Annotated in this window: 55 protein-coding genes and 1 pseudogene (2 of these 56 running past the window's edge); 21 read left to right on the top strand and 35 right to left on the bottom strand. The window is 63.2% G+C overall.

The features are described from left to right. Window positions 1–18 carry the start of an amidohydrolase family protein gene (locus ACMGGN_RS08200; RefSeq protein WP_414156658.1) on the bottom strand. Its footprint begins 810 nt before the window's first position, so 18 of the gene's 828 nt are visible here — the first part of the coding sequence; its start codon is at window positions 16–18; its stop codon lies off the left edge, out of view. Window positions 19–165: 147 nt separating this feature from the next. Between ACMGGN_RS08200 and ACMGGN_RS08195 the strand changes: the two genes are divergently transcribed. Beyond that, window positions 166–1119 carry a LysR family transcriptional regulator gene (locus ACMGGN_RS08195; RefSeq protein ID WP_414156657.1) on the top strand — a complete coding sequence of 318 codons (954 nt, stop codon included), beginning with the start codon at window positions 166–168 and terminating at the stop codon, window positions 1117–1119. Between the two features lie 127 nt (window positions 1120–1246). Then, a complete protein-coding gene (locus ACMGGN_RS08190) occupies window positions 1247–1948 on the top strand; it encodes a DUF3053 domain-containing protein (protein WP_119687114.1) in 702 nt (233 codons plus the stop codon). 34 nt (window positions 1949–1982) lie between these two features. Here ACMGGN_RS08190 and ACMGGN_RS08185 read toward each other — a convergent pair whose 3' ends face one another. After that, window positions 1983–3242 (bottom strand): ATP-binding protein, encoded by a 1260-nt coding sequence (locus ACMGGN_RS08185; protein WP_414156656.1) that lies wholly within the window; start codon window positions 3240–3242, stop codon window positions 1983–1985. Beyond that, the gene (locus ACMGGN_RS08180) at window positions 3239–3931 is read right to left on the bottom strand and encodes a response regulator (RefSeq protein WP_414156655.1); all 693 of its coding nucleotides are present in this window, start codon (window positions 3929–3931) and stop codon (window positions 3239–3241) included. The genes ACMGGN_RS08185 and ACMGGN_RS08180 overlap by 4 nt, the downstream gene beginning before the upstream one ends. A 213-nt stretch (window positions 3932–4144) precedes the next feature. Between ACMGGN_RS08180 and bamA the strand changes: the two genes are divergently transcribed. Both bamA and ACMGGN_RS08170 read left to right on the top strand, forming a co-directional pair. After that, the gene (bamA, locus tag ACMGGN_RS08175; RefSeq protein WP_414156654.1) at window positions 4145–6508 is read left to right on the top strand and encodes an outer membrane protein assembly factor BamA; all 2364 of its coding nucleotides are present in this window, start codon (window positions 4145–4147) and stop codon (window positions 6506–6508) included. A gap of 158 nt (window positions 6509–6666) precedes the next feature. Continuing rightward, the gene (locus ACMGGN_RS08170; RefSeq protein WP_251962581.1) at window positions 6667–7014 is read left to right on the top strand and encodes a hypothetical protein; all 348 of its coding nucleotides are present in this window, start codon (window positions 6667–6669) and stop codon (window positions 7012–7014) included. Here ACMGGN_RS08170 and ACMGGN_RS08165 read toward each other — a convergent pair. After that, a complete protein-coding gene (locus tag ACMGGN_RS08165; RefSeq protein ID WP_046786049.1) occupies window positions 6987–7466 on the bottom strand; it encodes an isochorismatase family protein in 480 nt (159 codons plus the stop codon). The genes ACMGGN_RS08170 and ACMGGN_RS08165 overlap by 28 nt on opposite strands. 322 nt (window positions 7467–7788) lie before the next feature. Between ACMGGN_RS08165 and ACMGGN_RS08160 the strand changes: the two genes are divergently transcribed. Next, complete coding sequence (locus ACMGGN_RS08160; protein WP_305955515.1) at window positions 7789–8097, top strand: hypothetical protein; 309 nt, start codon at window positions 7789–7791, stop codon at window positions 8095–8097. 12 nt (window positions 8098–8109) lie between these two features. On the opposite strand, the gene ACMGGN_RS08155 is transcribed toward ACMGGN_RS08160, so the two are convergent. The 3 genes and pseudogenes from ACMGGN_RS08155 to ACMGGN_RS08145 all read right to left on the bottom strand — a co-directional run. After that, the gene (locus ACMGGN_RS08155; RefSeq protein WP_414156653.1) at window positions 8110–8865 is read right to left on the bottom strand and encodes a DUF2063 domain-containing protein; all 756 of its coding nucleotides are present in this window, start codon (window positions 8863–8865) and stop codon (window positions 8110–8112) included. Continuing rightward, the gene (locus ACMGGN_RS08150; RefSeq protein ID WP_046786046.1) at window positions 8858–9703 is read right to left on the bottom strand and encodes a DUF692 domain-containing protein; all 846 of its coding nucleotides are present in this window, start codon (window positions 9701–9703) and stop codon (window positions 8858–8860) included. Before ACMGGN_RS08150 ends, ACMGGN_RS08155 begins: the two co-directional genes overlap by 8 nt. An 82-nt stretch (window positions 9704–9785) precedes the next feature. Next, a pseudogene (locus ACMGGN_RS08145) lies at window positions 9786–10115 on the bottom strand (hypothetical protein); the annotation flags it as partial. Between the two features lie 460 nt (window positions 10116–10575). Between ACMGGN_RS08145 and ACMGGN_RS08140 the strand changes: the two are divergent. The 4 genes from ACMGGN_RS08140 to ACMGGN_RS08125 all read left to right on the top strand — a co-directional run bounded on the left by ACMGGN_RS08140 (window position 10576) and on the right by ACMGGN_RS08125 (window position 15252). Beyond that, window positions 10576–11364: a formate/nitrite transporter family protein gene (locus ACMGGN_RS08140; protein ID WP_046786045.1), complete on the top strand. Its 789-nt coding sequence runs from the start codon at window positions 10576–10578 to the stop codon at window positions 11362–11364. A gap of 164 nt (window positions 11365–11528) precedes the next feature. Continuing rightward, window positions 11529–12056, top strand: a complete 528-nt coding sequence (locus ACMGGN_RS08135; RefSeq protein WP_414156652.1) for a (2Fe-2S)-binding protein — start codon at window positions 11529–11531, stop codon at window positions 12054–12056. Further along, window positions 12053–13054 (top strand): FAD binding domain-containing protein, encoded by a 1002-nt coding sequence (locus ACMGGN_RS08130; protein WP_115274648.1) that lies wholly within the window; start codon window positions 12053–12055, stop codon window positions 13052–13054. The genes ACMGGN_RS08135 and ACMGGN_RS08130 overlap by 4 nt, the downstream gene beginning before the upstream one ends. Continuing rightward, entirely contained in the window at window positions 13051–15252 is a 2202-nt protein-coding gene (locus tag ACMGGN_RS08125) for a xanthine dehydrogenase family protein molybdopterin-binding subunit (RefSeq protein WP_414156651.1), read from the top strand. The genes ACMGGN_RS08130 and ACMGGN_RS08125 overlap by 4 nt, the downstream gene beginning before the upstream one ends. Window positions 15253–15349: 97 nt before the next feature. On the opposite strand, the gene ACMGGN_RS08120 is transcribed toward ACMGGN_RS08125, so the two are convergent. The 3 genes from ACMGGN_RS08120 to ACMGGN_RS08110 all read right to left on the bottom strand — a co-directional run bounded on the left by ACMGGN_RS08120 (window position 15350) and on the right by ACMGGN_RS08110 (window position 17663). Beyond that, window positions 15350–16897 carry a sensor histidine kinase gene (locus ACMGGN_RS08120; protein ID WP_414156650.1) on the bottom strand — a complete coding sequence of 516 codons (1548 nt, stop codon included), beginning with the start codon at window positions 16895–16897 and terminating at the stop codon, window positions 15350–15352. 150 nt (window positions 16898–17047) lie between these two features. After that, on the bottom strand, window positions 17048–17572 hold the full coding sequence (locus tag ACMGGN_RS08115) for a hypothetical protein (RefSeq protein ID WP_046786040.1): 525 nt from the start codon (window positions 17570–17572) through the stop codon (window positions 17048–17050). Further along, entirely contained in the window at window positions 17541–17663 is a 123-nt protein-coding gene (locus ACMGGN_RS08110) for a hypothetical protein (protein ID WP_256658422.1), read from the bottom strand. Before ACMGGN_RS08110 ends, ACMGGN_RS08115 begins: the two co-directional genes overlap by 32 nt. Before the next feature lie 103 nt (window positions 17664–17766). Between ACMGGN_RS08110 and ACMGGN_RS08105 the strand changes: the two genes are divergently transcribed. Together ACMGGN_RS08105 and ACMGGN_RS08100 are read left to right on the top strand one after the other, a co-directional pair. Next, window positions 17767–18624, top strand: coding sequence for an SDR family oxidoreductase (locus ACMGGN_RS08105; RefSeq protein ID WP_115274645.1), 858 nt, complete (start codon window positions 17767–17769; stop codon window positions 18622–18624). A 40-nt stretch (window positions 18625–18664) separates the two neighbouring features. Then, window positions 18665–19129 (top strand): hemerythrin domain-containing protein, encoded by a 465-nt coding sequence (locus tag ACMGGN_RS08100; protein WP_046786038.1) that lies wholly within the window; start codon window positions 18665–18667, stop codon window positions 19127–19129. Window positions 19130–19223: 94 nt separating this feature from the next. Here the strand turns inward: ACMGGN_RS08100 and ACMGGN_RS08095 are convergent, their stop codons facing one another. The 6 genes from ACMGGN_RS08095 to ACMGGN_RS08070 all read right to left on the bottom strand — a co-directional run bounded on the left by ACMGGN_RS08095 (window position 19224) and on the right by ACMGGN_RS08070 (window position 24280). Further along, window positions 19224–19988: a hypothetical protein gene (locus ACMGGN_RS08095; RefSeq protein WP_115275535.1), complete on the bottom strand. Its 765-nt coding sequence runs from the start codon at window positions 19986–19988 to the stop codon at window positions 19224–19226. 105 nt (window positions 19989–20093) lie between these two features. After that, complete coding sequence (crcB, locus tag ACMGGN_RS08090; protein ID WP_161872387.1) at window positions 20094–20477, bottom strand: fluoride efflux transporter CrcB; 384 nt, start codon at window positions 20475–20477, stop codon at window positions 20094–20096. Then, window positions 20471–20650, bottom strand: coding sequence for a DUF2986 domain-containing protein (locus ACMGGN_RS08085; protein WP_115275534.1), 180 nt, complete (start codon window positions 20648–20650; stop codon window positions 20471–20473). Before ACMGGN_RS08085 ends, crcB begins: the two co-directional genes overlap by 7 nt. Before the next feature lie 76 nt (window positions 20651–20726). After that, on the bottom strand, window positions 20727–20927 hold the full coding sequence (locus ACMGGN_RS08080; RefSeq protein WP_012314714.1) for a DUF1289 domain-containing protein: 201 nt from the start codon (window positions 20925–20927) through the stop codon (window positions 20727–20729). Window positions 20928–21003: 76 nt separating this feature from the next. Next, window positions 21004–21654: a methyl-accepting chemotaxis protein gene (locus ACMGGN_RS08075; protein WP_376778914.1), complete on the bottom strand. Its 651-nt coding sequence runs from the start codon at window positions 21652–21654 to the stop codon at window positions 21004–21006. A 1693-nt stretch (window positions 21655–23347) separates the two neighbouring features. Further along, window positions 23348–24280 (bottom strand): LysR family transcriptional regulator, encoded by a 933-nt coding sequence (locus ACMGGN_RS08070; protein WP_046786027.1) that lies wholly within the window; start codon window positions 24278–24280, stop codon window positions 23348–23350. Between the two features lie 130 nt (window positions 24281–24410). Here ACMGGN_RS08070 and ACMGGN_RS08065 point away from each other — a divergent pair, with 130 nt between their 5' ends. Further along, entirely contained in the window at window positions 24411–24680 is a 270-nt protein-coding gene (locus ACMGGN_RS08065) for a DUF2790 domain-containing protein (RefSeq protein ID WP_115275533.1), read from the top strand. Window position 24681: 1 nt separating this feature from the next. On the opposite strand, the gene ACMGGN_RS08060 is transcribed toward ACMGGN_RS08065, so the two are convergent. Continuing rightward, window positions 24682–25377 carry a tRNA (adenine(22)-N(1))-methyltransferase gene (locus tag ACMGGN_RS08060; protein WP_115274642.1) on the bottom strand — a complete coding sequence of 232 codons (696 nt, stop codon included), beginning with the start codon at window positions 25375–25377 and terminating at the stop codon, window positions 24682–24684. A gap of 152 nt (window positions 25378–25529) precedes the next feature. On the opposite strand from ACMGGN_RS08060, the gene ACMGGN_RS08055 reads away from it, so the two are divergent. Beyond that, window positions 25530–25889 carry a RidA family protein gene (locus ACMGGN_RS08055; protein WP_115274641.1) on the top strand — a complete coding sequence of 120 codons (360 nt, stop codon included), beginning with the start codon at window positions 25530–25532 and terminating at the stop codon, window positions 25887–25889. Between the two features lie 154 nt (window positions 25890–26043). After that, the gene (locus tag ACMGGN_RS08050; protein WP_115274640.1) at window positions 26044–28044 is read left to right on the top strand and encodes a peptidase U32 family protein; all 2001 of its coding nucleotides are present in this window, start codon (window positions 26044–26046) and stop codon (window positions 28042–28044) included. Window positions 28045–28232: 188 nt separating this feature from the next. Here ACMGGN_RS08050 and ACMGGN_RS08045 read toward each other — a convergent pair whose 3' ends face one another. The 3 genes from ACMGGN_RS08045 to ACMGGN_RS08035 all read right to left on the bottom strand — a co-directional run bounded on the left by ACMGGN_RS08045 (window position 28233) and on the right by ACMGGN_RS08035 (window position 32046). Next, the gene (locus ACMGGN_RS08045; protein WP_115274639.1) at window positions 28233–29615 is read right to left on the bottom strand and encodes an aspartate aminotransferase family protein; all 1383 of its coding nucleotides are present in this window, start codon (window positions 29613–29615) and stop codon (window positions 28233–28235) included. Between the two features lie 22 nt (window positions 29616–29637). Next, complete coding sequence (locus tag ACMGGN_RS08040; protein ID WP_115274638.1) at window positions 29638–31128, bottom strand: aldehyde dehydrogenase; 1491 nt, start codon at window positions 31126–31128, stop codon at window positions 29638–29640. Between the two features lie 69 nt (window positions 31129–31197). Next, entirely contained in the window at window positions 31198–32046 is an 849-nt protein-coding gene (locus ACMGGN_RS08035) for a helix-turn-helix transcriptional regulator (RefSeq protein WP_046786023.1), read from the bottom strand. Between the two features lie 123 nt (window positions 32047–32169). Between ACMGGN_RS08035 and ACMGGN_RS08030 the strand changes: the two genes are divergently transcribed. Then, window positions 32170–33081, top strand: coding sequence for a LysR substrate-binding domain-containing protein (locus ACMGGN_RS08030; protein WP_012314724.1), 912 nt, complete (start codon window positions 32170–32172; stop codon window positions 33079–33081). A gap of 48 nt (window positions 33082–33129) precedes the next feature. Here ACMGGN_RS08030 and madM read toward each other — a convergent pair whose 3' ends face one another. Genes madM through mdcA form a run of 9 tightly spaced genes read right to left on the bottom strand, consistent with a single transcriptional unit; the run spans window position 33130 to window position 40424 of the window. Continuing rightward, complete coding sequence (madM, locus tag ACMGGN_RS08025) at window positions 33130–33894, bottom strand: malonate transporter subunit MadM (RefSeq protein WP_012314725.1); 765 nt, start codon at window positions 33892–33894, stop codon at window positions 33130–33132. A 5-nt stretch (window positions 33895–33899) separates the two neighbouring features. Continuing rightward, complete coding sequence (madL, locus tag ACMGGN_RS08020; RefSeq protein ID WP_115274637.1) at window positions 33900–34301, bottom strand: malonate transporter subunit MadL; 402 nt, start codon at window positions 34299–34301, stop codon at window positions 33900–33902. Window positions 34302–34361: 60 nt separating this feature from the next. Further along, window positions 34362–35282: a malonate decarboxylase subunit epsilon gene (gene mdcH / locus ACMGGN_RS08015; protein WP_115275532.1), complete on the bottom strand. Its 921-nt coding sequence runs from the start codon at window positions 35280–35282 to the stop codon at window positions 34362–34364. Next, a complete protein-coding gene (locus tag ACMGGN_RS08010) occupies window positions 35279–35893 on the bottom strand; it encodes a malonate decarboxylase holo-ACP synthase (protein ID WP_115274636.1) in 615 nt (204 codons plus the stop codon). The genes mdcH and ACMGGN_RS08010 overlap by 4 nt, the downstream gene beginning before the upstream one ends. A 1-nt stretch (window position 35894) precedes the next feature. Beyond that, window positions 35895–36686: a biotin-independent malonate decarboxylase subunit gamma gene (mdcE, locus tag ACMGGN_RS08005; RefSeq protein WP_204918122.1), complete on the bottom strand. Its 792-nt coding sequence runs from the start codon at window positions 36684–36686 to the stop codon at window positions 35895–35897. After that, entirely contained in the window at window positions 36683–37531 is an 849-nt protein-coding gene (locus tag ACMGGN_RS08000; RefSeq protein WP_119687139.1) for a biotin-independent malonate decarboxylase subunit beta, read from the bottom strand. The genes mdcE and ACMGGN_RS08000 overlap by 4 nt, the downstream gene beginning before the upstream one ends. Beyond that, window positions 37524–37823: a malonate decarboxylase subunit delta gene (locus ACMGGN_RS07995; RefSeq protein WP_012314731.1), complete on the bottom strand. Its 300-nt coding sequence runs from the start codon at window positions 37821–37823 to the stop codon at window positions 37524–37526. The genes ACMGGN_RS08000 and ACMGGN_RS07995 overlap by 8 nt, the downstream gene beginning before the upstream one ends. Window position 37824: 1 nt before the next feature. After that, entirely contained in the window at window positions 37825–38763 is a 939-nt protein-coding gene (locus ACMGGN_RS07990) for a triphosphoribosyl-dephospho-CoA synthase (protein ID WP_204918124.1), read from the bottom strand. Continuing rightward, the gene (gene mdcA, locus ACMGGN_RS07985; protein WP_039602996.1) at window positions 38763–40424 is read right to left on the bottom strand and encodes a malonate decarboxylase subunit alpha; all 1662 of its coding nucleotides are present in this window, start codon (window positions 40422–40424) and stop codon (window positions 38763–38765) included. Before mdcA ends, ACMGGN_RS07990 begins: the two co-directional genes overlap by 1 nt. Window positions 40425–40707: 283 nt before the next feature. Between mdcA and ACMGGN_RS07980 the strand changes: the two genes are divergently transcribed. Continuing rightward, window positions 40708–41778 carry an enoyl-CoA hydratase/isomerase family protein gene (locus tag ACMGGN_RS07980; protein ID WP_161871819.1) on the top strand — a complete coding sequence of 357 codons (1071 nt, stop codon included), beginning with the start codon at window positions 40708–40710 and terminating at the stop codon, window positions 41776–41778. A 16-nt stretch (window positions 41779–41794) separates the two neighbouring features. Continuing rightward, the gene (locus ACMGGN_RS07975; RefSeq protein WP_115274632.1) at window positions 41795–42946 is read left to right on the top strand and encodes an acyl-CoA dehydrogenase family protein; all 1152 of its coding nucleotides are present in this window, start codon (window positions 41795–41797) and stop codon (window positions 42944–42946) included. 95 nt (window positions 42947–43041) lie between these two features. Here the strand turns inward: ACMGGN_RS07975 and ACMGGN_RS07970 are convergent, their stop codons facing one another. After that, window positions 43042–43998 carry a helix-turn-helix transcriptional regulator gene (locus tag ACMGGN_RS07970; RefSeq protein WP_119687142.1) on the bottom strand — a complete coding sequence of 319 codons (957 nt, stop codon included), beginning with the start codon at window positions 43996–43998 and terminating at the stop codon, window positions 43042–43044. Between the two features lie 313 nt (window positions 43999–44311). On the opposite strand from ACMGGN_RS07970, the gene ACMGGN_RS07965 reads away from it, so the two are divergent. Further along, window positions 44312–45196, top strand: a complete 885-nt coding sequence (locus ACMGGN_RS07965; RefSeq protein ID WP_174141923.1) for an alpha/beta hydrolase — start codon at window positions 44312–44314, stop codon at window positions 45194–45196. A gap of 6 nt (window positions 45197–45202) precedes the next feature. Here the strand turns inward: ACMGGN_RS07965 and ACMGGN_RS07960 are convergent, their stop codons facing one another. Continuing rightward, the gene (locus ACMGGN_RS07960; protein ID WP_115275530.1) at window positions 45203–45934 is read right to left on the bottom strand and encodes a hypothetical protein; all 732 of its coding nucleotides are present in this window, start codon (window positions 45932–45934) and stop codon (window positions 45203–45205) included. A gap of 172 nt (window positions 45935–46106) precedes the next feature. Beyond that, complete coding sequence (gene hisN, locus ACMGGN_RS07955; protein ID WP_115274630.1) at window positions 46107–46898, bottom strand: histidinol-phosphatase; 792 nt, start codon at window positions 46896–46898, stop codon at window positions 46107–46109. A gap of 158 nt (window positions 46899–47056) precedes the next feature. Here hisN and ACMGGN_RS07950 point away from each other — a divergent pair, with 158 nt between their 5' ends. Together ACMGGN_RS07950 and ACMGGN_RS07945 are read left to right on the top strand one after the other, a co-directional pair. Then, a complete protein-coding gene (locus ACMGGN_RS07950) occupies window positions 47057–47947 on the top strand; it encodes a universal stress protein (RefSeq protein WP_046786012.1) in 891 nt (296 codons plus the stop codon). 199 nt (window positions 47948–48146) lie between these two features. Beyond that, window positions 48147–50282 (top strand): TonB-dependent siderophore receptor, encoded by a 2136-nt coding sequence (locus tag ACMGGN_RS07945; RefSeq protein WP_414156649.1) that lies wholly within the window; start codon window positions 48147–48149, stop codon window positions 50280–50282. A gap of 31 nt (window positions 50283–50313) precedes the next feature. Here the strand turns inward: ACMGGN_RS07945 and ACMGGN_RS07940 are convergent, their stop codons facing one another. Further along, on the bottom strand, window positions 50314–50835 hold the full coding sequence (locus ACMGGN_RS07940) for an acyloxyacyl hydrolase (RefSeq protein WP_046786010.1): 522 nt from the start codon (window positions 50833–50835) through the stop codon (window positions 50314–50316). A gap of 153 nt (window positions 50836–50988) precedes the next feature. Continuing rightward, on the bottom strand, window positions 50989–51873 hold the full coding sequence (gene ptrR / locus ACMGGN_RS07935) for a putrescine utilization regulator PtrR (RefSeq protein WP_046786398.1): 885 nt from the start codon (window positions 51871–51873) through the stop codon (window positions 50989–50991). Between the two features lie 105 nt (window positions 51874–51978). On the opposite strand from ptrR, the gene ACMGGN_RS07930 reads away from it, so the two are divergent. Then, complete coding sequence (locus tag ACMGGN_RS07930) at window positions 51979–53364, top strand: aldehyde dehydrogenase family protein (protein ID WP_414156648.1); 1386 nt, start codon at window positions 51979–51981, stop codon at window positions 53362–53364. A gap of 150 nt (window positions 53365–53514) precedes the next feature. Here ACMGGN_RS07930 and ACMGGN_RS07925 read toward each other — a convergent pair whose 3' ends face one another. Beyond that, window positions 53515–55147 carry the 3' portion of a hypothetical protein gene (locus ACMGGN_RS07925; protein WP_414156647.1) on the bottom strand. The gene runs 281 nt beyond the window's last position, so only the last 1633 of its 1914 coding nucleotides appear in the window; its start codon lies off the right edge, out of view; its stop codon occupies window positions 53515–53517.

Raw genomic sequence — 55147 nt, 5'->3', positions numbered from 1 at the left:
TTCATCAAAGATGTTCAAAGGCGGTTCCTTCAAGCGCCACTGCGCTTGCCTGCAGATCTTGTTATTGTTCGCCACCAGGGGCGATTTCCCTGGGTTCACGATACTGCGGGCGTAGCGATAGCGCTCATACACAGATGGCGAATACCATAACCTAAGGTAATACTCATGCTTCCCGGCAAAGAAGGCCGCGACGCCAGTTCACTGGTGTTCAAACTGCGGCACATGGAGGTGTTCAGGGCGGTGATGCTGACCGGCTCGATCAGCGCCGCCGCGAAGATGCTCTACGTCTCGCAGCCAGCGGTGAGCAAGCTCATCGGCTACATCGAGGGGCGTCTGGCCTACCGCCTGTTCGAGCGCATCAACAACCGCCTGGTACCCACCGCCGAGGCGCAGATCCTGTTCCGTGAGGTCGAGCGGGTGTATCAGGCGGCGCTGCAGGTCAATGAGTGCGCTCTGGCGCTGGCCACCGGTGCCCACCGCAAGCTGCGGATTTCCTGCAGCGCCTCGTTGGCGACGGTGGTGATCCCGATCGCCCTGGCCCAGCTCAAGCGTGAGGCGCCCGCATTGCAGATCGAATGGCAGACCTCGCTGATGGGCGAGATGCCCAACCAGATCCTGTCAAAAAAGGTCGACCTGTCGATCGCCGCCCTGCCGGTGGTGCACGACCATTTGCATTCGCAAGCCTTCATGCGTGGGCGCATGGTCGTTGCAATGCCCGTCGATTACCCCCTGGCACAGCAGCCCTCACTGACCCTGCAGCAGTTGGTAGGCCACCCGCTGTTACTGTTCCGTCCGGACATGCCGTTCGGCAAGCTGCTGGCCGAGGAGATAGCACGCCGCGGCCTTCACCTGGACTCGCTGTTGTCGTTCACCAATGCCAACGAAGCCGTGGCACTGGTCAAGCAAGGCATGGGCATCACCTTGATCGATGAGTTCGTGGCACAGGACAGCGGCCTGGCCGTGGTGCGCCTGGCTGACGAAATTCACTTCGATATCAGCTTCGTCCATTCGCGCTTTGAACCGCCGTCGCAGGCGGCGCTGCACCTGATGCGCGTGCTGCATGGCCAGGCGCTCAAGCTGGGGCGGCAGATCCCCGGGTTCGAGTTGCCCAGCATGTGAAGCCGGCGGGTCTGGATTTACCTTCACTGCCAGATTGGATCCGCAGGCTGGAAAACGCTAACCTTGCACCGCCGCGCAGCGCGTGACGGTGCGCAGGCCTACCCATGCACTCAGGAGATTCACCGACATGAACGTCTCATTCCAGCCCCGCTGGCTGCTCGCCCTCGCCCTGCCCCTGGTACTCGCCGCCTGCGGCGACAGCGAACCCAAGCAACGTGCCGCCTTCAGCGAATTCCTGCAGACCCGTATCGTCGACAAGCCAGGGGTGCATGTGCCCAAGCTGAGCGCAGACGAAACCAAGGCTTTTGGCCCCTACAGCGATCACTATGCAGTCATCACCCAGTTCAACGGCGCGATGGATGCCGCTGTGCAGCCTCTGGGTAACCTGCTGCAAAAAGGCGCGGTTCGCTCGCTCAATGATGTCACTGCCCGCCGTGACGACATAAAAGCGGTGCAGACCGGCCTGAACGACATGGGCAAGCAGTTGCAGGAGCAAAAGGCCAAGGCGGACACCGCCCATGCCCAGCTCAAGCAGCCGCAAGACCTCAAGGTGGTTTACGACAAGGCCTTTGAGCGCACCGTCAGCGTCCCGGCCGACACCTTCCTGGACGTGCTGCCGCAAATCAACGGCACCCTGGACAGCAGCCTGAAGGTGGCCGACTACGTGGATGCGCACAAGGAAAAGATAGAAATCAACGGGGCCATCGTGAAGGTGTCCGACCCGACCGTTCAGGCTGAGTTGAATGCCTTGCTGGCGGACCTGAACAACCAGGCCAAGACCGTGCAGCAGGCGCAGGCAAGGCTGAAGACGGTGATGCTCGGGCGCTAGTCGGCTGCGATTGAGGCGGCGGGTGAGGGTTTGCTCATACCCGCTGCGGCAATTGGATGTTCACCCGCAATCCCCCTCCCTCTCCCGCCTGGGCGGTGATCGTGCCCTGATGCAGCGCGATTGCCCGACGGGCGATGGCCAAGCCCAGGCCAAAGCCATCGCTGCCGCTGTCCATACCCCGGTCGAACGTCTCGAAAATGCTCTGCAGGCGCGCCGGGTCCACACCTGGCCCTTGGTCGATGATGGTCACTTCCAGCTGTTCACCGTCGTCGGCCAGCAGCGCCAGCACCCGTACTTCGGTACCCGCAGCGGTGTAACGCACGGCATTGCGCACCACGTTCTCAAAGGCGCGATACAGCAGTTCCTCATGCCCGCGGGTAAAAAATGCGTCATCCGCGCTCAGCGAAACCTGGCATTGCTTCATGCCGGCCTCGAAACGGGCATCTTCGACTATTTGCGCCAGCAACTCGACCACATCCAGCGCTTCGCAATTGCCATCGCACGGCTGTGACTGGGCACGCGCCAGGGTCAGCAGTTGCTCGATCAGGTCATCCATGCGCCGTGATTCGCGCTCGATGCGTTCAAGCATCCCATCGCGCTCCGGCTGCTGGCGTATCAGGCCGATGGCCGCGTGCATACGGGTCAAAGGCGAGCGCAGCTCGTGAGAAATATCATGCAGCAGTTGCTGCTGGGCCTCGACCAGCGCCTTGAGCTGGCTGGCCATGCGGTCGCAGTCTTCGGCAAGGTCGACGATCTCGTCGCGGCGCTTGCCCAGGCGTGGCTTGACGCGCACTTCGAACCTGCCCTGGGCGACCTGCCCCATGGCTTCGCGCAGCCAGGTCAAGGGCCTGGTCAGGTACAGGCTACACAGCAAGGCAAACAACGCGCTCATCAACGTACCGGTGAGGAGCGGGCCCATGCCGCGGGGGCGCGGCGCCTCGTCAAGTGAGGTTGCCACCGAAGCGCGCAGCACCAGGGCCTGGCCGCCCTGGTCGAGCAGCGCCCGCTCGAAACGAGGCATGGCCACGGCCCTGCCGGCCAACAAGTGGCCGGTGCCGTCATACAGCCCCACCTGCACACCTTCTGGCTGGGGCGAAACCTGCAACAGCTGACGGCCGGCCTGCTCGCCGTAGCGGTGCAACATGTTCAGCTCAGTAACCAGCAGCGAACGCAGCGCTGGGGTGTCGCCACGCAGGTCGTCGAGCATGAAGGCCCCCGCGCCCACCAGGAACGTCAGGCTATTGGCCAGCCAGAAGGCCAGAAATAGCTTCCAGAACAGGCGCCGACGCATCATTCGACGATCAGCATGTAGCCCATGCCCCGTACGCTCTGGATCCAGCTGCTGCCGTCGGCGCGTGGGCCGAGCTTCTGACGGATGCTGCTGATGTGCACATCGATGCGTCGATCGTAACGGGTCAGCGGGCGGCCCAGGGCGTTGAGCGACAGGTCTTGCTTGCTCACCAGTTGGCCCGCCTGGCGAGCCAACGCTTCGAGCAGGCTGAATTCAGTCCCGGTCAGTTCCAGAGGAGCAGCGGCCCACTGGGCCTTGCGGCGCCCTGGCCACAAAGTCAGGGCCCCTCTGCCGATGGCTTCGCCAGCCTGGCTTTCAGCCAACGCGTGCGGTTGCACCCGGCGCAGGATCGCGCGCAAGCGCGCCACCAGTTCGCCCGGGGAGCTGGGCTTGGGCACGTAGTCATCGGCACCCAGCTCCAGGCCGGCAATGCGGTCGATGTTGTCACCACGGGCGGTGAGCAACAGCACCGGAACCTGGCTACGCGCACGAATGCGCCGCAACACTTCGATCCCTGAGATGCCCGGCAGCATCACATCCAGCACCACGATGCGAAAAGCCCCACTCAAGGCTTTGGTCTCGCCCTCTTCGCCGCTAGCCACGGCGGTCGCCTGGAAACCTTCGCGGGCCAGGTAAAGGGCAAGCATTTCGGTGAGTTCGCGGTCGTCATCGACCAACAGCACAGGAATCATGGTGGGTACGCTTAGGCAGGGGTTACAAAGCGCTCATGATCGCCCTGCCGCGCCAGGCTGTCACCGCAAGCTGGGCGAACTTTACACATCTTTACCCTGGGTTAACCGCGCCAAACACAGCCCGCCCTTATCCTCATCGCCCGCTTGCCTGGCAGCCGCCGCGCGCCTTCGCCGAGCCTGCTCAGCCACCCTTACGCCCGCCTGGAACCCCCGATGAACTACCCGCGTCTGTTGCTCTCCATCCTGCTGCTACAAGCCTGCGTGGCCCAGGCGGCGCCGTTCAGGATCGCCGACATCAGGGTCAACGGCCTGCAGCGGGTATCCGCCGGCAGCGTTTTCGGTGCCTTGCCCCTGAACGTGGGCGATCAGGCCGATGACCGGCGCCTGGTGGAGTCCACCCGTTCGCTGTTCAAGACCGGCTTCTTCCAGGATATCCAGCTGAACCGCGACGGCGATGTCCTGATCATCAACGTGGTCGAGCGCCCGTCGGTGTCGAGCATCGAGATCGAAGGCAACAAGGCGATCAGCACCGAGGACCTGATGAAGGGCCTGAAACAGTCGGGCCTGGCCGAAGGCGAGATCTTCCAGCGTGCCACCCTCGAAGGCGTGCGTAACGAACTGCAGCGCCAGTACGTGGCCCAGGGCCGCTACTCGGCCGAGGTCGACGCCGAGGTGGTGCCACAGCCGCGAAACCGGGTTGCCCTGAAGATCAAGATCAACGAAGGCACCGTCGCTGCCATCCAGCACATCAACGTCGTCGGCAACACCGTGTTCGACGATGAAGAGCTGGCGCAGCTGTTCGAGCTCAAGACCACCAACTGGCTGTCGTTCTTCAAGAATGACGACAAGTACGCCCACGAGAAACTCTCCGGTGACCTGGAGCGCCTGCGTTCCTACTACCTGGACCGCGGCTACATCAACATGGACATCGCTTCCACCCAGGTGTCGATCACCCCGGACAAGAAGCACGTCTACATCACCGTCAACGTCAACGAAGGCGAGAAGTACACCGTTCGTGACGTGAAGCTGTCGGGCGACCTGAAGGTGCCGGAAGACCAGGTCAACTCGCTGCTGCTGGTGCAGCCGGGCCAGGTGTTCTCGCGCAAGGTGATGACCACCACGTCCGAGCTGATCACCCGCCGCCTTGGTAACGAAGGCTATACCTTCGCCAACGTCAACGGCGTGCCACAGCCCAATGACGAAGATCACACGGTCGACATCATGTTCGTGGTCGACCCGGGCAAGCGTGCCTACGTCAACCGCATCAACTACCGCGGCAACACCAAGACCGAAGACGAAGTGCTGCGCCGCGAAATGCGCCAGATGGAAGGCGGCTGGGCTTCGACCTACCTGATCGACCAGTCCAAGACCCGCCTGGAGCGCCTGGGCTTCTTCAAGGAAGTCAACGTCGAGACCCCGCCAGTGCCGGGCACCGACGACCAGGTCGACGTCAACTACAGCGTCGAAGAGCAGGCATCCGGCTCGATCACCGCCAGCGTGGGCTTCGCCCAGAGCGCCGGCCTGATCCTGGGCGGTTCGATCAGCCAGACCAACTTCCTCGGTACCGGTAACAAGGTGTCCATCGGCCTGACCCGTTCGGAATACCAGACCAAGTACAACTTCGGCTTCACCAACCCGTACTTCACCGAAGATGGCGTGAGCCTGGGCTACAACCTGTTCTACAGCAGCACCGACTACAGCGATTACTACGATGACGGCGTTTCCTACTACGCCATCAACAGCTATGGCGCGGGCGTGAGCCTGGGCTACCCGATCAGCGAAACGTCGCGCCTGACCTACGGCCTGACCCTGCAACACGATGACATCTCCCCCGGCACCTATAGCGCCGACGAGATCTATGACTTCATCCAGCGCGAGGGCGAAAGTTTCAACAACCTCAAGGCTTCGATCGGCTGGTCCGAGTCGACCTTGAACAAGGGGGTGCTGGCGACCCGTGGTCACTCCCAGAGCCTGACCCTGGAAACCACTATTCCTGGCAGCGACCTTTCGTTCTACAAGCTCGACTACAGCGGCCAGACCTACCTGCCGCTGAGCGAACGCACCACATTGCGCCTGCATACCAGCCTGGGCTACGGGGATGGCTACGGCTCCACCGAGGGCCTGCCCTTCTATGAGAACTACACAGCCGGTGGCCAGGGTTCGGTACGCGGCTTCAAGGATGGCTCGCTGGGCCCGCGCAATACGCCGGCGACCGGTACCTATGCAAGTGCCGGTCAAGCCTATTACTCCGACCGCGATACCGATGCACTGGGCGGCAACATCCTGGTGACCGGCGGCGCCGAGTACATCTTCCCGATGCCCTTCATCAAAGACCAGCGCCAGCTTCGCAGCTCGGTGTTCGTGGACGCGGGCAACGTGTTTTCCGACACGTGCTACCTGTCCACCACGCAGGGTTGCGGCAGTGTGGGCCTGGACCAGCTGGCGGTGTCGCTGGGCGTCGGCGTGACCTGGTACAGCCCCATGGGGCCGCTGACGTTCAGCCTTGCCACACCGGTAAAGAAGCCGGAGAACGCCGAGACGCAGATATTCCAGTTCTCGCTGGGGCAGACCTTCTGACTTATCCAGGAGCGGGGTTGTGTCGTGCCGGCAGCGGTCGCGAGCAGGCCGCTTCACGGGAAGCGGGTCTTACCCGCTTTTACCCCGGCTTAACCCAAGTTGACAGCCCGTTTGCCTAAGCTGACTCCCCCTAGAACTCGCCTGGAAGGTACCCCTTCATGCTGCAAGAACAACTACCCACCCCGCTGCTGGAGCAGGTGCAGCAACGCCTGGCCAGGTTGCTCGGCCCAAGCTGCATCGTGACGCTGGCCAGCAGCGAAAACGACCAGGGCGTGAGCCACTACCATCTGGCGATCCAGCACGAAGGTCATGGAATATCCCTGGAAGACAGCGGCATCATCAGCGCAGATTTCGCCGATCGCCTGCTTGCCATGGTCGGCCAGGTAAGCACCTTGCTCGATTCAGAAACACTCAAGCACATGGCCAGCGCTGAGCCATCGCGCCCGCTCGTGTGGATCAGCGACCGGTCAGGACCGTGTCAGACGCAACCTTCGGCCAGCACCTGAGCCCGGGTGATGACATTACCGAAGTGATGCTTCCACAGCTCGATGCCCATTTTCCCTGAACGATCCAGGGAAGACCCCACCGTCAGGTCGGTAATCAACGTCGGCATGAGCCCTTCGTCGAACAGGGCAAAGCCGGCGGCAAGCACGCACGTCTCGGTCTGCAACCCGCAGACCAACACCCGCTCCGCGCCCAGCCCCCTGATGTACTCGATGGTCTCGGCAGTCTGCCTGTAACCCTGTTTGACAAAGACCTTGTCAGCCTCGACCAGGCACTCGTCTTCTGCTGCAGGGTGCCAGCCAAGCTGCCGCTCGAACGGCGTGACCTGTTCATCATGCAACTGGAGCGAGGCAATGGTCGGGATCGTCGCAGACAACGCGCGCACACCATCGACCAGCCACTCGGGCGGGCTGAAGGTGGACTGTACATCGACGATGAGTAAAACCTGCCGCATGGCTGTCTCCGGGGCGCTGGCAAAGGTACGGAGTATACCGTTGCTGGTGGCCGATGACGCCCTTGACCAGCACCCCGCGTTGCACCACTGATGAGTCAAGTTGCGGTTTTCTAGAACTTTTTTCGGTTTGAAGGTCTATGTGAACAGGCAGATGAAGATTGCTGGCTCCCTCAGGGTTTGCCCGCGACGTCATGGCCAACGTCCCAATGTCTATCAGAGGTTGTCTTCGCTCATGAAAATCCATGTCCCACGGATAGTGCTCCTGGGCCTGTTCGCGTTCGCGGCAATGGGCTCGGCATCTGCAACACCGGCGAAGGCGTCAATGCCGCTGCTCGCAACCAAGGCCACCTCTTCTCAGGCCCACATCGAGGACGCCAACAGCCCTTGGCCGAGCCTGGCGAGCGTAGCAGCCGCGCAACCCGCTACGCTGCTTGCCCATGATGACCGTTACCGGCGCGACGGCCACTGGCACGACCGTAGAGACGACTGGCGTCGTGACCAATGGCGGCGCGACCAATGGCGCCGTGAGCAGGCGCGCCGTGAAGCGGAACGCCGCCGCGACTGGCAGCGCCGCCATGAGCGGGCCATGCACCACCGCTACGAAGCCGATCACCACTACTATCGCCGCTGATTCTGGTTGGAATCAAAGCCTCATGGGTCTTTCGTGCAGTGTGGTCCCGAGCACCACGCCTTGAGATTTGAGATTTATCAACAGTTCAAGTCCCAAGGTTTCAACGGTGCCCGGTTCGATGCCGGCACGTGCTGCCAACCCTGCCAGGTGTTCACGCCCGCTCACTTGCCTTTCCTGCAAAGACACCAGCAACGCATGGGCCAGCGGCGCAAGGCGCGAGAAATGCACCTTGTGGTCTGCGCCGCGGCAGGCCAACAGAAGGGTCGGCGTTGTCGGCACCTGCGATGGAATACGCCCAGGGCCGATATGGCTGACCGGCCACGCGTAGGCAAGTGGTGCAGCAAGGCAGGACAATAACGGTACGCCCTGAAGCAGGTCACCGTTCGGGTCATGCGCCAGGTCTGTGCCATCACTGAGCATCAGCACCGTCTCGATCCATTCATAATGGGCCAGTTCGGCCACCCAGCCCGGCTGGTCGGCACGGTTTTGCAGGTATTCGACCAGCTCGCCAGCCACTTCGGTGAACAGCGGCGTCTGGCAGCGATGGTTGGCGTAGAAGCTTTCAATCAGCGCCAGCCACCGCTCAGGTCCCAGGCTAGCCTGCAGCACCGGAAAGCTGCCGGCCAGCAGCGACTGCACATTGCCGAAGAACAGCCGCCGATACACCGCCAGGCGCCGCGCCTCGATGCCCGGTGGCGGCGGGTTGGACTGCGGGTCACGGATGAACCGGGCCATCCGCATCTGCTGCTCGCGCAAGGTATCAGCCATGGCGCACCTGCGGCGCGCTTGCAGCGGTTTGCAGGTCGCGAATGTAATCCACCTCAAGCAACAGTTCGGCCAGCGGCGGCAGGTTGAAATCGCGCTCCAGCAGGGTCGGCACAGCACCCAAATGCTCATAGGCACGGGCCAGCAAGCGCCACACGTCCTCCTTCACGCTCGCACCGTGGGTATCGATCTTCAGATCCGGTGCTTCATCGTAGTGCCCGGCCACGTGCAGGCACACCACCCGCTCGGCCTGCACGCGGGCGAGGAAATCGGCAGCGTCATAGCGGTGGTTGCAGGCATTGACGATCAGGTTGTTGATGTCAAGCAACAGGTCGCAGCCGGCTTCTTCGAGCACGGCGCTCAGGAACTCGATTTCGCTCATCGCCTGGTACGGTGCAGCGTAATAGGAGATGTTTTCCACCGCGATGCGCCGGCCGAGCGCGTCCTGCACCTGATGGATGCGCTCAGCGGTATGGCGCACGGCTTCGTCGGTGAAGGGCATGGGAATCAGGTCGTAGAGATGACCGTCATCGCTACAGTAGCTCAGGTGCTCGCTGAACAGTGGCACGCGATAACGGTCGAGAAAATCGCGGATCTGCCGTAGAAAAGCGCGATCCAGAGGCTCAGGCCCGCCCAACGACAGGGACAAACCATGACAAGCCAGCGGGAAACGCTCAGCCAGGCGCTCCAGGCCTTTGCCATAACTGCCGCCTACACCGATCCAGTTGTCAGGGGCGCATTCGAGAAAGTCCACGGCACCGGGGGCCATGGTCAGCAACTCAGGCAGCAGCGCCCGGCGCAGACCAAGGCCGGCGCCTTGCAAGGGAAGGGATGTGCTCATGGCGTGCTCCTTGAAGCGACCACCCTCCCGGGCCTATCAGCGCAGGGAGGATAGCGCTGGTGGTCAGTCCTGGCCTGGCTCAGTCAGCTACAGATGGGGCACGCGAGGCATCGCCACACTTGCCTTCACCACACTTGCCTTCGGCCTGGGTAGCCTTGGCCTTGGCATCGCTGGCGCCACATTTGCCCTCGCCGCATTTACCTTCGGTCTGGGTGGCCTTGGCATGGGCGCTGTCGGCGCCGCACTTGCCCTCGCCACATTTGCCCTCCCCGGCCTTTTCGGCAGCAGCGAGCTGGTAGCCCTGCGGCAGTGCTTCGACAGCAAAGGCCGATGCGGTCAGGTTGATGCCGCCCACCAGTGCGATGCTGAGCAGGCCAAGGCGGGTCTTGTTGGGGAACTGGATACGGGACATGGTGCTTCTCCGGATAGGTGCGCGGCCAAGCCGCGCGGTCATGCCTCAAGGGCGATTGCGCCAGAACTACAGGCCGTCGGGCTGTTCATTCGGGTTGGCTCATTTGGCCTGAGGCATGTATCCGTGACGTATCGGCAGAACGAGGCATTTGTAAGCAAGTGGCTTGGCAAAGCGCCTTGATACAGAGTGATACACAGGCGTGTCTGCCAAAGCGAAACCGACAGGCCGCGTCAGGCCTCACAGCACCCATCATCGAGTGCCTCTATCAAACCATCCAGCCTATCGATTTGACTGCGTCAAATTGCCTCAGATAACGTGCGCCGCTCTACGAAGTCGATCGAGCTTGTCTGTTTTGCCCTTCTTCTGAATACCTCGCTAACTGCCCTGCGCGCTCTCTGTTAATCCCGACCCGCTGCATGCCTCACGGCGTGACCGTCGTCCTTGTGTTCGAGTTACTGAAATGTCCGTCAATACGCCCTCCCGCATCACCGAGCTGGTCATCGAAGCCGGCACCCGCAAAGCCCACCTGCCCGCCCGCGCCACGCTCATCCTGGGTTTTCTGGCGGGCGCATTCATTTCAATGGGGTTTCTGCTGCACATCCATGTCAGTACCATGATTCCTGCCCCCTGGGCCTCGTTGGGCAACTTGCTGGGCGCCGCGGTATTTCCGATCGGGCTGATCCTGGTCATCCTGGCAGGCGGCGAATTGCTCACCGGCAACATGATGAGCCTGCCCCTGGCGATGTTCGCCCGGCGCATCCGGCTGGTGGACGTCGCGCGCAACTGGCTGCTGGTGACCGTGGCAAACCTGCTGGGCGCGCTGTTCGTGGCGTACTGCTTTGGCCACTTGCTGGGGCTCACTGAAGGTGCCTACCTGAACAAGACGCTGGCAGCGGCAACCAGCAAGACCAGCGCCGACTTCCTCCACGCATTCGTTTCGGGCATCGGCTGCAACTGGCTGGTGTGCCTGGCAGTGTGGCTGGCGTATGCCAGCCGTGAGATGAGCGGCAAGATTCTCGGCATCTGGTTCCCGATCATGGCCTTCGTCGCCATCGGCTTCCAGCACGTGGTGGCCAACATGTTCCTGATCCCAGCTGCGATCTTCGCCGGTTACCTGAGCTGGGGCCAGCTGGTGCACAACCTTGCAGCAGTCTTCCTGGGCAACGCCGTGGGTGGGGCGATCTTCGTCGGGTTGGCGTACTACGTCTCCTTCGGCACCTCGGTAGAAGAACAAGCCGCCACGCGTTAAGCCCGCCGTTTGCCATGGGTGGCGCAGCCTGCGGTCAAGCAGTGGCCGAGACTGCACACTGCCGCAAGCCCCGAATAAAACCTGAACGTTTGCCGAAAGCCTCCAGTCGCAGGAAATAGACGCACTTGATTGCGCGAATGCATTCCTGACCGTGAGGTTTTCCCATGAACACCAACCCCCAACAGGGTGTCGATGGGCATCCCATCAGCCTGACACTCAACGGCGAACGCACGTCGCTACACGTCCAGCCATGGACGACCCTGCTCGACCTGCTGCGTGAGCAACTCGATCTGATCGGCAGCAAAAAAGGTTGTGACCATGGCCAGTGCGGCGCCTGCACGGTGCTGCGCGACGGCAAGCGGATCAATGCCTGCCTGACCCTCGCCGTGATGTGCGACGGCGCCGACCTGGTCACGGTCGAGGGGCTGGCCCAAGGCGAGCAACTGCACCCCATGCAGCGTGCCTTCATCACCCATGATGCCTTCCAGTGCGGCTATTGCACGCCCGGCCAGATCTGTTCGGCAGTCGGCCTGGCCCATGAAGGCCGCGCCGTTACCCGTGAAGCCATTCGCGAACACATGAGCGGCAATCTGTGCCGCTGCGGCGCCTACAGCAATATCCTTGCTGCGGTCGAAGAGGCATTGCCGCTGGTGCAGGCGACCGCCAAGCCTCAGGGAGGGCCGAACCCATGACCCCTTTCAGCTACCACAGGCCTGCATCGGTCAGTGAAGCGGTAAACATGGCGGACGAATCCACCCGCTTTATTGCCGGCGGCACCAACCTGGTCGATCTGATGAAGGAGAACGTGGTTAACCCGCAGCGCTTGATCGACATCACCGCCCTGGACCTGCACGGCATCGAGCCCACCGCCAACGGCGGCGTTTTGATTGGCGCATTGGTCAGCAACGCCGACCTTGCCTGGAATGCGGTGATCGAACAGCACTACCCGTTGCTGTCACAAGCCATCCTTGCAGGCGCATCACCGCAGTTGCGCAACATGGCAAGTACCGGGGGCAACCTGTTGCAGCGTACGCGCTGCTATTACTTCTATGACACCGGCACCCCCTGCAACAAACGTGAGCCAGGAAGCGGTTGCCCTGCCCGCTCGGGTCTCAACCGCATCCACGCCATTCTCGGCGCCAGCGATACCTGCGTTGCCACGCACCCCTCGGACATGTGTGTGGCGCTGGCAGCACTCGATGCCGTTGTGCACGTGCAAGGCCGCGCCGGCTCACGGCTGATCCCCTTTACCGACTTCCATAGCCTGCCAGGCAACACGCCGGAGCGTGACAACCAGCTGTCAGCCGATGAGCTGATTACCGCGATAGAACTGCCACCTGCTGAGTTTGCGCAGCACTCTCACTACCTGAAGATTCGCGACCGTGCCTCGTACGCGTTTGCACTGGTATCGGTCGCTGCCGCGTTGAAGTTCGATGGCGACGTCATCCAGGAAGCCCGGGTGGCTCTGGGAGGCGTAGCGCACAAGCCTTGGCGAGACACAGCTGTGGAGAAAACCTTGCAAGGTCAAAGGGCTTCCCACGCCCTCTTCGCGCGCGCCGCCCAGGCATGGCTGCAGATGGCAAAACCGCTGAGCCACAACGCTTTCAAAGTGGAACTCGCCAAACGTGCGATCGTCCGTGCGCTCAGTGAAGCCGCAGGCGACGCCAGCATTCAGAGGACGACGCCATGACCCAGACGACCAATGTGGTGGGCAAACCCCTGGACCGCGTGGATGGCGTTGCCAAGGTGACTGGCAAGGCGCGGTACGCCGGTGAGTACCCCGAGGCCGGGCTGCTTCACGCCAGTGTGGTATCGAGCACCATCGCCCGCGGCCGGGTGCGCTCGATCGACGCTAGCCAGGCACTGCAGTTACCCGGCGTGGTCGCGGTGCTGCACCACGCCAATCGCCCACGCATTTCCAGCTATGACGACGACTACAGCGATGCCGACTCAGCCGAAGGCTCCCCGTTCCGGCCGCTATTCAACGACCGTGTACTGTATAGCGGGCAACCGTTGGCACTGGTGGTCGCCGAGAGCCTTGAGTTGGCACGCCATGCCGGCGCCCTGGTGCGCATCGACTACAGCGAAGAGCCGCACCAGACCGACCTGTTCGCGGTGCTCGACCACACGCACCCGGCACCCGCTCAAACGCCAGAGCCGCGCGGTGATTTCGCAGGGCATTACGCTCAAGCCGCAGTACGTGTCGATGCCACCTACGACACGCCCATCGAGCATCACAACCCGATGGAGCCCCACGCGTCGACCGTTTTCTACAAAGCTGGAGACTCCCTGGAAATTCATGACAAGACCCAGGGTACGCAGAACTGTCAGGACTACCTGCACAAGGTGTTCGGCCTGCCCAAACAGAACATCAGGGTGCTCGCCGCCTTTGTCGGCGGTGCCTTTGGCTCCGGGCTGCGGCCGCAATACCAGTTGCCGTTGGCAGTCATGGCAGCCCTGCACCTGAAACGTTCGGTGCGCCTTGCCCTCACACGCCAGCAGATGTTCACCTTCGGCTATCGTCCCCGTACGCAGCAGCGGCTGCGCCTGGGTGCGGCGGCGGATGGCAAGCTGCTGGCAATTGCCCACGACGCGCTCGGCCAGACATCGCGCTTCGAAGACTTCACCGAACACCTGGTGGAGTGGAGCGGCATGCTCTACCACTGCGACAACGTTGCGCTCGGTTATCGCCTTGCGCCGCTCGACGTATATACCCCGCTGGACATGCGTGCGCCGGGTGCCGCGTCCGGCGTGCTCGCACTGGAGTGCGCGATGGATGAGTTGGCATGCGCTGCGAACCTCGACCCGCTCCAATTGCGTCGACGCAATTTTGCCAGCCACAATGGCAACGACGGCAAACCCTATTCCAGCAAAGAGCTGTTGGCCTGTTATGACCAGGGCGCCGCGCGCTTCGGCTGGGGCAAACGCCCCCCAAAGCCTCGCAGCATGCGAGAAGGCAACCAATTGATCGGCTGGGGCGTGGCCGGCGGGGTCTGGGAGGCGCTGCAGATGAAGGCCAGCGCCAAGGCCTGCTTCGACAGCTGCGGGCATTTGACCGTCAGTAGCGCCACCACTGACATAGGTACCGGTACCTATACGGTGATGACCCAGATTGCTGCGGACGCTGCGGGGGTCTTGCCCGAGGATGTGACCTTCCTGCTGGGCAACTCCTCACTGCCGACAGCGCCGTTACAGGGCGGCTCGTTCACGGTGTCTTCGGTGGGTTCGGCAGTGCAGCAGGCCTGTCAGATCCTGCGCACCAAGGTGCTGGAACTCGCGCGCCAGAATTTCCCCGAAATAGCGGCGACGCCGGCAGAGAATGTGGCGTTCGCGCAAGGCTACCTGCAAGCGGGGAAACACCGTATTGCCATCGCCAGCATCGCCGCAACGGCCAAGGACGGCGAGCTGCAGGTGCAGATCGACGCCGAGCCCGGTGCCGGACGCCAGCCGTTCTCCACCGCTACCCATTCGGCCGTCTTCGTAGAGGTACACGTTGACGAAGACCTGGGTACGATCAAGGTCATGCGGGTGGTCAGCGCGGTGGCCGCCGGGCGTGTGGTCAACCCGAAAACCGCCCGTAGCCAGATCCTCGGAGGCGTGGTCTGGGGGTTGGGCATGGCGTTGCAGGAAGAGACGCAAACCGATCATGAACTTGGTCGCATCCTCAACCACAACCTGGCCGAGTATCACATCCCGGTGCATGCCGATATCGCTGACATCGAGGTGATGTTCGTGGAAGAGCACGACGACATCGTCAATGACCTGGGTTCCAAGGGCGTAGGCGAGATCGGCGTCGTTGGAGTCGCGGCGGCGGTTGCCAATGCCGTTTACCATGCTACCGGCAAACGCGTGAGAGCGTTTCCGATAACGCTGGACAAAGTGCTCTAGCAGCGGGCGGGGTTTGCGGGATCGGGCGCCGCGCAGGCGGCGCTCGAGTCAAGGGTACTGGAGAATTCCAGGCATACCTGCATCCCCGCCTTCAACATCAGAGTTTGAAGCGAACGTGAATGGTGCTTTTATCTGTGCCCCCATCAATCGAGATCGCCGAGCTGCCATAGCCTGAATAACTTCTGACAAGCCGCATGCCAAGGCCCGTTCCGCTAGGTTTGGGATAATTTTCGGGAAAACCGTCACCCTCGTCAGTGACGGTGATCAACGCGTGGTCACCTGCATCCCGCACGCTGACCTCGATGGTGCCTTTGCCGTATTTCAAGGCATTGGTGATCAGCTCGGAGATGACCAGGCCCAACGGCGCCATTCTTGCTGGCAGCAGGGTGAATGCGTCAGCGTCAAGGACGATCTTCCGGTCGGCCAGTGCCCTCCCCAGGTCACCGAGCAAGGCTCCGAGGTAGTCGCCGGCAAGCACCTCTTGATCGGCCGTCTGATAGAGCCGTTCATGCACGCTGGCAATGGTCACAACCCGACCCGCTGCCGTTTCCAGTTGCAGCTTGACCGCGGCATCCGGCGTCAGGTTCGCCTGCAATAGCAACAGGGTATTGACCAGATGCAGGCTGTTCTTGACGCGGTGATGGATTTCTTCGAGGTGCAGGTCGTTCTTGTTGAGCCTGGAGTTCTGTGCATCGATCAGCGACAGCAACTGAGCCTCATAATGGTGCCGTTCGGTGATGTCCCTGGATACCGCAATGAGTTTTTCGACCTGGCCATCGGCGTTCAACACGGGGGCAACGGAGACATCCCACCATTTAGGCGCCTGCTGACCGGTAGGGCAGAACCCTTCGAAGCGGGTCGACTCGCCTCTGGCGACTTTTTCCAAGGCCTCCTGGACGACCGGGCCCGACTCGGCAGGCCAAAGCTGCAACCATGGCTGCCCTTTGATCTCTGCCAGGTCGGCGATATGCATCAACGCCAACCCGGCGTCGTTCATGAACTCGATGTGACCGCTGCTGGACAACACGTTCACACAGTCCGGGCTGGCGTTGAGCATGCTTTCCGAATAGGGGTCGGCCAGCTGAGGATCATCCCCAGCGGTCAGCCGCTCAACCGCCATGGAGATAACGTTGGAGATCCCTTCCAGGAACACCAGATCGCTTTCGATGAAATCCTCACCATCGCTACTGTCTGCCTCAAGTACCCCAAACGGCATCAATGCGCCCCTGATAGGCACGTTGATGGCACGCTCGATACCATACTTTTTCAGCAATTCTGGCGTTCTGAAGCGCTGTTCCTGGCCCAGGTGGTTCGAAATCACAGGCCGATAGGTTTGAATGGCAAACCCGGCAGGGCTGGCCTCGTCGGCCCCCACTGTCGCGTGGCCAATATCGGACTCATCCCACCCTACCCCATGCGACAGCAGAAACCTGTCGCTATCGGGAATCGGCATCAGGACCTTGGCGAATCGGGTGTGCATGCCTTTGGCCACCAGTGCGCAAGCCTGGTCAAGCACGTCATCCAGGTTGGTGGATTTAAGCGACATGACCGCGTACTCGACCACCAGCTCGTGCTGCCTGTGCAGCCGGGCTTGGGATTTCCTGAGTGCGGCACGAATGGTCTCGTCAGGGGGCAGCTGCTGCATCAATAGTCTTCCAGGGCGCTGAGAAATGCCGTTCTAAGGTTAGCCTTTGCAGAAACGGCCGTAGGCTACATCAGATCTGGTGTAACACCGCTGATCGCTTCGGTGCAACCACCAACATTGATGTACGCATGCCCCTTGCCTGCGCTTTGATCATGCAAGCTGGATATAAACCGAATAACTGCCCAGCAACAGCCAGAACCCAAGAAAGATCCAAGGCGTACGCAGCGAAAAAAGCAGGGACTTGCGATGCCCTGCACGGGAGGTTTCCGCCTCGCAAAACAGCGGAGATTCGTCATAGGCCAGGCCCATCATGGGTTCACTGAGCAGAAGATGGCTTTGCTTGAGCTGCCAGTGATCGATGATCCGATAGGCCGCGCGAATGCCAGGCCATGCATTGAGCGTACTCATCACGCCCAGCAATGCGAGAAAGGCGGGCACCAGCAATGTGAACATCTCACCCCAGCTCTGGTTCAGGTTGCCCATGGACGACACGTAAGCGATGACCAGAAACGACTGGGCGGCCAGGTAGGCATCGGTGCGGTTGGCCAGGATGGTGGTCTCGTACTGAATTTCCCTGCGGTAGAAGTCCAGCCGCTCCTTAGGCGAACCGAACATCCTCGCATTGTGTTCATCGATCTCGTGTTCAGGGGTGGTAGGGGTGATGATTCGAGGCACGTGGCGACTCCTGGTGTTCGCTGAGCCATACCGGGTGGCGGTAGGCGCTTGAGCGGTAGAACAGCGCGCACAACGAAAATTCAGTCGCCATGCCCAGGCCAACCGTCCGTCGTTCAAACACCGGATCCCGTCCAACAAACCCTTGTCACATCTTTCGAACAGGTATGAGCCTTCCAACTGCAGGAGCTTGCACCATGCGTGACTACCCTACCCCTCCGTTTCCCTCACAACCGCAAAGCGTCCCGGGTTCGCAGCGCAAGATGGAACCCTCCCCGGACTGTGGCGAGCACACCTACACCGGCAACGGCCGACTCAACGGCAAGATAGCGCTGATCACGGGCGCCGACAGCGGGATCGGGCGTGCAGTCGCCATCGCCTACGCCCGCGAAGGCGCAGACATTGCCCTCGCCTACCTTGATGAGCACGACGATGCGCAGGAAACCGCCCGTTGGGTCCAGGCTGCGGGCCGGCAATGCCTGCTGCTGCCCGGGGATCTGGCGCGCAAACAGCACTGCTACGACATCGTCGACAAGACCGTGGAGCAGTTTGGTCGTATCGACATTCTGGTCAATAACGCCGCGTTTCAGATGGCGCACGACAGCCTCGATGAAATCGACGATGACGAATGGGTAATGACATTCGACGTCAACATCACGGCCATATTCCGCATTTGCCAGCGGGCGCTGCCATCGATGCCCAAAGGCAGTTCGATCATCAACACCAGTTCGGTCAATTCCGATGACCCATCGCCCAAACTGCTGGCCTATGCCACCACCAAAGGCGCCATCGCCAACTTCACCGCCGGGCTGGCCCAATTGCTGGGAGACAAAGGGATTCGGGTCAACAGCGTGGCACCAGGCCCGATCTGGACCCCACTGATCCCTGCCACCATGCCCGATGAGGCAGTGAAAAACTTCGGGTCGAGCTATCCGATGGGCCGGCCGGGCCAACCGGTTGAGGTAGCTCCGATCTACGTCTTGCTCGGCTCCGATGAGGCCAGCTACATCTCTGGCTCACGCTATGCCGTTACGGGCGGAAAACCCATTCTTTGACCTGCAAGGCCGTGATTCCACAACCGCGATGAGGTGCACCATGAACGCTATCGATCTGCTGATTCAAGACCACAAACTGGTTAAAAAGCTGCTGGACGAACTGTCTTCAACCACCGAGCGCGCCGTCAAGAAGCGTGCCGAACTCCTGCATCGGATCGAGCAGGAGTTGCAGATCCACACCGCGCTTGAAGAAGAGATCCTTTACCCGGCCATCAAACAAGCCGGGGGCAAGGAAGAAGCGAAGATGTACTACGAGGCAAAAGAGGAACACCGCACGGTCGATGCGCTGGTGTTGCCGGACCTGCTGCACACCGAAACCGGCACGCTCGAATTTGCAGGCCGCGTCAAAGTGATGAAAGAGTTGCTTGAACACCATATCGAAGAGGAGGAAGACGAGTTGTTTCCCACGGCGAAAAAGCTGTTGAGCAAAGATCTGCTGGAAGAAATGGGCCAAGCCATGGAAGCGCAAAAAAAGATGCTCAAGGGTGAGCAGCGTGCCGCTTGAATTCAAAGCAGCCAAGCAAAAGGCATGAAATGCCACTGGCAGATGCTGCAAGGTGCCGCGGGCAGGACTATGACCCCATACGCCTGCCCTAGCCTCAACCTTTGCCTAGCATTCTCGCCAACACGAACGTTGCCAGCACGGCCAGCACCACTGCGCCAGTAATGGACGGTACCGTACCCAGCGGCTCGATCGAGCTTTTCACCGCCAGGTAGAAGCCCAACACCCCCACAGCGCCAATGGCATTGCCGCGCACGATCGCACCCAGCTCCTGGTGACCGCCCTGAACATGAGCGAACACCGCCAGCGGCCAGGCAATCACCGGGATGGGTGCCAGCAGGCCGCTGGCCACCGGCCCAAGCCATTGGGCACTGGCAGTGATCGCCACCAACAACAGGGTTGCCGTGAGCATGCGCATGGGGATCACCCAGCGAGGCAGCGGCACAACCTTCGCGGCACCGGCCTGCGCATTGTTCGAGGTAAGGATGATGATCAGCGTAAGCAGGAGCAACGTCACGCCGACTGACACCGCCACCATGCCCAAGCGGCTCATCACAAAGGCGGTGACCGCGTAAACCGCCACGCCCGTGATGCAGCCGATAAAAGCGGACACATGCCGGGTCACCAGGTAGTAGAACAGGTAGGTTGCCTGTACGGCGGCCAACCCCGCCAATGCGCCAGGCACCGCCTGCAACGCAAAACCAGGCCCCTGTTCGAGGCTGAGAAACAACATGACCAGGGCCGAGGTGACCGGCAGCCCGGAGAGCAGCCCACCGATCTGGGTACCCCAGCGCCTGGCTGCCAGCGAGATGGCCAGCATGAGGGTCGGGGTGATCAGGAACTTGAGGTAGAAGGCAGTCATTGAGGGCGGCATCAGTTTCAAAAGACAGGAGTGGGCTTATCGTGCCTGACAGGCGGCAGATAAGCGCCCAATGCTAATGGAACCGCTGGGGCATTACTCAGATTATTAGCGCCCGTTAATAAAGTAGAACGTCGCCAACCCTGCCCCAGTCATCAGCAAGGAACCTGTGACGTGCAAAGCGATAGAGCCCAGAGCCCATGAAATACGCCCCTCCTGCATAAGCGACACGACCTCTGCGGAGAAAGTGGAGAACGTGGTCAATCCACCGCAAAAACCAGTGATCAGCAGCAGGCGCCATTCGGGGCTGAGCGACGGCGATGCGGAGAAGAATGCGATGGCCAAGCCAATGATGTAGCCACCAAGGAGGTTGGCCAGCAGGGTACCTGGCGGCACGGCGGGGAAAAGTGCATTGAGCTTCATGCCCAGGCCCCAGCGAAGCCAGGCACCGACCATGGCACCAATCCCGATGGCCAATAGCGACTTCAACATACAGCATCGCGCTCCGGGCAAAGAACTGGCAGGCATTCGGTACCGGCATCAGCCGCCAGCTTCAGCCGATCGGCCTTGCAGATGTATTTAGGCTTGTTTCGCGGTGCCAGCTTGGCGGCGGCCTTTTTCTGGTGTGCTTGCAGCAACTGCTTGATCTTCTTGCGACGGTTCATGGTGCCACTCGGTACGGGGTTGATCAGGTAGAACACATCATAAATGATGGAACCAGGCCCTGGGGGCGCGGGTGAATCACTCGTTGCCCTGGCGCTTGGCGTTTTTCTTGACGATGGCCTTCATCCGCGTCGCAGCGCGCTGCACGGTGGCCATCTTCTCCGGGCGTTTCATGCCGCGCCACTTGCGGATTTCCTCACGGGTTCGGCCACAGCTCACGCACAGCTCGCTGTTGAGCTGGCAAAGCGAGACGCAGGGGTTTTCGATGTCTTTGGCCATGGGCTGCTCCGGTCGTGGCCGCGGATGATAGCGCACGACGGCCAGATGCGCCGAGAACAGGGCGCTCCACAGGCCCTCAAGCCGCTGCGGCCCTGTCGGTATCGCTGCTGACCTCGAACTGCCCGACCAGCTTCTGCAGCTTGCTGGCATTGGCCTTCACCGTCTCGGCACTGCTCTGCAGCACCACCGCCGTCTGGCGCATTTCACTGGAAGACTGGTTGACCTGCTCAATGGTCTTGCCATAAGCCAGGCTGCGCTGGTTGAGCTGCTGAATGATCTGGAACATGCTCTCTACCGCCTGGTGCAACTGTACGTTCTCCGACGAGGCATCTTCGGCCAGGCGCAAACTGTCATCGACATTATGTACCCCCTCCTCCATGAAGCTGACGGCTTGCTGGGTTTCATTCTGCAGGCCTTCGACCATGTGCCGGATATCGTCGGCGGCGCGCGCCGTGCGCGAAGCCAGGCTGCGCACTTCGTCGGCCACCACCGCAAACCCTCGGCCATGCTCGCCCGCGCGGGCGGCCTCGATGGCGGCATTGAGGGCCAGCAGGTTGGTCTGGTTGGTGATGTCGCTGATCAGCCCGCTGATGTTGCCGATCTGCGCCATCCTGCTGTCGAGCAACTGCACACTGGAAGCAGAACGCGCTACCACATCCCGAATCGACTGGGTGCCGGCCTGCACCGCCAGGTACTGCTCGCGGGCACGGCTGACCACCTCGTCCATGGCCTGCTTCATCTGCTCTGCGCTGACCGAAGCCTGCTGCAGTTCGCCCAGTTGCTCCTCCATGATGATCATCATCTGGTGCACCGCCTCGGCCACTTCGCTGGAGGTGACGCTCGCTTCGTGGCTGCGCCCGAGCATCATCTGATTGGTGGCGCCCACCGTGCGGCTGGCCTTGACCACTTGGCCCACCACCGAGTCCAGGCGGTCGATGAAGCTGTTGATCCAGCGCGCCATGTCGCCACTTTCATCGTTGGCCATGGTCGTGGTGTCCAGGCGTTGGCGCAGGTTGCCCTCGCCCTCGGCGATGGTGCGCAGTACATCGGTCATGCCATTGAACCTGGCTGCCAGCCGCCGGGGCCCCAGCGCACTGAAAAGCAGTGTGGCAGCCAGCATGCTCACGGCCAGCAGCGCATCGTTGATGCCTTGCGCCAAGCCCGCGTAGTGCTGCACCAGGAAGTTGCAACCAAACAGGCCGGCCATGATCGCGATGTACGGCTTCATCAACCCGTAGCTGAGTGAGCGTCGCCGGTAGACCTCCTCCAGATCGGCTTCGCACATCATGCCCCACCGGTCCGGCGAGCCCGGCAACTGGAATGTGACGCCTTTGCCCACCACTGGTACATGGCGATAGTCCGAATAGCCAGGGTAAGTCACGAACAGGTTGGCGCCCTGGCGGATGGTTTCCCGAACGCCTGGATGAAGCTCGCGGGTGGCAGGGTCGGTAAAGCGCAGCTCAAGCTCGGTATGGCGCTGGACCTGCACGGTGCTCCATGGCGTATGCACCCCACTCTTGAGGTTTTCCCCGTGGGTGAAGGTGCCGTCCTCGAAACGTGAGCGCGACAGGGCGGTACCCGGTTTGATAGCGGGGTCGAAATGCGATTGCGCCATGAACAGGTAATTGTCACCGGACTCGGCATAGATATGCCCGGCCTCGCGCTGGATCAGGTCGCCCAATACATCGTTGGGCACCCGGCCGCAGAGGCAGCCGTAGACCTTCCCTTGCGCTTTGAGCGGCTGATAGAACATCAGTGTCACTTCGTCGTGAAACCGCGACGACGAGGGGCCGATCTGCAAGGTCAGCGGATCACTGTAGGGGCCGTGCAAAAACGGCGCCTTCAACCCCTGGGCCAAGGCGCCCAGTTGCCCGATGCGTTGGCCGTTACTGCGTTGCGCCCAACTCGACAACACAACCGTGCCACTGGTGTCGATGATGAACAGTTCCGAGAAGTCGTTCGCTTGGGCGAGCTTGTCCAGCAATGGCGTGCGGTCGTGAGCCAGGGCCGGGCCAAGGTTTTCAGCAAGTTCCGCCAGGTGTTCCCACTGTTCTCTCGCCCAGCTTTGCAGCAACTGCATGCGGGTCTGGGCTATGGCTTCGAACGTCTGCTCGATGACCGGATAAGTCGATCGGTTGAGCCCGCAGGACCAGCGCATGCTGAGCTTGCCGGTTTTTCCGAACCACGGCAGCCAATGCTTCTCAGCCGATGACAACTGCATGGAACCACTTGAAAGCGACATTATCTTCACCATACGCGACATCACAATGGCAAAGTGATAGCAAGTACTACGCCAACTCGTATGCAAGCTAATGATTAGGCAGGTAGCCATGGCCTCAGTACGCCATCTGCGCACCAATGAGGGGCAAAAAATGCGACCTGCGCCAATAAGGGTCGCCCGCCACAGGACCTGATCTCACTCACCGCCAGTACTGCGTGTCATCGACAATCTGTTCATGCCCTGCAAACAGCGCCGGCAACTGCTCCTTGAGGTAATCGATCCAGGTCCGCACCTTGGCATCCAGATAGTGCCGCGACGGGTACATTGCGTACAACGCACACTCACGCAACCGGTAAGGTGCCAACAACCGCCGCAAGCGCCCTTGCTCGATCGCCTGGCTGGCCGTGTAGAACGGCAGCAGCCCGATGCCCATGCCCAGTTCACTGGCCACCAGCATCGCGTCGGCGACGTTGGTCAGGAAGCTGTCGCGCGGCGCGATCACGCAATGGTCCAGCCCTTGGGGAAACACCCAGTCGCCCTCATACATCGGGTACGCCATGCGCAGGCAGCGGTGCTCATGCAGGTCTTCGGGCCGCTCGGGCACACCATGGGCCTCCAGGTAACTGGGCGCGGCGCAGGGGATGCTGAAGATGGTACCCAGCGGCACAGCGATCAGCTGTGAGTCGGGCAACGCGTCGTCCACGGTGATCACCACATCGTGCCCTTCGGCCAGCGGGTCGGGGTTGCGCTGGGACAGGGTCAGCTCCACCACCACCTCCGGGCATAGCGCGTTGTAGCCGGCCACCAGCGGCATCAGCAACAGGCCAAGGCCGTGCGGGCAATGCAGGCGCAGCCGGCCACGGGGGGTCAGGTGCGCGCCACGCGCTTCGCCCACCGCCTCTTCGGTCAACAGCATGATTTGCCGCGAGCGCTCAAGAAACCGCTCGCCGGCCTCGCTCATGCGCAAGCGCCGGGTGGTGCGGTGCAGCAGGCGAGTCTGCAGCTGATTCTCAAGCTCGGCGACGATCCGCGACACCTGCGCGGCTGAAATGTCCAGGGCATTGGCAGCCGCAGCGAAGCTGCCGCACTCCACTACCCGGGTGAAGGTGCGCATGGCGTGCAGCATGTCCATGGGGCTCGGCTCCTTGTTCGTTCTTATTCGTACGTTCCAGGCAGGAATCTATCACGGCTTAGCCCATTTATTGTGCACAGCCAAACAATACATCATTGGTAAAACATTGAAGAAGGAGCCTGCCATGAACATCAAACGCTCGATCGCGCTGCTTGCGCTCTCTGCCACCTTCGCCTCGTTCGGCGCCTTGGCCGCCCCAGGCGCCGCCCAGCCGGCCGCCAACGACAGCGCCAACTACGAATACGGCATGCCGCTGGATGTAGCCAAAGTGGTGTCGATCTCCCCGGCCAGCAACATTGCCGATTGCCAGGTGGGCACCGCACACATGGTCTATGTCGACCATCAGGGCCAGACCCACGAGGTCAACTACCAGGAGATGGGTAACTGCTCGCAGCAGTGATTCAGGCCAGCACCTGGGTGATCCAGCCAACCTGCCTGGCAAAGTCCTGCAGCTTGTGTGGCGCGATCGCATCCCGGGCACGTTCGAAGTTGGCCAAGGTCTGCTGCTTCTGACGCAGCATGCGCTGCCACTTGGTGACAAACGCCGGACTTTTCTCCCGCATCAGCAGCGGGCCGAAATACAGCTCTTCGGCGCTATAGACGACTGCCCCGCCCGGCTCGGCAACGATGATCTCGTAGTCGAAGCGGTTCTCGCGCAACACCTCTTCGCAAACGATCCGGTAGCCGTTGGCCATCAGCCAGGCCCGTAGCTCACCCTCACCGCCATTGGGTTGCAGGATCAACCGCTCGCTGCCGCTCAGGCGTGCCTTGCCCCGCTCCAGGATTTCGCACATGGTGTCGCCGCCCATGCCGCAGATACTCACCGCCGAAATGCGGTCTTGCGCCTGGATCGCCTCCAGGCCATCGGCCAGGCGAATGGTGATGTGTTCCTGCAGGCCGTTGCGGCGCACGTTGCGCTGGGCCGAAGCATAAGGCGTTTGCGCCACTTCCCCGGCCACCCCCGCTTCGATCACCCCACGCAACGCCAAGGCCACCGGCAGGTAGCCGTGGTCCGAGCCGATATCGGCCAGGCGCGCGCCTTGCGGCACATGCGCCGCCACACGCTCCAGGCGCATCGACAATGTCTGTTCGTTCAACTCAAGCCCCTTGCTCAACAATCGGCGCGATTCTGACCGCCGTGGCGCGGTATTACAATGCGCGCGGGCCAAGCGGTGCCCTGTGGCTCGACCCCTGCGCCGTGCTCGCGTAGGCTTGCGGCTTTCCTTCCGTCGCAAGGCAAAACCACTTTATGGCCAACATCATCTTCACCCCGGATTCCGATGCCGAGTCCATTTCTTCCGACGTCGCCGAGTTCAACGGCGTGCTGGTCACCACCCAGATTCCAGCCGATCTGGACGGCGATATCGTGCAGCAGAGCGAAAGCACCCTGCAGGCACTGAAAGAGGCCTTGGAAAAGGCCGGCAGCGGCATGGATCGGGTCATGCACCTGACCATCTACCTCACTGACATGACCGACCGCGCTGCCTTCAACGAGGTGTACCAGCGTTTCTTCAGCAAGCCGTGGCCGGTGCGCGCTGCCGTGGGCGTGGCGGCGCTGGCGTACCCGCAAATGCGTGTCGAAGTGACCGCGATGGCGGCCAAGGGCTGATAGAGCGGTTGTCTCAACGCCAGGGGCTGCAAGGCGGCCCCAACCCAAGCAGGGCGCACTACCGGCAAAACACCTCTGGGCAGCCAAAGCATGCCACCCGCCCATTTCCCCGCTACAATGCCGCCCTACCGTGACAGCCCGAACCTATAACGACATGTCCCTTCCAAAGAATCACCTGGAACTGCTCAGCCCTGCCCGTGACGTGGCCATCGCCCGTGAAGCGATCCTGCACGGAGCTGACGCCATCTACATCGGTGGCCCGAGCTTTGGCGCGCGCCACAACGCCTGCAACGAAGTGGGCGAAATCGCCGAGCTGGTAGAGTTCGCCCGGCGCTATCACGCCCGCGTGTTCACCACCATCAACACCATCCTGCACGACAACGAGCTGGAACCAGCGCGCAAGCTTATCCATCAGCTGTACGACGCCGGCGTCGATGCGCTGATCGTGCAGGACCTGGGGGTGATGGAACTGGACATCCCGCCGATCGAGCTGCATGCCAGCACCCAGACCGACATCCGTACCCTGGAGCGGGCCAAATTCCTTGACCAGGCCGGCTTCTCCCAGCTGGTACTGGCCCGTGAACTGAACCTGCAGCAGATCCGCGCCATCGCCGCCGAAACCGACGCGGCCATCGAGTTCTTCATCCACGGCGCGCTGTGCGTGGCCTTCTCCGGCCAGTGCAACATTTCCCACGCCCAGACCGGCCGCAGCGCCAACCGTGGTGACTGCTCGCAGGCCTGCCGCCTGCCGTACACCCTCAAGGATGACCAGGGCCGTGTGGTGGCGTTCGAGAAGCACCTGCTGTCGATGAAGGACAACAACCAGACCGCCAACCTGCGCGACCTGGTCGATGCCGGCGTGCGCTCGTTCAAGATCGAGGGCCGCTACAAGGACATGGGCTATGTGAAGAACATCACCGCCCACTACCGCAAAGAACTCGACGCCATTCTCGAAGACCGCCCGGGCCTGGCCCGCGCCTCCAGCGGCCGCACCGAGCACTTCTTCGTACCCGACCCGGACAAGACCTTCCACCGCGGCAGCACCGACTACTTCGTCACCGACCGCAAGGTGGACATCGGCGCTTTCGACTCACCAACCTTCACCGGCCTGCCGGTAGGTGTGGTGGAAAAAGTCGGCAAGCGTGACCTGCAGGTGGTCACCGAAGTGCCGCTGACCAACGGCGACGGCCTCAACGTGCTGGTCAAGCGTGACGTGGTGGGCTTCCGGGCCAACATCGCCGAGCCGCGCGGCGAGTTCGAAGAAGACGGCCACAAGCGCTACCGCTACCGGGTCGAACCCAACGAGATGCCCGAGGGCCTGCACAAGCTGCGGCCCAACCACCCGCTGTCGCGCAACCTGGACCACAACTGGCAGCAGGCCCTGCAGCGCACCTCGGCCGAGCGCCGGGTAGGTGTGGAGTGGCACGCCGTGCTCACCGAACAGCGCCTGATGCTCAGCGTCTGCAGTGAAGAAGGCGTAAGCGTGCAGGTCGCCCTGGATGGCCCGTTCGGCGCAGCCAACAAGCCGCAGCAGGCCCTGGACCAGTTGCACGACCTGCTCGGCCAGCTGGGTACCACGATGTATCACGCCAATGCCATCGTGCTGGACGCACCGCAGGCGTACTTCATCCCCAACTCGCAGCTCAAGGCCCTGCGCCGCGAAGCCATCGAGGCGCTGACCGAGGCGCGCATCAAGGCCCACCCGCGTGGCGGGCGCAAGGCCGAGACCACGCCGCCGCCGGTGTACCCGGAGTCGCACCTGTCGTTCCTGGCCAACGTCTACAACCAGAAGGCCCGCGACTTCTACCACCGCCACGGCGTGCAATTGATCGATGCTGCGTACGAAGCGCACGAGGAGCACGGCGAAGTGCCGGTGATGATCACCAAGCACTGCCTGCGTTTCTCGTTCAACCTGTGCCCCAAACAGGCCAAGGGTGTGACCGGCGTGCGCACCAAGGTGGCGCCGATGCAGTTGATCCAGGGCGATGAAGTGCTGACCCTGAAGTTCGACTGCAAGCCGTGCGAAATGCACGTGGTCGGCAAGATGAAGAGCCACATCATCGACCTGCCGACACCCGGCAGTGCGGTGGCTCAGGTGGTCGGGCACATCAGCCCGGAAGACCTGCTCAAGACCATCCCGCGGGCACCGCACTGAGCGTGATACGCCCCTGTGGCCTGTAGGAGCGGCCTTGCCGGGGCGCCGGACCGGTCGGAAAGGGCTGCGAAGCGGCCCCAGCTGACCAGCAGCGATGCAAAAACCTGGGGCCGCTTCGCGGCCCTTTCGCGACACAAGGCCGCTCCTACAACAACCGCGAGACCTGCGCAGCGGCCGCCTTTACACCATCACAGAATCCCCAACCCCCGCGCCGTCCGGTCCACGGCAATGCGCGTCTTGTCCACCAGCTCATCGAGCTCGCCATGCGTGGCCACCAGCGCCGGCGCCATGATCATCCGCCCCAGCGTCGAACGGATGATCACACCTTCCTCGAACCCGTAGGTGCGGCACTGCCAGGCCAGGTCGTTCTCGTTGGCGTAACGCTTGCGGCTGCCCTTGTCCTCGGCGAACTGCAACGCCGCCACCAGCCCCGCGCCCTGCACCTGGCCAATCAACGGATGGTTGGCAAACGCCTCACGCAGGATGCGCTGCAGGTACGGGCCGGTATCGTCCTTGACCTGGCGCACGATGCCTTCGTCGCGCAGCGCCTTGAGGTTGGCGATGGCCACTGCGGCCGCCACCGGGTGCCCGGAATATGTCAGGCCGTGGGCGAATACCCCGCCACGCTCCACCAGCGCTTCGGCGATGCGCTTGCTCAGCACCAGGCCGCCCATGGGCACGTAACCCGACGTCAGGCCTTTGGCGATGGACAGGGTGTCCGGCTCGAAGCCAAAGTACTCGTGGGCGAACCATTCACCGGTACGGCCAAAGCCACCGATCACCTCGTCGGCGCACAGCAGCACATCATACTGGCGGCAGATGCGCTGGATTTCCGGCCAGTAGCTTTCCGGCGGGAAAATCATGCCGCCTGCGCCCTGGAACGGCTCGGCCACAAAGCCTGCGACATTCTCTGCGCCCAGCTCGAGGATCTTCTCTTCCAGCTGCAAGGCGCAGCGGCGGCCGAACTCGGCCGGCGTCAGCTCGCCACCCTCGGCGTACCAGTACGGCTCGTCGATGTGTGCCACGTCCGGAATCAGCCCGCCCATCTCGTGCATGAACTTCATGCCGCCCAGCGCTGTGGCGGCCAGGGTCGAGCCGTGGTAGCCGTTCCAGCGGCCGATCATGATCTTCTTGTTCGGCTGGCCGACCACCTGCCAGTAACGGCGCACGGTGCGGATCAACACCTCGTTGGCCTCGGAGCCGGAGTTGGTGTAGATCGCGTGGCTGTAGTGCCCGGGCAGCAAGCTGAAGAGCAGTTCGGACAGCTCGATCACCGCCGGGTGGGTGGTGTGGAAGAACATGTTGTAGTACGCCAGCTGGTCCATCTGCGCGGCGGCGGCGGCGGTCAGGTCCTTGCGCCCGTAACCCAGCTGGGTGCACCACAGCCCGGACATGCCGTCCAGGTAGCGCCTGCCGTCGTTGTCCCACAGGTACAGGCGTTCGCCGCGGGTGATGACCCGTGGGCCTTCGGCGTTGAGCGCCTTCTGGTCAAGGAAAGCGTGGATGTGGTGGGCCGCGTCGCTGGCCTGGTAGTCGCGGGTGTCGCGTTGCGGCTGGAAGGGTGCGTTCATTGTTGTTCTCCGTGAGTGAGGGTCAGCGCAGCTGGAACCAGGTGGTCTTGAGCTGGGTGTACTTGTCGAAGGCGTGCAGCGACAGGTCGCGGCCAAAGCCCGACTGGCGGCCGCCGCCAAAGGGCACCGCCACATCGAGGGCATCGACCGTGTTGACCGAGACGGTGCCCGCCTTCAACTGCCGGGCCACGCGGTGGGCGCGGTTGAGGTCGTCGCTCCACAGCGAAGCGGCCAGGCCATAAACGCTGTCGTTGGCCAGGCGTACGGCCTGCGCTTCGTCGTCAAAGGCAGTGATCGCCAGCACCGGGCCGAACACTTCTTCGCGGGCCAGGGCCGAATCCGGGCGCACGTCGGCGAACACCGTTGGCGCGATGAAGTTGTTCGAGCCGTTGAAGGTCAGCCGCTGGCCGCCGCACAACAGGCGTGCGCCGTCGCCCTGGGCCTGCTCGATGGCAGCCATGACACGTGCGCTCTGGGCGTCGTCGACGATGGCACCGGCGCGGCTGGCCGGGTCCAGGGGGTCGCCGGGCAGCCACTGGCGGGCCTTGGCCAGCAGGCGCTCGACGAACTCGTCGTGGACCGAGCGCTGCACATACAAGCGCGAATTGGCAGAGCACACTTCGCCCTGGTTGAAGAAGATGCCGAAGGCCGCTTTCTCCGCTGCCAGGTCCAGGTCCTGACAGTCGTCGAACACCAGGTTCGGGCTCTTGCCGCCACACTCCAGCCACACCTGTTTGAGGTTGGATTGCGCCGAGTACTGCATGAAGTACTTGCCCACCTGGGTGGAGCCGGTGAACACCAGGCAATCCACATCCGGGTGCAGGCCAAGGGCACGGCCAGCGCTTTCACCCAGGCCCGGCACCACGTTCAGCACACCTTCGGGCACGCCTGCCTCAAGCGCCAGTTGGGCCAGGCGCAGGGCCGAGAACGGCGACTGCTCGGCGGGTTTGAGCACCACGCTGTTGCCGGCGGCCAGCGCCGGGGCGACCTTCCAGGCAGCCATGTCCAGCGGGAAATTCCACGGCACCACGGCGCCGACCACGCCCAGCGCTTCGCGCGTGACCGTGGCCAGGGCATTGCCTGCGGTTGGCGCGACCTGATCGTAGACCTTATCCAGCGCCTCGCCGTACCAGGCGAATACGTTGGCCGCGCCGGGCACATCGATGGTGTAGGCGTCCATCACCGGCTTGCCCATGTTCAGCGAGTCGAGCAACGCCAGCTCCTCGCGGTGGGCCATCATCAGTTCGGCCAAGCGCAGCAACACGCCCTTGCGTGCCGCAGGTGCCATGCGCGCCCAGGGGCCTTGCTCGAAGGCGCGACGCGCCGAACGCACAGCCTGGTCGATTTCGGTATCGCCGCAAGCGGCGACCTGGGCCAGCAACTGCCGGTTGGCCGGGTTGATGGCATCAAAGGTCACCCCTGACTGCGCCGCCAGCGGGCGGCCGTCGATCAGCGCCGTGGTGATGAAGCTTTGCCTTGCAGCGCGCTGCTGCCAATCGCTTTTCGTATGCACGCAGGTCTCCCTTGCGGCCGCGCGGGCGGCCGGTTGCAGTTGTTGTAGGTGTGGGTGGCCGTGGCGCCGTCAGCGCCTTCGCAGGTAACTTTCCAGCGGGTCCTTGCTCAAGCCTTCCTGGGCCTGGGCCAGCGAATCGATGAACAGCGAGAACAGCTCGGACTGCTTGGCGATGTCGAGCTTGGTGTAGAGGTTCTTGCGGTGGGTCTTGACCGTGTCTTCACTGATGCCCAGGCGCTCGGCCAGCGAGCGCGTGGAGTGGCCGCGCAGCAGGTACTGGGCGATGCGGCATTCGCGCTCGGTGAGCAGCGAGGAGCCGAAGTTGTTCAGCGCGGCGTTGATCTGCCGGCCCAGAGCACTTTCGAAGCGCCCGCCCACGGCGTCGACATCCAGGTGGCTCCACTGGCGCCGCACCACGGCCACCACCCAGGGTGCGACACATTTGAGGTCACTGACCTGCTGACGGTCCAGGCGGCGGGTACTGGCCAGGGCCACGGCGATGGTCAGGTGTTCATCCAGAGGGACGATGAAGTTCAGTTCGTCCTCCAGGTGTGCGTGCTGGTAGAACGACAGGTAGTACTCGCTGCGCTTGAAATGGTCGGGGGCAACGTCGCTGAGGCGAAAGCAGCCGGCAGCCACACTGTCCATGCAGGCACGGTAGAACGGGCACAGCAGGTAATAGCCTTCCAGGTAGCGCTGCACGTTGCCTTCGGGCAGCCATGGGCCCTCTTCGTCCTTGACGAACAACGCCGAAGGCAGGCCCTTGCGTGGGTAAAGAAACACCGTGATGGCCTGGCACGGCGCAAGCAACTTGAGCGCGGCGAACAGCGCCTCGACGAAGCCCGGCGTGCCTTGGGCGTCGATGACACGGGCCATCTGCGCGTACCAGTCGGGCGATTTCAGCCGGTCTTTGCTCATTGTCGTCGTCCCATGCCGGGGTGGTCATGGTTGGGATTCTTGCATGGGATGCCGGGGGCGGCCATCACCCTTCGGGGTGAGGTTGTGGCATGCTCTGCAGCTCTTTCACTTCAGGGCCTGAACATGCTGATCGACGAAGAACTGACCCTGAAAAAACTCGAGACTTTCCTCGCCTTCATGCGCAGCGGCAACCTCGGCCGCGCTGCCGCCGAGTTGTCCACCAGCGCGGTCAGCGTGCACCGGGCCATTCATTCGCTGGAAAGCGCCCTGCGCTGCCCGCTGTTCAAGCACGAAGGCCGTCAGCTGATTCCGCTGGAAAGCGCCTATGTGCTGGAAAAGAAAGCCCGCCAGTTGATCCAGGACGCTGAGCAGATGGTGCGCCAGACCCGCGAGGCCGCCGGTTTCTACGCCGAACGCTTCCGCCTCGGGGCCCTGTATTCACTGACCGTGAAGACCGTGCCCAAACTGGTGATGGGCCTGAAGCTGCGGCGCAGCGAGCTGAACATCGACCTGACCCTGGGCTCGAATGTCGACCTGCTGCAGCGGCTAAAGAACCATGAACTGGAAGCGGTGCTGGTGTCGCTGGATGAAAGCGTGGCCGACCCTGCCTGCGAGCAGTTGCCGCTGTTCTCCGACGATATCTACCTCGCCGTGCCCACTGATTCGCCGTTTGCCGAGCAGCAGGAGGTGGACCTGGCGGACCTGGCCGAGTCCACCTTCATCACCCTGACCCAAGGCTTTGCCACCCACCGCGATGGCGCACGGGTGTTCCAGCAGGCCGGGTTCGAGCCGAAGGTGGCGATGCAGGTGAACGATATCTTCACCCTGCTCAGCATGGTCAGTTCGGGGGTGGGCTTTGCACTGTTGCCGGGGCGCATTGCTGCGGTGTACGAAAACCGGGTGAAGCTGATTGCGCTGCAGCCGCGTTACCGGCTGCAGCAACATATCGGCGTGGTGTTCCTCAAGGCCCGGGAGCGCGAGCCCAACCTGCTGGCGCTGCTGGCGGAATGCCGAATGTACAGCCGGGAAAACTGAGCGGCGCACACCGCGGCGGTTCGCCAGAACCACCGCGACAAAGCCGGCCTACGCCACCAGGCCACGCATGCAGAAGTACAGCAGCGAAGGCCCCAGCAGGCAGCCCAAGGCGGTGTAGAAGGCTGCGGTCAGGCAGCCATAGGGCACCAGCTTGGGGTCGGTCGCCGCCAGCCCACCGGCCACACCGCTGGAGGTGCCCATCAAGCCACCGAAGATCACCGCAGTGCGCGGGTTGTTCAAACCGATCATCGGTGCCACGAACGGCGTCACCACCATGACCAGGATCGCTTTGACCAGCCCGGCGGCAATCGACAGCGCCATCACCTCGGAGCTTGCGCCAATCGCAGCGCCCGTCACCGGCCCGACGATATAGGTCACTGCCCCGGCGCCGATGGTGGTCAGGCTGACCGCATCGGTGTAACCAAAGGCCATGGCCACCCCTACCCCTGCGACGAACGAGGTGCCGATGCCGAAGAACAGCGATATCACCCCGGACACCCCGGCGCGCTTGAGTTCTTCGATGTTGACGCCAAAGGCCGTGGCGACGATGGCAAAGTCCCGCAACATGGCCCCGCCCAGCAGGCCGATGCCCGACAGCAGCGGAATGTCCACCAGCCCTTTTTGCCCGCCCGTCATCACCCCGCCGACGTAAGACAACGCCAGGCCCAGGAAAATAGCGATGGCAGAGCCGTGCAAACGCCCGCGGGTCAGCTTGTCGGAGAACCAGTAGGACAGCCACATGGTCACGCCGATCACCGCGAAACCACTGACCAGGCCATAACCGTTGATCACTTTCATCATGGATTCGTACATGGCGGTCACCGTTGCGAAGCAGTCAGGGGTTTGTCGGTGCCCGCCTCAGGCTTCTTTTGCCCGATGCGGTCCAGCAGCGGCACCATGGCAAAGCTTGCGACCACCGCCACGACGCCTGCCGTTATCGCCATCGGCCCACCGGACAACGCGCCCAGCACATTCTGCTGGGCGGCCATGGCCACCACGATGGGGATGTAAATGGCGCTCCAGAATTCCACGCCCTGTTCGGACTTGGCCTTGATCAGGCCACGCTTGTTGAGGTAACTGCCGATGAAAATCAGCAGCAGCATGGCGATGCCGACACCGCCGACGTTGGCTGGTACGCCCAGGAGCTTGCCCAGGAGTTCACCGATAAACAGGCCTACAAGGGTACACAGGGCCAGAAAGGCCACACCGTAGATGATCATTGTTGTTGTCCTCGCGTTGGGTCGAAGTTGCTTGTTGTTGTCCTTCGAAAAACACGGCATTTATGGGCGCTGGCTGACCTCCTGACGCAGCAGGGCGTCCACTGTATCGAGTCGGGTTTGCTCCAGGGCAAGCACGCGCCCCTGTTCGAACACCGGGCGGGCCAGGCCGGTCAGCACGCTGCCCGGCGGTAGCTCCAGGTGCAGGCGCACGCCGCGCTCATAGGCGTTGCGCAACGTAGCACGCCAGTCGACGAGCCGGGCCATGTTGCCGGCAAGGTCGTCACGCAGGCGTTGCGGGTCCAACAGCGGCCGCGCGCTGCTGCCACTGAGGTAGGTGATGCGCGGGCGGTTGATCTTAACGCTGGCAAACGCGTGTGCCAGCTCGGCCGCCGGGCCGTCGAGCAAGCGGCAATGGGAGGGCACGCTGACCGCCAGGCGCCTGGCCACGCCCTGGCCACGGCTGCGCGCCCTGGCGGCAACCTCGGCCATGGCCGTGTCGCTGCCGGCGATGACGATCTGGTTGTCGCTGTTGAGGTTGGCCAGGTACACCTCGCCGCCCACCTGCGCCAACAAGCGCTCGACACTGGCCAGATCCAGGCCACTCAGAGCGGTCATGCCGTAGCCTTGTGGGTAGGCACGTTGCATGAGCTCACCACGCAGGGCCACAAGGCGTACGGCATCGGTAAAGGCCAGGGCGCCCGCGGTGACGGCGGCAGGGTAGGCGCCTATCGACAGCCCTGCCACATAGTCGGGGGCCGGGCTGCGTTGCAATAACGTGCGCGCCCAGGCCACCCCGGCCAACAGCAGGCACAACTGCACGGCCCGGGTCGATTGCAATGCCTGCTGGCTGTCCAGGGCCAGCACCTGTTCATTGAGCGTATCGCTGGCCTCTTCCAGCAACGCTGCCGAGCCTTCGGGCAGGCGATGCAGCATCCCCGCCTGCTGCGCGCCCTGGCCAGGGAAGGCGAACAGGCTGCTCACGCTGCGCACTCCAGCAGGTTCCATGGGTCGGCCACCAGCCGTGCGCCAAGCGCCGACTTGAGCAGCACGCGCTGCGCCACCCCGGCCCATTCGCGAAGGGCGATGCCACCTGCAGGGGTTTGCAGTTGCACGTCGATACGGCAAGGGCCGCAGTCGAGGCTATCGAGCAACTCACGCGCCTTTGCCCGGCTCATGGGCCGCGGTGTGCGTAGCAGCAGGTCGAGGTCGCTGGCCGCGTGCAGCACCTCAACCCCTGTAGCCAGCTGGTAACCCACCCCACCCGTCGGCCCCCAGGCCAGCCCGCAGGCGTCGAGCACAGGGGCCACGCTGGCCAGCGCCTGTAGCGCGGCCCAGGGGCTCGCGCCCTGCCCGCGCAAGGCTTCGGGGCGCAGTTGCCGGCGAATGTCCGCCACGCGCATCTGAACACCCAGGCGCTGCGCGCGCCCCTCCCCGCGCAGCCCCACCGCCACCCAACCTGCCGCGCAGCAGGCACGGCGCACCACCACCGGCTGCCCGGCCGCCAGTACCTGCGTGGCCCAGGCAGGGGCATCGACAGGCAGCGCGGCCGGGGTCATCCCCCAGAGCAGGTCATGTGGCTGCGGCGCGCTCATCTCAGGCCTCCTGCCACTGGCTGCGCAAGCGTGCACGCACTTCGCGGGACGCACTGCGGTGCTCGCCGGCCAACCGTGACGTCAGGTCGGTCGTGTTGCCGATATCGCGCAGCGCTTCGGCCAGGCACGCACGCACCTGGGCCAGATCGCTTGCGCTCGGGGTATCCGCGTTGTCCACACTCAGGCGCCGCCACAAAAGGCCCAGCGAGGCATAGCTGGCCAGGTCGTAGGCCATCGGCGGCACCTCGGCGGCCAAGGTTTCCAATTCTTCGACGCTGCGCAAGGTGATCCGCGCCGCCGCCGCCTTGCCCATCGCGTGCACCATCACCCCGCTGTCATCCAGTGCAATCAGCCGCTGGGCCTGGTAGCCGTGGGCCAGAAACGCACCGGACATGGCCTTGCCCACCAGCAGGCCAATAACCGGGTGCCCGGCCAGGCGTGCCTGGGCATAGGCCAGCACCGCAGCGGCCAGCGCCTGGTGGATGCCCAAGGCTTCCTCGCGGCGGCCATAGGCCTGGCTGGGCACATCAATGACCGCGACGATGGCGCGCTTCTCGCCATCGCGGTCCAGCTCAATCGCCTCGCTCACCGCCTTGGCCAAGGCCCAGCCTTCGAGCAGGCCGACTTCACCGTTGCGCGCCCGGGGGAACGGGTTGTGCGCATCCGGCACCACGGCAATGAAGCGCGCCGTGCGGTTGTCCAGCTCGCCGTCGATGACCCGCAGCGAGGCGGGATATCCTGGCAGTGCTTCGCTGCCGGCCAGGCCTGGCAGCCAGTTCAGGGCACGGTTCATGGGGCATCTCCTTGGTAAAGGGCGCGTACGGCGGCGGCGTCCAGTTGCGGGCAGTCATTGCCCAGGCTGGCAAGCCGCTCGAGGTACCAGGCGTGGCGGCCTGCGCGGTTGGCACTGGGTACGTCGAGCAACTGCAGCAGCTGCTGGCGAATGCTGTCGACGTCATCGGCCACATAACCATCCACCAGGCCGCTGGCATATCGTTGCTCGCCACCGGTCAGGCTCCAGATGAAGGGGCGGTCCTTGGCGTCGTACTCGGCGATGCCAGCTTCCTGCTCGATCACCTGCGGGCCGTTGAGGCCCAGGCGCGCCTCACGGGTCACCAGCAGGTGGCTGCACAGCCCCGCTGCGATGGACATGCCGCCAAAGCAGCCCACCGAGCCTGCGACCAGCCCGACCACCGGCTGATGGCGGCGCAGCTCGACGATGGCCGCCTGGATCTCGGCAATCGCCGCAAGGCCCAGGTTGGCCTCCTGCAGGCGCACCCCGCCGGTCTCCAGCAGCAGCACGGCGCAGGTCGGGGTGCCGTTGCGGTTGTCTTCTATGGCCAGCTCCAGCGCACCGGCAATCTTGGCCCCGCCCACTTCGCCCATGCTGCCGCCCTGGAACGCGCCTTCGATGGCGGCGATGACCGTGTTGCGGCCACCGAGCAAGCCCTTGGCGATGACCACGCCGTCGTCGGCCTGGGGCACGATGCCCTGGCGCGGCAACCACGGCGACATCAGCCGCTCGAACGGGCCTAGCAGTTCGCGAAAACTGCCTGGGTCGAGCAAGGTGCGGGCACGCTGGCGCGCTCCCAGTTCGACGAAGCTGCGGCTCTGCAGCAAGCGTTCGGTGTCAGTCATGGGCGATCTCCTCGAAACCTTGCTCAAGGCGCAGGCGTACCACGCCAGGCGTGGCGCCGAAATCATGGATGTCGATGTTCACCGCCGGCCACGTGCGCCCTTGGAACAGGCGCTGGAAGAGTTGCTCCCAGCGGGCGCCGCTGCCGTTGACCGAGGTCACCACCTGGATGTTCAGGCTGCCGGCCGTGCCGGGCTCCATCAGGACTTCCAGGTCGCCCGAGCTGACGCAACCCACCAGGGTGCGGCCACGGCCAGGCTCGGCGGCAGGGAATTGAAAGGTCAGGGTTTCCATGTCACAGGCTCCCGGCTTTGTCGAGGAACAGGCAGGCGGCCAGCAGGTCGGCGGCACCGCCCGGTGAGGCGTTCAGTTGCAACAGTTGGGTGTCCAGCAGGCGCAAGTGGCGGCGGCCGTCGAGGGTGGCACTGCCACCGGCTGCGAGCACATGGCGGGCGCCCTGTTGGAGCGTTTGCAGGCCCTCGGGGCCGGCGCGCCAGAGCACGCAGGTGTCACTCAGCGCGGCCATGATCGCCAGCAAGGCATCGAGGCGTGCGTGGTTTTCGCTGACACCGTTGGCGCGGCTGCGGCGCAGTTGCGGCAGGCCGTGTTCGATCACGGCAGGAAAGCCCTGTTGCGCCTGTTCGCGGGCACCGCCGGCGCCGTAACGGTGGCGCACCTGGGTGCCGTGGCTGTCGTGGGCGGTGGCGGCCGGGTCATCGATCAGGGCGATGCGCCCGGCACGGGCTGCGACGGTACTCGCGTCAGCCTGGGCATCCAGGGCCCGGGCGGCCACCAGCAAGCCAAGGGCCCATATCGCGCCGCGGTGGGTATTGACCCCGGCGGTGGTGGCCAGCATCGCAGCCTCCCCTTCACGGCCGATACGGCCCAGCTCGATGCGCAGCGCCAGGCCAACCTCGCCATGGGCCTGGGCGGCGTCGGCCATTTGCCGCAAGCAAGGCCAAAGGGCAAGCGCCGAGGCATGCATAAGGGCCAGCGTCATGTCGCTGTGCGCGCCGCTGCTACGCCGGTCCACCAGGCCGGGCTTGGGTGACAGGTCGGCCTCGTCCAGCAGGGCTTCCACGGCCAGGTCGGCCAGCCGGTCGGCAAGGGGAATGGCGTTTTCAGGTGCCGGCCTGATCGCCGGCAAGCCTGCCCCCACAGGGATCGTGCAGTTTTCAAGCGGGCGGCCGGCCCGGTGAAGGGGATCATAGGGTTGCAGATCGAATAGTTGCATCACCAGCTCCTGAACCGTGCGGGCGGGTTGTACAGGCCACCGGACCACTCCACCAGGTCGGCGATGCTGCGCGCAGCGAGCAGTTCACGGCTGGCATCGGTACGGCGGATGCCCAGGTCTTCGGGCAAGGCCACCAGGCCTTGCTGGCGCAGGCGCAAGGTGTCCTTGGGGTCATGGCGCAAGCCGATGGCGGTGACCCCGGCCACGGCGGCGATCATCTGCTGGCGCTCTTGCAGGCTGCGGGCCTTGTAAAGGTACGCGATACCCTCTTCGGTCAGCAGGTGGGTGACGTCATCGCCGTAGATCATCACCGGTGCCAGCGGCATGCCGGCCTTCTTCGCCACGTCCACGGCGTCCAGGGTTTCGACGAAGGTCGGTTTGCCGCCTTCCTGGTAGGTTTCGACCATCTGCACCACCAGCTTGCGGCCGCGTTCGAGCAAGGTGTCGGGCACCGTCATGTCGAGCCAGGCCGGGGTGGCGTGGCGCCTGCCGCGGGGGTCGTGGCCCATGTTGGGTGCGCCGCCGAAGCCGGCCAGGCGGCCGCGGGTGACGGTCGAGGAATGGCCATCACCATCGACCTGCAAGGTGGCGCCGATGAACAGGTCGACCGCGTACTGCCCGGCCAGCTGGCACATCATGCGGTTGGAGCGCAGCGAGCCGTCGCGGCCGGTGAAAAACACGTCCGGGCGTTGCGCGATGTAGTCTTCCATGCCCAGTTCGGTGCCGAAGCAATGCACGCTTTCGACCCAGCCGGTCTCGATGGCCGGGATCAGCGTGGGGTGCGGGTTGAGCGTCCAGTTGCGGCAGATCTTGCCCTTCAGGCCCAGCGACTCGCCGTAGGTCGGCAAGATCAGCTCGATGGCGGCCGTGTTGAAACCAATGCCGTGGTTGAGCGACTGCACGTTGTGTTTTTCGTAGATGCCGCGGATGGCCATCATCGCCATCAGCACGTGCACCGGTTTGATGTGCCGTGGGTCGCGGGTGAACAGTGGCTCGATGTAGAACGGCTGGTCAGCGACCACCACGAAGTCCACCCAGGAAGCCGGAATGTCCACGCGCGGCAGGTCGTCGACGCGGTCGACCAGCTGGTTGACCTGGGCGATCACCAGGCCATCGCTGAAGGCGGCCGGCTCCACCAGTGCCGGGGTGTCCTCGGTACTGGGGCCGGTGTACAGATTACCGTCACGGTCAGCCATGAACCCGGCGACCAGAGTGACATTGGGGATCAGGTCGACCAGCAGGCGCGAATACAACTCGATGTAGGTATGAATGGCGCCGACCTCGAGCAGGCCGTCTTCCAGCAACTGGCCGATGCGCAGGCTCTGCGGGCCGGCGAAAGAAAAGTCGAGCTTGCGGGCGATACCCCGTTCGAACAGGTCCAGATGCTCGGCACGGCTGACGCTGGGCATGATCATGTGCAGGTCGTGCAGGCGCTCGGGGTCGGCCTTGGCCAGCGAACGGGAGAGGAAGTCAGCCTGCTTCTGGTTGTTGCCTTCGAGCACCACCCGGTCCCCTGGGGCGATCAACAGCTCCAGTGCCTCGACGATGCGCTCGGTTGGCAGCACCACACCGTCGGCCAGGTGACGGACCCGCTCCAGGCGGCGCTGCTTCTCGGCGCGCCGCCTGGACCATTGCGGCGGTGGATTCTTCGTTATGGTCATGGGTGACTCCACGGGTTCGCTGTCGTGGGGGCACAGTAGGACGCGGGGGTTGGGTGATCAATCAAGCTGGGGGCGTGATCGTTACGGTCAGGGTAATGGTTGCAAGGAGGTTGCCTGCAATGCACGACCCTGAAAAACTCAAAGCCGTAGCCATGGCAAAAACGCACGCCTCACCTGCAGATATATCCATTGTGCAGGGCAATTTTGCATGACAGGATCCACCGATCCTCCAGCGCACTCCAGACTTCACTTGGAAAATCAATAACAAAGCAGGGAGAACGCGATGACCGCGCACGCTCATACCTCGGCAACGGCCCATGTACTGGCCGAGGTCCGCAACCAGATTGGCCACCTCACCCTCAACCGCCCCAGTGGCCTCAACGCCCTGACCCTCGACATGGTGCGCAGCCTGCGCCAGCACCTGGACCACTGGGCCGATGACCCGCAGGTGCAAGCGGTGGTGCTGCGCGGCGAAGGCCCCAAAGGCTTTTGCGCCGGCGGCGACATCCGCTCGCTGCATGACAGCTACAAGGCTGGCGACACGCTGCACGAAGACTTCTTCGTCGAGGAATACGCCCTTGACCTGGTGATCCACCGCTACCGCAAACCGGTGCTGGTGCTGATGGACGGCTTCACCCTGGGTGGCGGCATGGGCCTGGCACAGGGCTGCGACCTGCGTATCGTCACCGAGCGCAGCCGGCTGGGGATGCCCGAAGTCGGCATCGGCTATTTCCCCGACGTTGGCGGCAGCTACTTCCTCTCGCGCATCCCCGGGGAGCTGGGCACCTACCTGGGCGTCAGTGGCGCGCAGATCCAGGCGGCCGACGCGCTGTATTGCGGGCTGGCCGACTGGTACCTGCCAAGCGAAAAACTCGCGGAACTGGATGAAGGCCTCGACCAACTGGACTTCGGCGCCCATCCGCTCAAGGCGTTGCAAAACCTGCTCGCGAAGCTGGGCAGCCAGGTGCTGGACGACGCGCCGCTGGAAAAACTGCGCCCGGTCATCGACCACTTCTTCGCCCTGCCTGATATGGCAGCAATCATCGAGCAACTGCGGGCAGTCAGCATCGGCGACAGCCACCAGTGGGCGCTGGCCACCGCCGACCAGCTGGAAAGCCGCTCGCCACTGGCCATGGCGGTTACCCTGGAGATGTTGCGCCGCGGCCGTTACCTGCCGCTGGAAGCGTGCTTCGCCATGGAGCTGCACCTTGACCGCCAGTGGTTCCAGCACGGCGACATCATCGAAGGTGTGCGCGCCCTGATCATCGACAAGGACAAGCAGCCACGCTGGAACCCGCCGACCTTGGCGGGCCTGCAACGCCAGCGCGTCGACCAATTCTTCGAAGGCCTGTGAGCCGGGGAGTACACAGATGCAAGACCTGGAACTGAGCGAAGAGCAGATCATGATCCGCGACATGGCCCGGGACTTCGCCCGCGGCGAAATCGCCCCGCATGCCCAGGCCTGGGAAAAAGCCGGCTGGATCGATGACGGCGTGGTGCGCAAGATGGGTGAGCTGGGCCTCTTGGGCATGGTGGTGCCGGAAGACTTCGGCGGCAGCTACACCGACTACGTGGCCTATGCCCTGGCCGTCGAGGAAATCTCCGCAGGCTGTGGCGCCACCGGTGCGATGATGAGCATCCACAATTCGGTGGGCTGCGGCCCGCTGCTGGCCTATGGCACGCCCGAGCAGCAGCAGGCATGGCTACCGCGCCTGGCCAGCGGCGAGGTGATCGGCTGCTTCTGCCTGACCGAGCCACAGGCCGGTTCCGAAGCGCACAACCTGCGCACCCGCGCCGAGTTGATCGACGGCCAATGGGTGATCAATGGCGCCAAGCAGTTCGTCAGCAACGCCCGCCGCGCGGGCCTGGCGATCGTCTTTGCCGTGACCGACCCAGAGCTGGGCAAGAAAGGCCTCTCCGCATTCCTGGTACCCACCGACAATCCGGGGTTCAAGGTCGATCGCAGCGAACACAAGATGGGTATCCGTGCATCCGACACCTGCGCCGTCACCTTCGACAATTGCCGCATCCCCGCCGCCAACCTGTTGGGCGAGCGTGGCAAGGGCCTGGCCATTGCCTTGTCCAACCTCGAAGGCGGGCGTATCGGCATCGCGGCCCAGGCCCTGGGCATCGCCCGTGCCGCGTTCGAGGCTGCGCTGGTCTATTCCCGCGACCGGGTGCAGTTCGGCAAGCCGATCAACGAGCACCAGAGCATCGCCAACCTGCTGGCCGACATGCAGGTGCAGGTCAATGCCGCACGGCTGCTGATCCTGCATGCCGCGCGCCTGCGTAGCGCAGGCAGACCCTGCCTGTCGGAGGCGTCACAGGCCAAGCTGTTCGCATCGGAGATGGCCGAGCGGGTGTGCTCGATGGCGATCCAGGTGCATGGCGGCTATGGCTACCTGGAAGATTACCCGGTCGAGCGCTATTACCGTGACGCACGCATCACGCAGATCTATGAAGGGTCGAGCGAGATCCAGCGGATGTTGATTGCCAGGGAGTTGAAGCACTATCCGTTGTGATGTTCCTCGCTGGGGCCCACAGGTAAAGCCCTGCCCGCCAGGCTGGCAGGGCTCCTGTGGGAGCAACTGGCTTGCCAGCGATTGTGCCCGTCAAGTCAGCGCCGTTGCTTGAAGGTCTGCGAAGGCAGCTGCCCAAAACGCTCGCGGTAGGTCTCGGAAAACCGCCCCAGGTGCAGGAAGCCGTAATCCATCGCCAGTTCCGTCACACTGCGCACCGCGCAACTGCCATCACTCAGGCACGCATGCAGCCGCTCCAGTTTGCGTTGGCGTACGTACTGCTTGGGCGTGGTGCCCAGATGGCGATCGAACAACGCATACAATGAACGCACACTCATGCAGGCCTGTTCGGCCAGCGTCTCGGCTGCCAGCTCCAGTTTGAGGTTGCGGTCGATGTAGTCCAGGATCCGCTCCAGGCTGGCCCCCGGCGTAGCCAGGCTTTCCCGGCGGATGTTGGTGCTCATCAGCGTCAACAGCTTGCTGGCGACGATCTGGCTGTAGTGCCCCTGCACCCGCGGCAGCGAATCACTCACCTCGGCCTCATGGCAGACCATGGCCAGCAGGTTGACGAAACCGTCCAGCTCTTCGAGCCGGTAGTGGTTGCGCAAAAACCGTACCCCTCCCTCAGGCCGCTGCCAGCGCTGCTCCTCGCAGATCGAGTCGAGCATGTGCGTCGGCACCTTGAGGATGAACTTCTCGCAGTCCTCGGAATAGGTAAGGTCCACCGGGTCGTCGGGGTTGATCAGCAGCAGCTCGCCCGGCACCAGGTGGTGCTCGCGCTGATGCCCGCGCCACAGGCAATTGCCGTTGAGTAGCACCTGCAAGTGATAGATGGTTTCCAGGGCTGGTGAGGTGACCCGCACGCTGCCACCGTAGCTGATGCGGCACAGGTCGAGCTCGGCGAACTTGCGGTGGCTGAGGCTGGCCTGCGGATGCGTGGTGCGCGACAGCCCGATGCAGTGCTGGCCCACATGACGGTTGACGTAATCGGACACCGCATAAGGGTCGGCGTGATGGAACACGCTACTGCGCTCGCTCAGCAGGCGGCTTTCCATAGGCAAGGCACTCGGCATCGTTATTGTTCTGGGCGCCGCACCCTACTGGCCTGGGGCCTGTGGTTGCGGTCGTTCACGGTCATTCTACCGGGCCGGGGTCGGGTTTCTAAAGGCAGCTGACCGCCGGTGGCTTGGTCCCACACTAAGCAAAAGATGGGGGTTGGGCAATGAGATGTTCGGATTGGCCGGGCGGCTATCGGACAGGCGCGAGCAGCGCTTGGGCGGTTATCGAACGAAACAGCTTGCAACCAACCTGCACGTCCACCCGGTAACTTTTCCCACATCAGAACCTGCAGATCTGTTAAAAAACCGCATGCCCACCTACTTCCTTACGCACCTGCGCCGTCGCTGGCTCACCTGGCTGTGTGCCACCTTCCTGATGGTCGGCCTGCCGGCCGGCTGCGCCGTGCTGCAGCACAAGGAACGCGAACTGGTATTCCGTATCGAACCTGGCCAGGCCAGCTGGTTCCGCGGCCTGCCCAATGGTGTGCAGGAACTGGACCTGCGCCCGCGCAGCTTCGCCGCCAACCAGAGCCTGCACGCCTGGTGGTGGCCGGCCCGCCGCGCCGATGCGCCGGCCATCCTCTACCTGCACGGCGTACGCTGGAACCTCACCGGCCAGCTGTTTCGCATCGAACAGCTGCATGCCATGGGGTATTCGGTGCTGGCCGTGGATTACCGAGGCTTCGGCCAAAGCCGCGGCGGCCTGCCGTCCGAAGCGACAGTTTACGAAGACGCGCGCATTGCCTGGGAGCGTTTTGCCCAACTGCAACCCGATGCAGGCAAACGCCTGATCTTTGGCCATTCACTGGGCGGCGCAGTGGCGGTGGAGCTGGCTGCCGACCTGGCGCGCCAGGCACAGAAAGACGGCGGTACAGCACCGGCGCGGGGGTTGATCCTGGAGTCGACCTTCACCTCGCTGGGCGATGTCGCCGCTGCCGTGGCCGATACCACCCTGCCGGTGCGCTGGTTGCTGTCGCAGAAATTCGATTCGCTGGACAAGATCAAGGACGTCGGCCTGCCATTGTTGCTGGTGCACGGGCTCGACGACCGTTTCGTGCCGCCGCGTTTCAGCCAGCAATTGTTCGAAGCGGCGCAGGAGCCCAAAACCTTGTTGCTGGTACCGGGGGCCAGCCACAACAACAGCATGAGCCGCGCCGGCCAGCGCTATCAGCGTGCGATTCGGGCATTGCTATAACGGGGTTCACTGCACCGGCAGGAAATTCATCAGCAACAGGCTTTGCGCGTAGTTGAGCCCGATCCGCCGGTAGCGCTCATCTAACAGTTGCGCCAGCAGATCCAGCCGCGCCACGATCTTGCCGAACTCCACTGCAAAACTCAGGTTGCTGCCCTCCTGCGAAATCTCGTTGGAAAATAGCAGCAATACCCCATTGGCATCCTGGCGCTGGCTGAGCATCCAGGTGGCCTTTTCGATGTTGCGAGCGGCGTTGTTGACGAACAAAGGGTCGATGGTGTCCGTCATGTAGAACTCGGTTCGCCCACCGTGTGCGGTGATCAGCATGCTGCCGATGGCGTAGATGAACGCACCGACCCGGTCACCGCGAAACTCCGGGCTCAGGGCATAACTCAAGGCAACGAGGTCGCGACGGTTACCCAGCTGCGCCAAGGGTTGACGCTGTTCGATGGCAATGCGGATCTGCCGCTCTGCAGTGGCGGCATCGAGGTAACCGGACATCTTCCACTGGCTGGGGTTGCGCAGGTACAGCTTGTTCATCAGCAGGTACAGGCTCTGCAGGTTGTCGCGCATGGCCAGCGTCGCCATGCGGTCGACACTGGTCTGGAACAGCTCGCTGGGCTTGCCGTTGCCGAACTGGCTGACGATGTCCTGGCCTTGCTGCTGGGTGCAGGCGCCCAGGCAGACCAGTGTGCCTGCCAGCAGCAGGCGCGGGAAGAATACGGGTTTGCTTGCAACCATCGGCACCGGGTCGAAATCGGCGGCCGTGCCGGGGATCGGCGCGGCCTGGCCAAGCATAGAGCCCGCAAACCGGAAAAAGTGCGATGGCGGGGCTACCGCAAGTCAGTGCACCTGCTCGCCGGCTTGCCTAGGTCTGCCAGGCTGGCGCCCATGAAAGCCCTGCAACCAGCGATCACATGGCGTGGCGCAGCATCTGCACCACTTGAGCGTGCAGTACCGGATCACCACACGCCACCACACAGCCGCCGTGCTGTGCCGAACTGCCATCCCAAGCGGTGATCACCCCGCCCGCCCCTTCGATGATCGGCATCAGCGCCTGCACGTCATACGGTTGCAGGCTCGCTTCGACGATCACATCGACAAACCCCGAGGCCAGCATGCAGTAGGCGTAGCAATCGCCGCCGTAGCGCATCAGCCGCGCCTTGTCAGCCACGGCCTGGAACGCAGCCTTGCGCTCTGGGGTATCGAACATGTCTGGCGTCGTGCACATCAAGGTTGCCGCCGCCAGGTCTGCACAGGCGCGGGTCTTCAATGGCGTGCCGCTGCGCCACGCACCTTCGGGGGTACCGACGAAACGCTCACCGGTGAAAGGTTGGTTCATCACCCCCAGCACGGGGCGGGTACCATCGTTCAGGGCGATCAGCGTGCCCCACAGTGGCAGGCCGGTGATGAAGGCGCGAGTGCCATCGATGGGGTCGAGCACCCAGGTCAATGGGCTGCTGCCGATTGCCACACCCTGCTCTTCGCCAAGAATGCCGTGTTCCGGGTAACGCGCCTGGATCAGCGTGCGCATGGCGTCTTCGGCAGCCTTGTCGGCCACGGTCACCGGGTCGTACAGGCGCCCGCCCTTGTCCTCGACGTCCAGGCTGGCACGAAAGTACGGCTGGATCGCGGCTGCAGCGGCATCGGCCAACTGCTCGGCGAAGGCGCGGAATTCGCCGGTCTGTTCAGCACTCAGGGACATGAAACGGGCCTCGTGAAATGATGGGGCTGGCATCATACCCGACAAACCCTTTGGCAGTAGACGCCTGCGTATTCGCGGGCAAGCCCGCTGCCGCCTAGACTGAACAGACCAGATCAACAGGCATGAACCGGGGGGCTGCCCACACGTGGAGGTGTGCGATGAGCCAGTTCAAGCGTTTGTTAGTCATGCTCGGCCCGCAGATGCGTTACACGCCCGCGCTGCAACGCGCGGCGGCGTTGGCTGAATCCAGCGGTGCCCTGCTGGATATCAATGTCTTCGTCGACGATGTCGACACCTTTGGCCTGATGAGCGACGGCCGTGAGCGCGAGCGGCTGCTTGCCGACAACCGCCAGTGGCTGGCCGATGCCACCGAGCAATTGCGCGATGACGGCCTGGATGTGTCCACCGAACTGCTGCTCACCCGTGATCCGCTGGGCAGCGTGATCGAGCGCATCGAGCAGTTGGGCTGTGATTTGCTGATCAAGGATGTACAGCACGAACCGGTGCTCAAGCGCCTGTTGGTCACACCGCTGGACTGGCAACTGCTCAAGGACAGCCCGGTGGCCGTGCACCTGGTCAGCGACATTCGCCTGCCGCTGCCCCGGCAAATCGCCGTCGCCGTCGACCTCAACAGCCACGGTGCCGGCGAACACCTGGACGAGCAGGTGATCCACTGCGCCCATGCCTTGGCCCTGCAGTGCAACGCCGAACTGCACCTGTTGCATGTATGCGATGCGGCCAGGACCCATCTCGCCGACTTCGGCGCCGGCACGGTGACCATGCCCGGTTTCGAGGGCAGTGTGCGCACCGCGCAACGGGCAGCGTTCAATCGCCTGGGTGACCATCACCAGGTCCCGCTGGAACGCCGACACTTTCTGGAAGGTGCAGCGATTCGGGCGATCGCCCAGTTCGTCAGCCACGGCCGGGTCGATGTGATCGTGATGGGCAACCACCGGCATGACGCCATGCAGACGTTCCTGGGCGGGACCACGGCGCATGTGCTGGAGCATCCGTTGTGCAATGTGCTGGCGGTCAAAGGGGTGCGTTGAGGCATCAGCTGAGATTTTTGGGCTGTCGGATCGAGCGCCGGCTGCGCGGTGCTTGATCTGACAGCCCAGTCAATCGCACGACCAGCACCAAACTGGTACTCCCGACCCACTTAAAAATAATGCATTTGATAATGATTCGTAGTACTTTCGCGACGTATCAATCCCCTTCCTAGCGCCCTACTTCAGGATCGTACCGTCGATGCGTCGCACGTTCGTTTCGCTTTGTGTACTACATGCTGTCTCCCCGTTGGCTTTCGCCGAGGCTGAAACACTCGGTAACCCCGCCCAGATCGAACTCCAGGCCTTGAACATTAACGGTACCGCCGACAGCGAACGCGCCGATGGACCGGTCGAGGGCTACAAAGCCAGTCGTTCGGCCAGTGCCACGCGCACAGACACCGCGCTGCACGAAATACCGCAGTCGATTAGCGTCGTACCCAAGGATGTACTCGAAGACACCGGCGCCACGCGGCTGCAGGACGGCCTTGACTACGCAGGCGGCGTTGGCCGCGCCAACAACTTTGGCGGCCAGGGCCTGACCACTTTCACGGTGCGCGGTTTCACCACGGGCGAGTTCTACCGCAATGGCTTCCCGATCAACCGTGGCTACCCCAATGCCCCCGATGCCAACAGCGTCGAGCGGCTGGAAGTAATACGCGGCCCAGCCACCAGCCTCTATGGCCGTGGCGACCCGGGCGGGACCTTCAACGTGGTCAGCAAGCAGCCACTGACCGAACCCAAGGTGACGCTTGGCAGCCAGCTCGACGACCAGGGCATGCACCGGGCAACCCTCGATGCCACCGGTCCGCTCAATGAAGAGGGCTCGCTCGCCTACCGCCTGAACGTGCTGGGTGAAGGTGGCGAAAGCTTCCGCGACGATGTCGAGAGCGAACGCTACGACGTTGCGCCCGTGCTGAGCTGGCAGGTCAATGACGCCACGAAGATCGTCTTCGAGGGCGACTTCATGCGCAACAACCACCCGCTGGACCGGGGCCTTACCCGCCTGCCCGGCCAGCGCGGCACCGCCTCGCGTGACACCAATATCTGGGAAAAAGGCAGCGACAACCTGCTGCACAACGACAACAACATGGCGCAGTTGCGCTTCGAGCACGCGCTCAGCGAAGACTGGACCTTGGGTGGCGGCATGCAGTGGCTGGACGGCTCACTCAAGGGCAACGCCGTGGAAGCCAATGCGTTGCAGGCTGATGGCCAAACCCTTGGGCGCAACTTCAACTACCGCAAGCTCGAATGGACCGACCGTGACTACCAGCTCAACCTGACCGGCCACTTCGACACAGGTGGCTTCGCCCACACCCTGCTTACCGGTATCGAATATGAAGACTATGACTACAGCTCGATCATTCAACGTTCGGCCGCCGGTGCCGGCGCCTATCCGATCGACATCTTCGACCCGGTGCTGGGCCAGCCCCGCCCTGCCCTGACCCGCACGACTACCCACGACAAGGAAAACCTCAAGACCTGGGCCGCCTTCATCCAGGACCAGGTCGCCCTGACCGAGCGCCTGAAGGCACTGGCCGGGGTGCGCTTCGAGCGTTACGAGCATGACTACGACAACAAGCTGAACAATGCTGGTGACTTCAGCAAGGGCGAAAACGGCGTCACCCCTCGTTTCGGCCTGCTGTATGACATCACCGACACGCTTGCCGTGTACGCCAACACCGCGCGCTCGTTCAAACCCAACAGTGGCGCCAGCCTGCAAGGCAGTGGTTTCGACCCTGAGAAAGGCAAGTCGTATGAGTTGGGTGTGAAGTGGGAAGCGCCCGATCGCCAGCTAAGCATCGACGCGGCTGTCTACCACATCGTCAAGGAAAACGTGCTGACCCGCGACCCCAATGACCCTTCTGGTACCTACAGCATCGCCGCCGGCGAGGTGCGCAGCCGCGGGCTGGACATCAACATTGCCGGCAACCTCACCCCTGAGTGGCGTGTGATCGGTGGCTATGCCTATGTCGACGCCGAGGTCACCCAAGACAACACCGTGCCCAGCGGCACGCGCCTGGCGAACATCCCGCGCAACAGCTTCAGCCTGCTGAACACCTACGAGTTTCAGGATGGACTGGCCAAGGGCCTGGGGCTGGGGGTTGGGGTGAAGTACATCGATGACCGTGCCGGGCAGACCGCCGCGACGACCTACACCATGGCGAGCTACAGCGTGGTCGACCTGCACAGCTTCTACAAGGTCAACGAGCATGTACGGCTGAACCTGGACGTGAAGAACGTGTTCAACAAGGGCTATGACGAAGGGGCGTTCAACACTTACGTGTACCCGGGTGCACCGCGCACGGTGCAAGCCGGGGTTGCGTACACCTTCTGAATGGCCGGGGCCGCTGGCGCGGCCCGCCGTTTCAGAACGCCTTGCTGTAGAACAGCGAGTAGGATTCGATGCCGTCGTTCGGCTGTTTGATACCGGCGTTGGAGTAGTGCATGGCACGGATGCCGACTTTCTGCTCGCCCGGCAACTTCAGGCCGAAGCCGATGCGGTCCTCGAAATTGACCGACGAACCCAGGTGTTGATCGCCGACATCGGTCTTGGAAAATGCTGCCAGGCCGATGCCTGCCTCGATGTACGGGGTGTAGGTGAAGCCGCTGAATTCGTAGGTGAACACCGGGCTGAACGACAGCGAGTGAGCACCGCTGGCCTCGCCACCTTCCCAGTAGGTGTAGGCTGCATCCCAATAACCGGTCACGAAGCCGGTGCTGCTTTGCAGCCATTTCTTGTCCCAGTCGAAGGCCAGGCCGATACGGTAAGTCATGTCGCCCTGGCTGGTGGCGCCCACGGCGCCGGACACCTGCGCGGCCTGGGCCAGATTGGCCCCGGCAACAGCCAATGCGGCGGCTGCGAGCATAGTGGCAAGACGGGTTTTCATCGATGACATCTCCTGATGGTCAACACGGGCAAGCGGGGGCTTTTGCCCCTCGATTTTTACGGTGGCCGGTGCATCCAACCGGTCACACGAGGTAATACTTTTCTGATTATTGTCCAATTAATCAGAAAGTTGGAAGTGAATTGCCACCAATGGCTAATGTTCAGTACGGTCTGAGCCAGCGCGCCGCTCCTCAAGCAGCTTAACGAACATGCTCAAGCTGCGCGATACGGTACCGCGGCGCCACACCAGCCAGGTCTTGAGGTAGCGAAAATCCTCCGACATGGGCCAGGCGCTAACCGTGGTGCAGCCGGGCATGTTGTCGAGCATGCTGCGTGGCAACATGGCCAGGCCGGCACCTGCGCTGACGCAGGCGAGCATGCCGTGGTAGGACTCCATTTCATGGATCTTGCCTGGTACCGCCTGGTCCTGGACGAACCAGTTCTCGAAATGATGGCGGTACGAGCAGTTGGCACGGAAGGCGTAGATACTCGCACCGTTGACGTCCTGCGCACGGGTTACCGGGGCATGGTTGAGCGGCGAGATGATCACCATCTCCTCCTCGAATACCGGCATGCCTTCAAGCGTGGGGTGCAACAACGGGCCATCGACGAATGCTGCCACCAGGCGCCCGGACAGCACGCCTTCAAGCATGGTCCCCGACGGCCCGGTGGAAAGGTCCAGGTCGACTTTCGGGTAGCGCTGGTTATAGGCGGCCAGCAATGCCGGTATACGCACGGCTGCGGTGCTCTCCAGCGAACCCAGGGCGAAGGTGCCTTGCGGGTCTTCGCCCGCCACCGTCAACCGGGCCTCGTGCACCAGGTCGAGGATGCGCCGGGTGTATTCGAGGAAGTTCCAGCCAGCCGGCGACAGGCGCAGGCGGCTTTTTTCACGGATGAACAACTCGACACCCAGGTCTTCCTCCAGCTGCTTGATGCGCGTGGTCAGGTTAGACGGCACCCGATGGATGTGCTGGGCGGCGGCGCTGATGCTGCCCTGTTCGGCCACTGCCTTGAAGATCTCCAATTGCACCAGATCCACAGTCATTCTCCAAACGTGAATGTTTCGCTCATTATTATTCAGTTTTCATTAAACCCCTAGCCCACTAGTCTGGCCTCACTGATGAACAACAACGAGTGTGCAGCCATGAGCCAGATCAGCAGCCTGACCCACGCCATCTCCATCGACCCGCACAGCGGCGAGCAGATCGGCAGCTACCCTTTCGACACCGACGCCGCACTGGAAGCGGCTCTGCAACGTGCCAAGGCTGGCTATCGCCAGTGGCGCCAGGTGTCGCTGGGTCAGCGCAGCGAGTACCTGCTTGCCCTGGCCGACACCCTTGAGGCCAAGGCCGAAACCTTCGCGCAGATGATCAGCCGCGAAATCGGCAAGCCGATCAGCCAGGCCCGAGGTGAAGTGAACAAGTGCGTCGGCCTGTGCCGCTGGTACGCCGAGCACGGCCCGGCGATGCTTGCGGCTGAGCCGACCCAGGTCGAAAAAGCGCGTATCGAATACCGCCCGCTGGGCCCGATCCTGGCCGTGATGCCGTGGAATTTCCCGATCTGGCAGGTGCTGCGTGGCGCCGTACCGGCGATCCTGGCGGGCAACACCTATGTGCTCAAGCATGCGCCGAACGTCATGGGCAGCGCCTATCTGATGGGCGACCTGTTCAAGGATGCCGGCTTGCCCGAAGGCGTGTTCGAGGTACTCAACGTGACCCCGGACGGTGTCACCCGCGCCATCAACGACCCGCGCATCGCTGCCGTGACGTTGACCGGCAGCGTGCGTGCCGGCATGGCGATCGGCGCCCAGGCCGGTGCCGCGCTGAAGAAATGCGTGCTCGAGCTGGGTGGCTCCGACCCGTTCATCGTGCTGGCCGACGCCGACCTGGATGCTGCGGTGAAAGCCGCCGTGGTTGGCCGCTACCAGAACACCGGGCAGGTCTGCGCCGCGGCCAAGCGCTTGATCGTGGAAGAGAGCATCGTCGAGGCATTCACGCGCAAGTTCGTCGAGGCGACACGCCAGTTGAAGGTCGGCAACCCGCTGGAAGATGACACCTACATCGGCCCGATGGCGCGCTACGACCTGCGCGACGAGCTCGATGGCCAGGTCCAGGCGACCCTCGCCGAGGGCGCCACCTTGCTGTTGGGCGGCAACAAGGTCGAAGGCGTGGGCAACTTCTACGCACCGACCGTGTTCGCCAACGTCACCCCGGACATGACCGCGTTCAAGCAGGAGCTGTTCGGCCCCGTGGCTGCGATCATCACTGCCCGCGATGCCGAACATGCGGTGGAGCTGGCCAACGACAGCGAATTCGGCCTGGCATCGACCATCTACACCGCAGACTATGCCCTGGCCGAGCGCATGACGGCAGCGCTGGACACCGGTGGGGTGTTCATCAACGGCTATTGCGCTTCTGACCCCCGCGTGGCCTTTGGTGGGGTGAAAAAGAGTGGCTTCGGGCGTGAGCTGTCGCATTTTGGCGTGCGCGAGTTCACCAACGCGCAAACCGTGTGGCTGGATCGCAACTGATTTCGTGAGCCGGGGCTGCTTTGCAGCCCAATCGCCGGCAAGCCGGCTCCCACAGTGACCGTGCTGCCCGTACGGTTTTCAAAGCTGGCAGCAATTGCTGTGGGAGCCGGCTTGCCGGCGATTGGGCCGCGCAGCGGCCCCGGGGCACGCTCAATCGCGGACCTGGTCCTTGACCCAGTCCAGCATCCCCCCTGGCACGATCAGCTCGTGCCGCGCCCGCGAACATGCGGTGTACAGCCCGGCCAGCATCCGTGCCCGCTCATTGCGGTTGCCGGCCGTTACCGGCGCAACCATCAGCTCCGGCGAGACCATCACCCGGGCGAACTCCATGTTCTTCACATCGCGTACACGGCCAAGGAACAGCTTGGGCGCCTTGTCCCAGCGGTAGCGGCTCTTGGCCTTGGCAAAGTGCTCCGGGGTGTAGCCCTTGCGCAGCATATTGGCCACGGCAACGAACGCCTTGTCGTCCCCCTTGTCTTGCTCAAGCGCCTGCCAGCTTGGGTATCGGAACAGCATCGGGTGACGCGGCCGCGTGCCATAGCGGTACAACTCGATGCAATCCTCGACGAACAGCTCGAAATCCTTGCGCGCGCTTTGCAGCAGCACGAACGGCACACCCTGGTGGGTCAGGCGCTGGAACCAACCGAACAACCCCCACTCGTCATCGACGATCAACGCGGTGGGCTGCTCGGGTACCGTCACAGCATCGAAGAAACTGACCCGCGTGTAATGCTCGGCACTGCCGCTGAAGGCTGCCTGGATGGCCGCCGGGTGGGCCTGGATCAACGGGTTGAGTACGCTGTCCATGGCAGGCCCTGCGCGTAATGAATGGTCGATATAACGCTGGCGGATGAAGCCGCCATGGTGCGGGCTCAAGCCATTGAGGTTCTGCAGCTCATCGCCCAGGGCAATGACAGATTGCGGGCTGCGATCCAGCACGGCGACCATGGGTGCGGACAACTCGTGGGCTTCATCGACGATCACATGGGTATAGCGGCTGTCGATCAGTTCGGCCGTCAGCGACAACAGTTTGACCCGATGGTAATCGCGCACCGGCAACTGGATCTCCCGCGACGATGGGCGGGTCAGCTCCTGCCAGTACAACCTGGCCTTTTCCAGCAGCACTTCCTGATCCAGCGGCGAGGTCCCCGGGCCGGCCCAGGGCAAGTGATGCAGCTGCAACTGGTTGTCGCCGCTGCGGCAGAAGCTGCGCACGGCCTTGATGCACAGGGCGACCACGTCCCGGGCGGCCAAGGGGCCGATATCCGGGATGGCCAGCCATTTCACCACCTGCGCCTCTTGCGGGCGCCATGACAACTTGGTTCGGTACGGATCGCGCAGGCGCCAACCGTTGCTGGTGAGGTCGCGGTTGAGAATCTCGTCGGCCAGTTGGCCAAAGGTCATCGCCGTGAACGCCTCAGCATCCTTGACCCGTGCCCGCAGTGCCCTGAGCTGGCCTTCGGTGAGGGCCAGCAGCAAGGTGCGTTGCGGGTCGAGCAGGCGCGCGAACTGGTGGATCAGGAAGGTTTTGCCGGTACCGGCGAACCCCTGCACCGCCACCGACTCGTCCACCCCGGACAAGAACTCGCGCAGCAGGCGGTTCTGCTGGTCGCTGAGCATGAGGTCGCTGGCCAACGACGGCAGGTACACCGGGTGCAACGGCGTGACCCGCTGCCGGTAGCTGCCGGCGAACTGGAAGTTCCACTGGCCTTCGGCGTCCTGAAATTCTTCCGCCGGGTAGTCGACTTCGGGTGATACCAGCGCGACGCCGTTCTCACCCAGC

The organism is Pseudomonas sp. BNK-30 (genome assembly GCF_047456185.1).
Lineage (GTDB): Bacteria > Pseudomonadota > Gammaproteobacteria > Pseudomonadales > Pseudomonadaceae > Aquipseudomonas > Aquipseudomonas putida_E.
This window is presented reverse-complemented; position numbering and strand designations above follow the sequence as displayed.

Bases quoted from the DNA above. Each gene is read 5' to 3' on its own strand.
- ACMGGN_RS08135 (WP_414156652.1), top strand. From the start codon at position 11,529: ATGAACACCAACCCCCAACAGGGTGTCGATGGGCATCCCATCAGCCTG.
- ACMGGN_RS07930 (WP_414156648.1), top strand. From the start codon at position 51,979: ATGAGCCAGATCAGCAGCCTGACCCACGCCATCTCCATCGACCCGCAC.
- ACMGGN_RS08185 (WP_414156656.1), bottom strand. From the start codon at position 3,242: ATGATGCGTCGGCGCCTGTTCTGGAAGCTATTTCTGGCCTTCTGGCTG.
- ACMGGN_RS07970 (WP_119687142.1), bottom strand. From the start codon at position 43,998: ATGGAAAGCCGCCTGCTGAGCGAGCGCAGTAGCGTGTTCCATCACGCC.
- ACMGGN_RS07980 (WP_161871819.1), top strand. From the start codon at position 40,708: ATGACCGCGCACGCTCATACCTCGGCAACGGCCCATGTACTGGCCGAG.
- ACMGGN_RS08140 (WP_046786045.1), top strand. From the start codon at position 10,576: ATGTCCGTCAATACGCCCTCCCGCATCACCGAGCTGGTCATCGAAGCC.
- bamA (WP_414156654.1), top strand. From the start codon at position 4,145: ATGAACTACCCGCGTCTGTTGCTCTCCATCCTGCTGCTACAAGCCTGC.
- ACMGGN_RS08095 (WP_115275535.1), bottom strand. From the start codon at position 19,988: ATGACTGCCTTCTACCTCAAGTTCCTGATCACCCCGACCCTCATGCTG.
- ACMGGN_RS08070 (WP_046786027.1), bottom strand. From the start codon at position 24,280: ATGGACATGCTGCACGCCATGCGCACCTTCACCCGGGTAGTGGAGTGC.
- ACMGGN_RS08125 (WP_414156651.1), top strand. From the start codon at position 13,051: ATGACCCAGACGACCAATGTGGTGGGCAAACCCCTGGACCGCGTGGAT.
- ACMGGN_RS08055 (WP_115274641.1), top strand. From the start codon at position 25,530: ATGGCCAACATCATCTTCACCCCGGATTCCGATGCCGAGTCCATTTCT.
- ACMGGN_RS07950 (WP_046786012.1), top strand. From the start codon at position 47,057: ATGAGCCAGTTCAAGCGTTTGTTAGTCATGCTCGGCCCGCAGATGCGT.
- ACMGGN_RS08010 (WP_115274636.1), bottom strand. From the start codon at position 35,893: ATGAGCGCGCCGCAGCCACATGACCTGCTCTGGGGGATGACCCCGGCC.
- ACMGGN_RS07990 (WP_204918124.1), bottom strand. From the start codon at position 38,763: ATGCAACTATTCGATCTGCAACCCTATGATCCCCTTCACCGGGCCGGC.
- ACMGGN_RS08120 (WP_414156650.1), bottom strand. From the start codon at position 16,897: ATGCAGCAGCTGCCCCCTGACGAGACCATTCGTGCCGCACTCAGGAAA.
- crcB (WP_161872387.1), bottom strand. From the start codon at position 20,477: ATGTTGAAGTCGCTATTGGCCATCGGGATTGGTGCCATGGTCGGTGCC.
- ACMGGN_RS08130 (WP_115274648.1), top strand. From the start codon at position 12,053: ATGACCCCTTTCAGCTACCACAGGCCTGCATCGGTCAGTGAAGCGGTA.
- ACMGGN_RS08045 (WP_115274639.1), bottom strand. From the start codon at position 29,615: ATGAACGCACCCTTCCAGCCGCAACGCGACACCCGCGACTACCAGGCC.
- ACMGGN_RS07965 (WP_174141923.1), top strand. From the start codon at position 44,312: ATGCCCACCTACTTCCTTACGCACCTGCGCCGTCGCTGGCTCACCTGG.
- madM (WP_012314725.1), bottom strand. From the start codon at position 33,894: ATGTACGAATCCATGATGAAAGTGATCAACGGTTATGGCCTGGTCAGT.
- ACMGGN_RS08105 (WP_115274645.1), top strand. From the start codon at position 17,767: ATGCGTGACTACCCTACCCCTCCGTTTCCCTCACAACCGCAAAGCGTC.
- ACMGGN_RS07960 (WP_115275530.1), bottom strand. From the start codon at position 45,934: ATGGTTGCAAGCAAACCCGTATTCTTCCCGCGCCTGCTGCTGGCAGGC.
- ACMGGN_RS08160 (WP_305955515.1), top strand. From the start codon at position 7,789: ATGCCGCTGCTCGCAACCAAGGCCACCTCTTCTCAGGCCCACATCGAG.
- ACMGGN_RS08150 (WP_046786046.1), bottom strand. From the start codon at position 9,703: ATGAGCACATCCCTTCCCTTGCAAGGCGCCGGCCTTGGTCTGCGCCGG.
- ACMGGN_RS07995 (WP_012314731.1), bottom strand. From the start codon at position 37,823: ATGGAAACCCTGACCTTTCAATTCCCTGCCGCCGAGCCTGGCCGTGGC.
- ACMGGN_RS08195 (WP_414156657.1), top strand. From the start codon at position 166: ATGCTTCCCGGCAAAGAAGGCCGCGACGCCAGTTCACTGGTGTTCAAA.
- mdcA (WP_039602996.1), bottom strand. From the start codon at position 40,424: ATGACCATAACGAAGAATCCACCGCCGCAATGGTCCAGGCGGCGCGCC.
- ACMGGN_RS08170 (WP_251962581.1), top strand. From the start codon at position 6,667: ATGCTGCAAGAACAACTACCCACCCCGCTGCTGGAGCAGGTGCAGCAA.
- hisN (WP_115274630.1), bottom strand. From the start codon at position 46,898: ATGTCCCTGAGTGCTGAACAGACCGGCGAATTCCGCGCCTTCGCCGAG.
- ACMGGN_RS08075 (WP_376778914.1), bottom strand. From the start codon at position 21,654: ATGGACGAGGTGGTCAGCCGTGCCCGCGAGCAGTACCTGGCGGTGCAG.
- ACMGGN_RS07945 (WP_414156649.1), top strand. From the start codon at position 48,147: ATGCGTCGCACGTTCGTTTCGCTTTGTGTACTACATGCTGTCTCCCCG.
- ACMGGN_RS08180 (WP_414156655.1), bottom strand. From the start codon at position 3,931: ATGATTCCTGTGCTGTTGGTCGATGACGACCGCGAACTCACCGAAATG.
- ACMGGN_RS08165 (WP_046786049.1), bottom strand. From the start codon at position 7,466: ATGCGGCAGGTTTTACTCATCGTCGATGTACAGTCCACCTTCAGCCCG.
- ACMGGN_RS08080 (WP_012314714.1), bottom strand. From the start codon at position 20,927: ATGGCCAAAGACATCGAAAACCCCTGCGTCTCGCTTTGCCAGCTCAAC.
- ACMGGN_RS07975 (WP_115274632.1), top strand. From the start codon at position 41,795: ATGCAAGACCTGGAACTGAGCGAAGAGCAGATCATGATCCGCGACATG.
- ACMGGN_RS08000 (WP_119687139.1), bottom strand. From the start codon at position 37,531: ATGACTGACACCGAACGCTTGCTGCAGAGCCGCAGCTTCGTCGAACTG.
- ACMGGN_RS08085 (WP_115275534.1), bottom strand. From the start codon at position 20,650: ATGAACCGTCGCAAGAAGATCAAGCAGTTGCTGCAAGCACACCAGAAA.
- ACMGGN_RS08030 (WP_012314724.1), top strand. From the start codon at position 32,170: ATGCTGATCGACGAAGAACTGACCCTGAAAAAACTCGAGACTTTCCTC.
- ACMGGN_RS08110 (WP_256658422.1), bottom strand. From the start codon at position 17,663: ATGGCGACTGAATTTTCGTTGTGCGCGCTGTTCTACCGCTCAAGCGCC.
- ACMGGN_RS08190 (WP_119687114.1), top strand. From the start codon at position 1,247: ATGAACGTCTCATTCCAGCCCCGCTGGCTGCTCGCCCTCGCCCTGCCC.
- ACMGGN_RS08100 (WP_046786038.1), top strand. From the start codon at position 18,665: ATGAACGCTATCGATCTGCTGATTCAAGACCACAAACTGGTTAAAAAG.
- ACMGGN_RS08035 (WP_046786023.1), bottom strand. From the start codon at position 32,046: ATGAGCAAAGACCGGCTGAAATCGCCCGACTGGTACGCGCAGATGGCC.
- ACMGGN_RS08050 (WP_115274640.1), top strand. From the start codon at position 26,044: ATGTCCCTTCCAAAGAATCACCTGGAACTGCTCAGCCCTGCCCGTGAC.
- madL (WP_115274637.1), bottom strand. From the start codon at position 34,301: ATGATCATCTACGGTGTGGCCTTTCTGGCCCTGTGTACCCTTGTAGGC.
- ACMGGN_RS07940 (WP_046786010.1), bottom strand. From the start codon at position 50,835: ATGAAAACCCGTCTTGCCACTATGCTCGCAGCCGCCGCATTGGCTGTT.
- ACMGGN_RS08155 (WP_414156653.1), bottom strand. From the start codon at position 8,865: ATGGCTGATACCTTGCGCGAGCAGCAGATGCGGATGGCCCGGTTCATC.
- mdcE (WP_204918122.1), bottom strand. From the start codon at position 36,686: ATGAACCGTGCCCTGAACTGGCTGCCAGGCCTGGCCGGCAGCGAAGCA.